Annotated in this window: 29 protein-coding genes; 20 read left to right on the top strand and 9 right to left on the bottom strand. The window is 74.6% G+C overall.

Features of this window, described 5'->3' with window-relative positions:
• Positions 1–84: 84 nt before the first annotated feature.
• Positions 85–2,058 (bottom strand): DEAD/DEAH box helicase, encoded by a 1,974-nt coding sequence (locus ACFWPI_RS34560; RefSeq protein WP_380380765.1) that lies wholly within the window; start codon positions 2,056–2,058, stop codon positions 85–87.
• A gap of 706 nt (positions 2,059–2,764) precedes the next feature.
• Here ACFWPI_RS34560 and ACFWPI_RS34555 point away from each other — a divergent pair.
• The gene (locus ACFWPI_RS34555; protein WP_063347921.1) at positions 2,765–3,493 is read left to right on the top strand and encodes a ferritin-like fold-containing protein; all 729 of its coding nucleotides are present in this window, start codon (positions 2,765–2,767) and stop codon (positions 3,491–3,493) included.
• A 3-nt stretch (positions 3,494–3,496) separates the two neighbouring features.
• Here ACFWPI_RS34555 and ACFWPI_RS34550 read toward each other — a convergent pair whose 3' ends face one another.
• The 3 genes from ACFWPI_RS34550 to ACFWPI_RS34540 form a co-directional block, all read right to left on the bottom strand.
• Positions 3,497–3,820 (bottom strand): hypothetical protein, encoded by a 324-nt coding sequence (locus ACFWPI_RS34550; protein ID WP_380380767.1) that lies wholly within the window; start codon positions 3,818–3,820, stop codon positions 3,497–3,499.
• A 135-nt stretch (positions 3,821–3,955) separates the two neighbouring features.
• Entirely contained in the window at positions 3,956–4,183 is a 228-nt protein-coding gene (locus tag ACFWPI_RS34545; protein ID WP_063347919.1) for a DUF3107 domain-containing protein, read from the bottom strand.
• Positions 4,184–4,324: 141 nt separating this feature from the next.
• The gene (locus tag ACFWPI_RS34540) at positions 4,325–4,975 is read right to left on the bottom strand and encodes a TetR/AcrR family transcriptional regulator (RefSeq protein ID WP_063347918.1); all 651 of its coding nucleotides are present in this window, start codon (positions 4,973–4,975) and stop codon (positions 4,325–4,327) included.
• Positions 4,976–5,783: 808 nt separating this feature from the next.
• Here ACFWPI_RS34540 and ACFWPI_RS34535 point away from each other — a divergent pair.
• The 4 genes from ACFWPI_RS34535 (at position 5,784) to moeZ (ending at position 11,105) form a co-directional block, all read left to right on the top strand.
• Positions 5,784–7,490 (top strand): DUF3492 domain-containing protein, encoded by a 1,707-nt coding sequence (locus tag ACFWPI_RS34535; protein WP_380425242.1) that lies wholly within the window; start codon positions 5,784–5,786, stop codon positions 7,488–7,490.
• Positions 7,490–8,590, top strand: a complete 1,101-nt coding sequence (locus ACFWPI_RS34530) for a hypothetical protein (protein WP_380378193.1) — start codon at positions 7,490–7,492, stop codon at positions 8,588–8,590. Before ACFWPI_RS34535 ends, ACFWPI_RS34530 begins: the two co-directional genes overlap by 1 nt.
• A gap of 118 nt (positions 8,591–8,708) precedes the next feature.
• Complete coding sequence (locus ACFWPI_RS34525) at positions 8,709–9,698, top strand: NAD-dependent epimerase/dehydratase family protein (RefSeq protein WP_380378191.1); 990 nt, start codon at positions 8,709–8,711, stop codon at positions 9,696–9,698.
• Positions 9,699–9,926: 228 nt separating this feature from the next.
• A complete protein-coding gene (moeZ, locus tag ACFWPI_RS34520; protein ID WP_063347914.1) occupies positions 9,927–11,105 on the top strand; it encodes an adenylyltransferase/sulfurtransferase MoeZ in 1,179 nt (392 codons plus the stop codon).
• Positions 11,106–11,165: 60 nt separating this feature from the next.
• Here the strand turns inward: moeZ and ACFWPI_RS34515 are convergent, their stop codons facing one another.
• A complete protein-coding gene (locus ACFWPI_RS34515; RefSeq protein WP_380378188.1) occupies positions 11,166–13,898 on the bottom strand; it encodes a flippase-like domain-containing protein in 2,733 nt (910 codons plus the stop codon).
• Positions 13,899–14,032: 134 nt separating this feature from the next.
• Between ACFWPI_RS34515 and ACFWPI_RS34510 the strand changes: the two genes are divergently transcribed.
• From ACFWPI_RS34510 to ACFWPI_RS34495, 4 genes are all read left to right on the top strand, one after another.
• Positions 14,033–14,395, top strand: a complete 363-nt coding sequence (locus ACFWPI_RS34510; protein ID WP_380378186.1) for an MGMT family protein — start codon at positions 14,033–14,035, stop codon at positions 14,393–14,395.
• A gap of 152 nt (positions 14,396–14,547) precedes the next feature.
• Positions 14,548–17,865, top strand: coding sequence for an ATP-dependent helicase (locus ACFWPI_RS34505; RefSeq protein WP_380378184.1), 3,318 nt, complete (start codon positions 14,548–14,550; stop codon positions 17,863–17,865).
• Positions 17,866–17,897: 32 nt separating this feature from the next.
• Positions 17,898–21,116: a UvrD-helicase domain-containing protein gene (locus ACFWPI_RS34500; RefSeq protein ID WP_380378182.1), complete on the top strand. Its 3,219-nt coding sequence runs from the start codon at positions 17,898–17,900 to the stop codon at positions 21,114–21,116.
• Between the two features lie 191 nt (positions 21,117–21,307).
• The gene (locus ACFWPI_RS34495; RefSeq protein ID WP_079135641.1) at positions 21,308–22,495 is read left to right on the top strand and encodes a PP2C family protein-serine/threonine phosphatase; all 1,188 of its coding nucleotides are present in this window, start codon (positions 21,308–21,310) and stop codon (positions 22,493–22,495) included.
• A gap of 13 nt (positions 22,496–22,508) precedes the next feature.
• Here the strand turns inward: ACFWPI_RS34495 and ACFWPI_RS34490 are convergent, their stop codons facing one another.
• Positions 22,509–23,480 (bottom strand): endonuclease/exonuclease/phosphatase family protein, encoded by a 972-nt coding sequence (locus ACFWPI_RS34490; protein WP_363372609.1) that lies wholly within the window; start codon positions 23,478–23,480, stop codon positions 22,509–22,511.
• Positions 23,481–23,558: 78 nt separating this feature from the next.
• Here ACFWPI_RS34490 and ACFWPI_RS34485 point away from each other — a divergent pair, with 78 nt between their 5' ends.
• The 6 genes from ACFWPI_RS34485 to ACFWPI_RS34460 all read left to right on the top strand — a co-directional run bounded on the left by ACFWPI_RS34485 (position 23,559) and on the right by ACFWPI_RS34460 (position 31,595).
• Positions 23,559–24,191, top strand: a complete 633-nt coding sequence (locus ACFWPI_RS34485; protein ID WP_063347909.1) for a PadR family transcriptional regulator — start codon at positions 23,559–23,561, stop codon at positions 24,189–24,191.
• Positions 24,192–24,344: 153 nt separating this feature from the next.
• Positions 24,345–25,109 carry an ABC transporter ATP-binding protein gene (locus ACFWPI_RS34480; RefSeq protein WP_063347908.1) on the top strand — a complete coding sequence of 255 codons (765 nt, stop codon included), beginning with the start codon at positions 24,345–24,347 and terminating at the stop codon, positions 25,107–25,109.
• A complete protein-coding gene (locus tag ACFWPI_RS34475; RefSeq protein WP_380378178.1) occupies positions 25,106–27,985 on the top strand; it encodes an FtsX-like permease family protein in 2,880 nt (959 codons plus the stop codon). The genes ACFWPI_RS34480 and ACFWPI_RS34475 overlap by 4 nt, the downstream gene beginning before the upstream one ends.
• A gap of 145 nt (positions 27,986–28,130) precedes the next feature.
• Complete coding sequence (locus tag ACFWPI_RS34470; protein WP_380378176.1) at positions 28,131–29,534, top strand: dipeptidase; 1,404 nt, start codon at positions 28,131–28,133, stop codon at positions 29,532–29,534.
• A gap of 69 nt (positions 29,535–29,603) precedes the next feature.
• Positions 29,604–30,545 carry an NAD(+) diphosphatase gene (nudC, locus tag ACFWPI_RS34465; RefSeq protein ID WP_208869073.1) on the top strand — a complete coding sequence of 314 codons (942 nt, stop codon included), beginning with the start codon at positions 29,604–29,606 and terminating at the stop codon, positions 30,543–30,545.
• Between the two features lie 210 nt (positions 30,546–30,755).
• The gene (locus tag ACFWPI_RS34460; protein ID WP_363372614.1) at positions 30,756–31,595 is read left to right on the top strand and encodes a GntR family transcriptional regulator; all 840 of its coding nucleotides are present in this window, start codon (positions 30,756–30,758) and stop codon (positions 31,593–31,595) included.
• Between the two features lie 85 nt (positions 31,596–31,680).
• Here the strand turns inward: ACFWPI_RS34460 and ACFWPI_RS34455 are convergent, their stop codons facing one another.
• Positions 31,681–31,938 (bottom strand): mycoredoxin, encoded by a 258-nt coding sequence (locus ACFWPI_RS34455; RefSeq protein ID WP_063347903.1) that lies wholly within the window; start codon positions 31,936–31,938, stop codon positions 31,681–31,683.
• Between the two features lie 200 nt (positions 31,939–32,138).
• On the opposite strand from ACFWPI_RS34455, the gene ACFWPI_RS34450 reads away from it, so the two are divergent.
• From ACFWPI_RS34450 to ACFWPI_RS34435, 4 genes are all read left to right on the top strand, one after another.
• Positions 32,139–34,406 (top strand): ATP-dependent DNA helicase UvrD2, encoded by a 2,268-nt coding sequence (locus tag ACFWPI_RS34450; protein WP_079135640.1) that lies wholly within the window; start codon positions 32,139–32,141, stop codon positions 34,404–34,406.
• A gap of 261 nt (positions 34,407–34,667) precedes the next feature.
• Positions 34,668–35,114: a hypothetical protein gene (locus ACFWPI_RS34445; protein WP_380341433.1), complete on the top strand. Its 447-nt coding sequence runs from the start codon at positions 34,668–34,670 to the stop codon at positions 35,112–35,114.
• A gap of 167 nt (positions 35,115–35,281) precedes the next feature.
• Positions 35,282–35,650 carry a WhiB family transcriptional regulator gene (locus tag ACFWPI_RS34440; RefSeq protein WP_371517211.1) on the top strand — a complete coding sequence of 123 codons (369 nt, stop codon included), beginning with the start codon at positions 35,282–35,284 and terminating at the stop codon, positions 35,648–35,650.
• Between the two features lie 149 nt (positions 35,651–35,799).
• Positions 35,800–36,045 (top strand): hypothetical protein, encoded by a 246-nt coding sequence (locus ACFWPI_RS34435; RefSeq protein ID WP_380378194.1) that lies wholly within the window; start codon positions 35,800–35,802, stop codon positions 36,043–36,045.
• 118 nt (positions 36,046–36,163) lie between these two features.
• On the opposite strand, the gene ACFWPI_RS34430 is transcribed toward ACFWPI_RS34435, so the two are convergent.
• Entirely contained in the window at positions 36,164–37,615 is a 1,452-nt protein-coding gene (locus tag ACFWPI_RS34430; protein ID WP_380378174.1) for an ABC1 kinase family protein, read from the bottom strand.
• A 240-nt stretch (positions 37,616–37,855) separates the two neighbouring features.
• Positions 37,856–38,578, bottom strand: coding sequence for a TetR/AcrR family transcriptional regulator (locus tag ACFWPI_RS34425; RefSeq protein WP_063347900.1), 723 nt, complete (start codon positions 38,576–38,578; stop codon positions 37,856–37,858).
• Positions 38,579–38,743: 165 nt separating this feature from the next.
• Between ACFWPI_RS34425 and ACFWPI_RS34420 the strand changes: the two genes are divergently transcribed.
• On the top strand, positions 38,744–40,279 hold the full coding sequence (locus ACFWPI_RS34420) for an MFS transporter (RefSeq protein WP_380378172.1): 1,536 nt from the start codon (positions 38,744–38,746) through the stop codon (positions 40,277–40,279).
• Positions 40,280–40,426: the final 147 nt, after the last annotated feature.

Raw genomic sequence — 40,426 nt, 5'->3', positions numbered from 1 at the left:
GCCGGAACGCCGGAACGCCGGAACGCCGGAACGCCGGAACGCCGGAACGCCGGAACGCCGGAACGCCGGAGGGGGCGGGGTGCGTCAGCTCTCCGGGGTGGCCTCCGGCGCGGCGGCGGCCTTGCGGGCCCGGGTGCGCTTGCGCGGGGCCGGGACCTCGGTCGCGGCGTCGGCGGCCGCAGCCTCCGGAGCCGCCGGGGCGGTCGCGGCCTCGGCCTTCTTGCGGGTGCGCGTCCGGGTGGCCGGCTTCTCCGCGACGGCGGCCTCGGCGGCCGGTGCCTCGGCCGGGGCCTCGACGGCCTCCGCCTTCGGCTTGCGGGTGCGCGTCCGGGTGGCCGGCTTCTTCGCGACGGCGGTCTCGACGGCGGTCTCGACGACGGCCTCGGCGGCGGGTGCCTCGGCCGGGGCCTCGACGGCCTCCGCCTTGGGCTTGCGGGTGCGCGTCCGGGTGCGGGCGGCCGGCTTCTCCTCGACGGCGGCCTCGACGACGGCCTCGGCGGCGGCCACGACGGCCACCGCGGCCGGAACCTCGGCCGGGGCCTCGGGGACCGGAGCCGCCACGGCCGCCTCGGTCACCGCGACGGCCTCGGCCACCACAGCGGCCTCGCCGGCGGCGGCGCCGCGCGAACGGCGGCGACGGCGGCGCGGGGCCGCCTCGCCCTCGGTGCCCTCGACGGCCGGGGCCGCGGCGGCCTCGACGACGCTCCCGGCCTCGCCCTCGGCGACCGTGGAGCCCCCGCGGGTGCGGCGGCGCTCACGGGTGCGGCGCGGCTTCTCCTCGGTCGCCACGGCGGCCTCGGGGGCGCCGGTGCGGCCGGAGCCGCTGCGCGGGCCCTTGGCCCGGGCGGTGCGCGCACCGCGCCCGCCGGTCTCGCCGAGGTCCTCGACCTCCTCCGCGCCGAGCCCGGCCCGGGTCCGCTCCGAACGCGGCAGCACACCCTTGGTGCCCGGCGCGATCTTCAGCAGCTCGTACAGGTGCGGCGAGGTGGAGTAGGTCTCCTCCGGGTCGTTGAAGGTCAGCTCCAGCGCCTTGTTGATCAGCTGCCAGCGCGGGATGTCGTCCCAGTCGACCAGGGTGACGGCGGTGCCCGAGGCGCCGGCCCGGCCGGTGCGGCCGATCCGGTGCAGGTAGGTCTTCTCGTCCTCGGGGCACTGGTAGTTGACCACGTGCGTGACGCCCTCGACGTCGATGCCGCGGGCGGCGACGTCGGTGCAGACCAGCACGTCGACCTTGCCGTTGCGGAACGCGCGCAGCGCCTGCTCGCGGGCGCCCTGGCCGAGGTCGCCGTGGACGGCGCCGGCCGCGAAGCCGCGCTGGGTCAGCTGGTCGGCGACGTCGGCGGCGGTGCGCTTGGTCCGGCAGAAGATCATCGCCAGCCCGCGGCCGTCGGCCTGGAGGATGCGCGAGACGAGCTCGACCTTGTCCAGCGAGTGCGCGCGGAAGATGTGCTGCTCGATGTTGGCGACGGTGGTGCCGGTGTCGTCCGGGGCGGCGGCCCGGATGTGGGTGGGCTGGCTCATGTACCGGCGGGCGAGGCTGATGACCTGACCCGGCATGGTGGCCGAGAACAGCAGGGTCTGCCGCTTGGCCGGCAGCATGGTGATGATCTTCTCGACGTCCGGCAGGAAGCCGAGGTCGAGCATCTCGTCGGCCTCGTCCAGGACCAGCGAGCGGACCTTGGACAGGTTCAGCTTCTTCTGCCCGGCCAGGTCCAGCAGGCGGCCCGGGGTGCCGACCACGATGTCGACGCCCTTGGCGAGCGCCTCGACCTGCGGCTCGTACGCGCGGCCGCCGTAGACGGCCAGGACGCGCACGTCGCGGACCTTGCCGGCGGTCTGCAGGTCGTTGGTGACCTGCGTGCAGAGCTCGCGGGTCGGGACGACGATGAGCGCCTGCGGGCCGTCGGAGAGCTGCTCCTCGGTCGCCCGGCCGGCGTCCACGTCGGCGCGCACGATGCAGCGCTCGATCAGCGGGAGGCCGAAGCCGAGGGTCTTGCCGGTGCCGGTCTTGGCCTGGCCGATGACGTCGTGGCCGGTCAGCGCGACCGGGAGGGTCATCTCCTGGATGGGGAAGGGGTGGACGATGCCGACGGACTCGAGCGCCTCGGCGGTCTCCGGGAGGATTCCCAGATCCCGGAACGTCGTCTTGATGGGTTCAGCGGTGGTGGACAGGGTGCTGCCTCTTCCGTGTGAAAGGGGCCGAGAGCGAGCGGCGGGCGGGCAGCCGCACGGCTGCGTACGGGCCTGGCGGCCCTGATGCAGCTGAGCGGACGCACAACCGCGCCGGTCCCTGCGGCCGGCCGGTGCGCGCTGCCCTGTGCGGGGCGCGTCGCCGGCGGCGTCGGGGAGGATTCCCATGAGGGACCTGCGCGGGACCTTCGCCAGGGGGCGCGGTCTCGGCGGCCCTCGCTCGGCCACTGATGCGGTGCCAAGGCTTGAAGTCCAAGCCATGGTCGGAGCCGATCGGCTCTCCGACCGGGCATCCGCGTACGTGAGTACCCGTGGCTCCGGTGCGGACACGTCCGGATGGACGGTGCCGCTTCGGAGCGGGCTTGCGCGGGACACCGAGACGGCGGTGACACCGTGCGAACACGACGGGGCTCCGTACCACCATACAGTCAGGCGACGACTCGAACACGTGACGCGTCTGACATTGCCCCTGCCGACCCGGGCCGGAAGCAGTGTTCCGGCCGGTCACCCGGGCGACCGGCCGACGGTCGGCCAGGGTGGGTCCCCCGGGTCGGCGGGACTAAGGTGGCGGGTCATGGAGACCCATGGTGAGACGCAGGACGCCGCGGCCGGCTCGATCGGGGACTGGGCCGCGTGCTCGGCCGACCCCGGCTACCGGGCGGCGGTGCTGGATCTGCTCGGCGCACTCGCCTACGGCGAGCTGAGCGCCTTCGAGCGGCTCGCCGAGGACGCCAAGCTGGCGCCGGACCTCGCCGACAAGGCGGCCCTGGCCCGGATGGCCTCCGCCGAGTTCCAGCACTACCAGCGCCTGCACGACCGGCTCGCCGAGATCGGCGCCGACCCGCAGGAGGCGATGCGCCCGTTCGTCGAGCCGCTGGAGCTGTTCCACCGGATGACCGCGCCCTCGGACTGGCTGGAGGGCCTGGTCAAGGCCTACGTCGGCGACGCCATCGCGACCGACTTCTACCGCGAGGTCGCCGTCCGGCTCGACGACGACACCCGCGACCTGGTGCTCGGCGTCATGTCCGACACCGGCCACGCCCAGTTCGCGGTGGACAAGGTGCGCCAGGCCATCGAGGCCGACCCGCGCTCCGGCGGCCGGCTCGCGCTGTGGGGCCGGCGGCTGATGGGCGAGGCGCTCAGCCAGGCCCAGCGGGTGGTCGCCGAGCGGGACGCGCTGTCCAACCTGCTGGTCGGCGGCGTCCAGGTGCAGGGCTTCGACCTGGTCGAGGTCGGCAAGATGTTCAACCGGATCACCGAGGCGCACACCCGGCGGATGGCCGCTCTGGGCTTGGCCAGCTAGAGGTCAGGCCGGCCGGTGGCGCCGCGTGCGGTGGACACCGGCCCGGTGCGGGTGGTGCCGGTGCGCCGGGGCCCGCCCGGCGGCGAGGTCCGGCCGGGCCAGCGTCGTGGTCAGCACCGCCGAGGCCAGCGCGGCGGCCGCGATCGACACCGCCGGGTAGCGCCCGTCCAGGCAGAAGTGCGCCACCGTCCCGCCGAGCAGCGCCGTCGCCAGGGCGGTGCCCAGGGTCAGGGTGCGGGCCGCCCGGAAGTACGCGGGCCGCGCCAGCAGTGCGGCCAGGCCCGCGGCCAGGCCGACGAGGGCGAAGGCGATCGACTCGACCAGCAAAACTGCCTCCCCGGGGACGGGCGCGCGGCGCCGGCGGCCGCACTGTCGCCGTACCCCGGCCGACCCGGCCGTACACGCAACGGTGCCCCGCTCCCTGGGGGAGCGGGGCACCGGGTGAGCAGCTCGGACGACGCCTCAGGCGGTGCCGAAGCCGACCTTGCGGGCGGCCTGCTCGCCGATCTCCACGTACGCCAGGCGCTCGGCCGGGACGATGACGCGGCGGCCGTGCTCGTCGGTCAGCGCGAAGAGCTTCTCCGAACCCTCCAGCGCCTTGGCGATCGCGCTCTGGATCTCATCGGCACTCTGCGTGCTCTCGATCACGATCTCGCGCGGCGTGTTCTGCACGCCGATCTTGACCTCCACGGCTTCCGTCCCTCCGGGGTTGCAGCCTCCACGCGCGGACACCCCGACCGCCTGGGACAAGCGTTCGCGACGACCGCGCCGTACGGCTTCACCATAGAGCACGGGATCACCGCGGCGGCGAAGCTCGGTGGATCACCCCTGCTAGAGGGCCTCCCCGCCCTCTGAAACGGGGTGCATCGGGAAGCCCTTCAGCCCGCGCCAGGCCAGGCTGGCGACCAGCCGCACCGCCTCGTCGCGGGGGATGTCCAGGCCCTGCGACAGCCAGTACCGGGCGGTGATCTGGGCCAGGCCGCAGACCCCGGCGGCGAGCAGCTTGGACTCCGCCTCGGGCAGGTCGGTGTCCTCCTGGATCACCTTGCTGACCAGCGTCGCGCTCGCCTCGGAGGCCCGCTCGACCCGCTCGCGCACGGCCGGCTCGTTGGTCAGGTCCGACTCGAAGACCAGGCGGAACGCGCCGGACTCGCTGGAGACGTAGTTGAAGTACGCCTCCATCGTCGCGGCCACCCGGAGCTTGTTGTCGGTGGTCGTCGACAGTGCGTCGCGGGTCGACTCGACCAGGGCGTCGCAGTGCTTGTCCAGCAGTGCCAGGTACAGCTCCAGCTTCCCGGGGAAGTGCTGGTACAGCACCGGCTTGCTGACCCCGGCGCGGTCGGCGATGTCGTCCATGGCGGCCGCGTGGTAACCCTGCGCGACGAACACCTCCTGGGCGGCACCGAGCAGTTGTTCACGGCGGGCGCTTCGCGGCAGGCGGGCACCGCGCGGGCGCTCCTGCGCCTCCTGGATGGCCGTCACGGCGCTCCTCACTTCGGTTGTTCGGGGCTGGCAAGAGGGCCGATTCTACTTTTCGGTAACCGCTTCCGCGTTCGGCGGGAGTGAGAAAAGGACCTCGGCCTCCTTGTCAGGAGCCCACAATACGGCGCTGACCTCGGCGTCGGCAGGGGTGTGACAGGGGCCGGAACGGCCGTCCCGACCGCCGGAATCCGAACCTCGTGACGCACCGCACCGGCGGTGTCACCGAGCGCGGAGCACGGGCCGGGCATCGCGGACCCGGGACCCCTCGCGGCGGCGAACAAGGTCACTCCCATCGTCCGTCATGAGCGGGGAGGTCGGCGACCGGCGCCCGGTCGCGCGGACCGCCCGGTAACGGCCCGGTTCGGGGCGAGGTCACGCTCGTTCACTCGTTCAGGTGGCAACCAGGCATGTGACCGATGGATTGCCCGGGCCCGGTCCTACCTTTCTGCTGTCGGACCGAACAGGTGTGGGGGAGGCCGCGGACGCCGGGGAAATCCGGGGGCGGCCGCACCCAGGGGGCCGGCGGGTCGGGCCCGGCCCGCCGGAACGGGCGTGCGCCCGGGGGAACGGATCGCGGGAGGGGCGCGACCGGACCGTCGGGCCGGACGGCCGCACCACCGCTCGGTGGTGCCCTGCCCCGGGGGAGCGTCGCGGTGTCGTACCCGGCCGACCGGACTCCTCGCCCCCGGACCGTCCCCGCCGCCGTGCGGGGCCGCCCCGGTGACCACTCAAGCCGCTCAAGCCATCCGTCGATCCCGCCCGCCCGTGATCCGCCCGCCCGTGATCCGCTCTGCCCTGGAGGTCTCCCGTGCGCATCGCCCTGCTCACCGAGGGTGCCCGCCCACATTCCCGGCGCGGCGCCGGAGGCTGGTGCGACCGGCTGGCCGCGGGCCTGCCGGAGCACGAGTTCGGGCTGTACCTGCTGACCGGCCAAGGCGGCCAGGCCGGCCAGGGCGCCGCCGAGCGGCCGTCCCCCGCCTGGCGCGGGGCACGCGAGCTGGCGCTGTGGGGGCGCCGGCCGGGCGGCCGGGTGCCCGGCGCGCTGCGCAGACGCCAGTACGCCCGGGCGTACGAGGACCTGGTCAGAGCCCTGGTGCTGCCGGGGGAGCGGGCCGGCTTCGGGGCCGGGCTGTACCGGCTGGCCGTCCTCGCCCGGGAGGACGGCACGCTGCCCGCCTTCCTCGCCTCCGCGCACGCCCGGCGCACCCTGGAGCGGGTCTGGCGGCTGCCGGGCGCGGAGACCTCGGCCGGGCAGCCGCTGGTCCGTGACGTGCTGGTCGCGGCGGACCTGCTGGAGCAGTGCCTGCGGCCGCTGTCCGCGCCCTGGTACGGCACCGGGCCCGACGGCCTCGGCGGCGCCGACCTGTGCCACGTGGTCGGCGGCGGCCCCGCGGCGCTGCCCGCACTCGTCGCCCGGTACCTGCACGGGGTGCCGTTCGTGGTCACCGAGCACGGCCTGCACCTGCGCGAGCAGTACCTGGGCTACCGCGAGGCACCGTACCGGTGGCCGGTCCGGGCGCTGCTGCTGGCGTACTTCCGGGCGCTCACCGAGGAGACCTACCGGCAGGCGGCCGTCCTGACCCCCGGCAGCGCCCACGACCAGCAGTGGCAGCGCCGCTGCGGGGCCGACCCGGCGCGCACCCGGGTGGTGTACGAGGGGACGCCCGCGGTGGTCCGCCCGGCGGCCGGGCCCGAGCCCGCCGCGCCGACCCTGGTGTGGGCGGGCGCGCTGGAGCCGGGGCGGGACACCGAACTGATGCTGCACGCCTTCGCGCAGGTGCACGCCGACCTGCCGCGCGCCCGGCTGGTGATCCACGGCGAGGAGGCCGCGCCCGGCTACCGGGCGCACTGCGCGGCGCTGGCCGAGCGGCTCGGACTGGCCGCGGCGGTGGACTTCGCCGGGCGGCCCGGCTCGCTCGCCGAGGTCTGGGAGGGCGGCACGCTGGCCGTCTTCTCCGCGCTGTCCCAGCGCAGCCCCCGGCTGCTCGCGGACGCGATGCTCAGCGGCCGGGCGGTGGTGTCCACCGACGTCGGGGTGGCCCGCGAGGTGGTCGGGCCGACCGGGCTGCTGGTGCCCGCCCGGGACCCGCGCGCGCTGGCCGGCGCCTGCCTGGCGCTGCTGCGCGACGAGGAGCGGCGCGCCCGGCTCGGGCTGGCCGGGCGGCTGCGGGCGCAGGAACGCTTCGCCGTGGAGCCGGTGATCGGCGCCTTCCGGGAGATCTACCTGGAGCTGGTCTCGCAGTACCCGGCCTTCCCCGGCGGCGGGGCCGGCGGCGCGGCGGGGGAGCCGCCGCGCCCGTTCGCCCGGCCCGCCGAGTACTGGCTCGCCGACGGCCGCCGCGCGCCGGACGGCCCGGACGGCCCGGACGGCCCGGGTGGCCAGGGCGCCCCGGACACGGCGGACGGCCCCGACGGCCGCCACGGCGCCGGGCCGGCCGGGTCCGAGCGGTCGGAGGACGAGGGCGGCGACGCCGGCGCGCAAGAGCGCCCCGGCGCCCTCGCGGAGGCCGTCTGATGGCGGGCGGCGCGGTGTCGGGCGGCTCCGGGAGCCCGGTGGGGGATCCGGTGCGCGAGGTGATGGCCGAGCACCGGGCGCTGTGCGAGCGGGCCGTCGACCCGCTGGAGATCGCCGCCGGACTGGAGGAGGCCGGGCTCGGCCCGCAGGCCGCCGCGCGCTGCCGGCACGCCGACCTGTTCTCGCTCGCCGAGGAGCTGTACGCGCGGGTGCCCCGCCGCCCGCCCCCGTCGGAGCCGCCGCCGGGCCGGGAGTGCGCCGCCGCGACCCGGGCGACGCTGACCGCCGCCGCGCTGGCCGCGCTGCCCTGCGCGGCCGTGGTCGCGCTCGGCGCCCGCTGGCCGGTGCTGCTGCCGGCCGCCGTCCCGCTGGTGCTGGTGCCCGCCCTGGCCGCGGACCCCGCCGTCGAGCCCGGCCCGCCGTGCACCGGCCCCTGCCGCGCGGTGGACGGGCTGGGCCCGGCGCGGGCGCCGCGGCGGGCCGGCTCCCGGTGGCGCCCGGCGGCGCTGGGGTACGGGCTGGGCCTGGCCGCGCTGCTTCTGCTCCCGCTGGCCGCGGCGGACGGGGACCGGCGGCTGACCGCCGCGCTGGTGCTGGCCGGGGCGGTGTCGGCCGGGTCGGCCGAGCGGGCGGCCCGCTGGTACCGGCAGGTCGGCCGCGGCCATCTCGGCGCGGCGGCCACGCTGGCCGAGTTCCGGTCCCGGATGCGGCCGGTGCTCCCGGTGGCGGTCGCCCTGCACCTGGCGGTGCTCGCGGTGCTGACCTTCGCCGCGCTGGCGGTGCTGACCGTCCTCGCGCCGCGCCCCGGGCCGGGCCACGGCGGGGGCCTGCTGCACCTGGCGGCCGAACGGGCCGACGCCGCGCAGTGGGCGGCGCAGGGCGTGCTGGGCCTGCTGCTGGTGCTGCCCGCGCTGCTGGCCCGCTGCGGCCGGACGACGGCCGCGGCGGCGGGGGCGCTGGCCGGGCCCGCCGTGGTGCTCGGGCTGCTCGCCCTGGGCCGCTCCGGGCCGACGGCCGGGCTGCTCGGCGGCGGCGCGGTCGCCGCGGTGCTGCTGGCGTACGCCTGGGCCGTGCTCGGCCGGGCCGGTTCGCACCGCTGAGCCCCGCCCGCCGGTGCGGCCCCGGGTGCCGCCCCCTTCTCGTTGCTCTCACTCAGTCCGCTCTTGATTTCAGTCCGCCAGGTCGTCCCCGACCTCGCTTCGTGGAAGGACGCCCCCGATGAGGGTGCTGCTGCTGGGCGCCGACGGTTTCATCGGCCGCCGGGTCACCGATCGTCTGCTCATGGACCAGGAGTTGCAGGTGACGGTGCTCGGCCGGCGCGACTCGGCCGACATCCGCTTCGACCTGACCACCGGAAGCCCGGGCGCGCTGGCCCGGTTCCTGGACGCGGTCGCGCCGCAGGTGGTGATCAACTGCGCGGGCGCCACCTACGGCAGCTCGCGCACCCTGATCCGGTCGAACACGCTGGCCGTCGCCACCGTCTGCGAGGCGATCCGGCGCAGCCGGGAGCCGGCCCGGCTGGTGCACGTCGGCTCGGCCGCCGAGTACGGCCCGGTGCCGGGTGGGGTGCCGGTGTCGGAGCAGGCCGAGCCGCGGCCGGTCGGCCCGTACGGGGTGTCCAAGCTGGCCGGGACGGAGCTGGTGCTGGCGTCGGGCCTGGACGCGGCGGTGCTGCGGGTGTTCGACGTGGTGGGCCCGGGGGCGCCGACCGCCTCGCTGTTCGGGCGGCTCGCGGAGGGGCTGCGGCGGGCCCTGGAGCGGGACGAGGCCCAGGTGCGGATGCCGGACCTGTCCGGATACCGGGATTTCGTGGACGTGCGGGACGTCGCGCGGGCGATCCAGGCGGCGGCGGTGTCGGCCGCCACCGGGGTGGTCAACATCGGCAGCGGGCACGCCGTCCGGGCCCGGGACGCGGCCCAGCTGCTGGTCCGGGCGTCCGGCTTCGAGGGGGCGATCGTCGAGGAGAACCGGCAGGTCCTGCTGCCCGCGCAGGCCGGCGGCCCGGTCGGCGACCACCTGCCCGGCCACCACCTGCCGGGCCACCGGGTGGAGGGCCACCGGCCGGAGGGCCGGGTCGCGGCGGGGGAGCCGGTGCCGTGGCGGCAGGCGGACGTGCGCACCGCCCGGGACCGTCTCGGCTGGCGGACACAGGTGCCGCTGGAGGAGTCGCTCGGGGACGTCTGGCTGGAGACGGCCTGCCGGGTCTGAGCGGTCACCGGGAGCGCCCCGGGCCTGTCGGCACAGGCCCGGGGCGCTTTTCCGGGCTCCGGCGGGCGGTCCCACGATCCGACGCCGGCTGTCTCGCCCATCGGACGAGCTGTCTCGGAATACCGGAGGGGCGTGACACTGTTGGCCTAGGAGCCACCCGCGTGGCGGCGCAGCAACCACCATGAGGCTGGCCCAGGCCACCTGAACCAGACACCCATCGGAGTCCCCGTGTCGTTGCCACCCCTGGTCGAGCCGGCCGACGAGCTCACCGTTGACGAGGTCCGCAGGTACTCCCGCCACCTGATCATCCCCGACGTGGGCATGGCCGGGCAGAAGCGGCTGAAGAACGCCAAGGTGCTGTGCGTCGGCGCCGGCGGCCTGGGCTCGCCCGCGCTGATGTACCTGGCCGCGGCCGGTGTCGGCACGCTGGGCATCGTCGAGTTCGACGTGGTCGACGAGTCGAACCTGCAGCGCCAGATCATCCACGGCCAGTCGGACGTGGGCCGCTCCAAGGCGGAGTCGGCGCGGGACTCGGTCAAGGAGATCAACCCCTACGTCGACGTGATCCTCCACGAGGAGCGCCTCGACAACTCCAACGTCATGGAGATCTTCGCCGGCTACGACCTGATCGTGGACGGCACCGACAACTTCGCCACCCGCTACCTGGTGAACGACGCCGCGGTGCTGCTCGGCAAGCCGTACGTGTGGGGCTCGATCTACCGCTTCGACGGCCAGGCCAGCGTGTTCTGGGCCGAGCACGGCCCCTGCTACCGCTGCCTCTACCCGGAGGCCCCGCCGGCGGGCATGGTCCCCTCCTGCGCGGAGGGCGGCGTGCTGGGCGTGCTGTGCGCGTCCATCGGCTCGATCCAGGTCACCGAGGCGATCAAGCTGCTGGCCGGCGTGGGCGACCCGCTGGTCGGCCGGCTGATGATCTACGACGCCCTGGAGATGAACTACCGCCAGGTCAAGGTCCGCAAGGACCCGGACTGCGCCGTCTGCTCCGAGCACCCGACGGTCACCGAGCTGATCGACTACGAGGCCTTCTGCGGCGTCGTGTCGGAGGAGGCGCAGGCCGCCGCCGCGGGCTCGACCGTCACCTCGGCGCAGCTCAAGCAGTGGCAGGACGACGAGGAGGACATCTTCCTGATCGACGTCCGCGAGCCCGGCGAGTACGAGATCGTCAACATCCCCGGCGCGGTGCTGATCCCGAAGAACGAGTTCCTCATGGGCGACGCCCTGGAGAAGCTGCCGCAGGACCGCAAGATCGTGCTGCACTGCAAGTCGGGCGTGCGCTCGGCCGAGGTGCTGGCCGTGGTCAAGGCGGCCGGCTTCGCCAACGCCGTCCACCTGGGCGGCGGCGTGCTCGGCTGGGTCAACCAGATCGAGCCGCACAAGCCGGTCTACTAGGACGCCGGAACGTGCAGGAAGGGCCCGCCTCGGCGGGCCCTTCCGCGTATCCGGTGGACGTCAGAGCGCGCCGCGGCGCTGCAGCACGTTGTAGGAGATCCAGCCCGGCAGCACCGGCAGCCAGAAGGTGAGCGCCCGGTAGAGGAAGACCGCCGGGGTGGCGACCGCCGGCGACACGTCCGCGACCGTCAGGGCGCCGATCAGGGCGACCTCGACCGGGCCGATGCCGCCCGGGGTGGGGATCGCCGAGCCGGCCGCGTTGGCGGTCAGGAAGACCACCGCGACCGCCGAGAAGCTGACGTCGCCGCCGAAGGCCTGCACCGAGGCGTCCAGGCAGGCGGTGAAGGACAGGGTCAGCAGCAGGATGCCGCCGAAGCCGGTGACCAGCTTGCTGGGCGTCTGCATCAGGTCGAGCATCCGCGGCACCACGCCGAAGAACAGCGAGCGCAGCCGGCCCAGCACGAACCGGCGCAGTGGCGCGACCGCCGCCACCACCAGGGCGAGCACGGCGGCGGTCAGCACGCCGATGATCACCGCGCGGGAGGCGGACAGGTCGCCGTTGGTCTGGCTGCCGGTGATCAGGCCGAAGCTGAACAGCAGCAGCAGGTGCCCGGCCAGGCCGGCCAGCTGGGAGGCGCCGACCGAGGCCACCGCCTGGCCGGAGCGGATCCCGGCCTTCTGCAGGTAGCGGGTGTTGAGCGCGATGCCGCCGATCGCGGCGGGCGCGACCAGCTTGACGAAGGAGCCGGCCAGCTGGGCCGCGACGGTGCGCCGGAACGGCAGCTTCTCCGGGACGAAGCCGGTCAGGCTCATCGCGGCGGCGACGTAGCTGAACGCGGCCGCCAGCAGGGCCGCCGCCGCCCAGACCCAGTCCATCTGGGAGAGCTTGAGCTGGGCCGGCTTGATGGTGGTCAGCGCCAGGTAGGCGGCGAAGGTGAGCGCGATCACCATGATCAGGCTCTTCGGCTTCAGCCGCTCCAGCTTGGCCGGCTCCATCGGTGCCTCGGGGGCGATCTGGAGGATCTGGCCGCGGATGCGGCTCAGCAGGTCCTCGCCGGCCACCGCGATGTCCTCCTCGGCCTGCTGCTGGGTGCGCTCGCCGGCCGCGACCTGCTCCAGCGCCCTGGCCCGGGCGACGGTCTTGCGCTCCTTGGTGAGCCGCGCGAGGTCGACCCTGGTGGAGCGGCTCATCCCGACCGGCTGGAGCAGCGGCAGCGCCTGGGCGACCCGGTCGGCGCCGAGCACCGCGTTGGCGGTGGCGACGGCCCGCTCCGGGCCGATCCGCAGCGCGAAGGTGGTGACCAGCTGGGCGACGTCGATGCGCAGCGTCAGGTCGGTGGCGGCGATGTCGCCGCCGGAGAGGTTGACCAGGCAGGCCGTCTTCTCGTCCACCACCAGCAGCGACTCGCCGGTCAGCCGGCGGTGGGCGATCCGGCGCTCGTGCAGGGCCGCCACCGACTCCCAGAGCGAGGCCATCACCTGGTCGGTGACCTCCTCGTCGGAGAGCTCGTCCAGGATGCGGCCCTCGACCTTGCCGTAGACCAGGATCGCGGCGTCCGGACCCAGCTCGGAGGTGGCGACCAGCTGCGGCGCGCGGGCGCCCGAGGCGGCCGCCGCGTAGGCGATCAGGGCCTCCTGCTCCAGCGCCTGGCGCAGCGACTGCGGGCTGCGGCGCACCGCCACCGAGCGCAGCCGCAGCCGCCGCCAGGCCCGGTAGAAGAAGCCGGAGGCCTGCTGCTCGCGGTCGATGATGTGGACGTCCAGCGGCGGGCCGCTCTGCTGGGTGACGTAGTAGCGGCGGGTGCCGCCGGGTGCGTCCGGGGCGCGGTGGGCGCTCTCCGGGGTGAAGCCGACCTTGCGCAGGCCGATCATCAGGTGCTGGCCGGTGGGCCGGATGTTCGGGGAGCCGATCGCGTACAGCGTGCCGTACGCGACGGACCAGCCGATCAGGACGGTGAGCAGCAGCGACAGCGGGGTGGTGTAGCCGCCGAGCAGTTCGGTGATCCCGCTGAAGACCACCACCACCCACAGGGCGACCCGCCACCGGGGGCGGCTCGACATGCCGACCGCGGTCATGTAGGCGATCACCGGGGCGAGGTAGCCGTGCACCGGGTCGGTGAGGGTGCCGTTGCTGTCCATCGGCAGCCTGGTCAGCGCGTCCCGGATGTGGTCGGAGGCGCCCTCGGCCACCCACCAGTCGATGCCCAGCGAGACGCCGTAGGCGAGCACCGAGGCGAGCACGCCGTCGGCGACCCGCAGGCCGTCGCGTTTGATCAGCCGCTCGACCGCGAAGGCCAGCGGTACGGCGAGCACCGCGACGCTGGAGAGCAGGCCGGTGATCGTGGAGAGCACCGCGGAGAAGTGCGGCGCGTTGGTGGCGATGTCCTGTTCGATGCCGGTGGTGGTCGAGGTGGCGATGCCCGCCAGCACGAAGACGGCGACTATGCCGAGGACGCCGGCCAGGAAGCGGATCAGGTCGGACGGGCGGTGCGCCCGGGCGGCGAGCAGGGGCTCGTCGACGTCCAGGTGCGGGGTGTCGCCCAGCGGGTCGTGGTAGTCGGGCAGCGGGCGCCGGGCCGGCGGCGCGGCGGCGGCCGGTTCCCCGGGGGCTTCGGCGGGTTCGGCGGGTTCTTCGGAGGCCTCGGCGGGCGCGGGGGTCTTGATCGTCAGGTCCTTGATCAGGGAGACTTCCGGTGTCGGCCCGGTCGCGGGCCCATCACCGGGAGCCGAGGGCACGGCGGCGGCGGACTCGTCGGAGTCCTCGTCCACACCCACGTCAGCCGTCCCGGTCATCTGGTCTTGTCCTCGTATCACCACTCACCGCCCCGAAGATGGTGGCATGCCTCGGCGCCCCGTGCTGGACAGGGGCCGGATCGGGCGCGGCGGATCGTTCGTACGGGGCCGCGGGTGCGCCCCCGTGAGGAAGAATGCCGCAGGTGACGGACGTAACAGACGACGGCCTCCCGGACACCCTGCCACCCTTCGCCGAACTGGTGCTCGACCTGACCGAGCGGATTCCACCCGGCAGGGTGATGACCTACGGGGACGTTGCCGAGTACCTCGGCCAGGGCGGCCCCCGGCAGGTCGGCCGGGTGATGGCCCTGTACGGCGGCTCGGTCCCCTGGTGGCGGGTCATCCGCGCCGACGGCCGCTTCCTGCCCGGACACGAGCACCGCGCCCTCGCCCACTACGGCGAGGAGGGCACCCCGCTGCGCGAACTCGCCGACCCGCCCCGGGTCGACCTGCGGCGGGCCCGCTGGGACGGGCGGGATCCGGGCGGCGAGCAATGAGGTCGCCGCAAAATGGGGATGCCGCGGACCGGGGGATGCCGCGAAACGGCCGCGCGGACGGGAATGACGGGGCAGGATCGTAGGCTCGATACGGGCGGGCCCCGGCGGGCCCGCCCGGCCACGCCTCCAGCACAACCCCAGGATCCGCCTCCGTGAGTTCCCCGTACCGGCTCGTGCGCAGCCCGCTCGTCCAGCCCGCCCCACCCGTGCTGGACGAGTACCAGCGCGCCGTGGTCGAGCACGGCGGCGGGCCGCTGCTGGTGCTCGCCGGCCCCGGGACGGGCAAGACCACCACCCTGGTCGAGGCCGTCGCCCGGCGGATCGAGCACGGCACCGACCCCGAGCGCATCCTCGTCCTCACCTTCAGCCGCAAGGCCGCGACGGAACTGCGCGACCGGATGTCCGCCCGGCTCGGCTCCTCCTCGGCCGCCCCCCAGGCCACCACCTTCCACTCCTTCAGCTACGCCCTGCTGCGCGCCCACCAGGACCCGCAGGACTACGCCGAACCGCTGCGGCTGCTCTCCGGCCCCGAGCAGGACGTCATGGTCCGCGAACTGCTGGCCGGCGGCGCCGAGGACGCGAAGCTCGGCAGCTCCCGGATCCACTGGCCGCTCGACCTGCGGGCCTGCCTGACCACCCGCGGCTTCGCCGACGAGGTCCGCGCCGTCCTCGCCCGCAGCCGCGAGCTGGGCCTGGGCGAAGCCGAACTGGAGCGCTTCGCCCAGGGCGTCCAGCGCCCCGACTGGGCCGCCGCCGCGCACTTCCTCGCCGACTACCTCGACGTGCTCGACCTGCGCGGCGTCCTCGACTACGCCGAACTCGTCCACCGGGCCGTCCTGCTCGCCGAACGCCCCGAGGTCGCCGAACAACTGCGGCGGCGCTACGAGGTGGTGTTCGTCGACGAGTACCAGGACACCGACCCCTCCCAGGTCCGGCTGCTGCGCCAGCTGGCCGGCGGCGGCCGCGAACTCGTCGCGGTCGGCGACCCCGACCAGTCGATCTACGCCTTCCGCGGCGCCGACATCAACGGCATCCTCGACTTCCCGCAGACCTTCCGCCGGGCCGACGGCGAACCCGCCGACGTCAAGGTGCTGCGCGTCTCCCGCCGCTCCGGCGCCGTCCTGCTCGCCGCCTCCCGGGAGCTCGCCCGGCGGATGCCGATGGGCCGGCTGCCCGCCGACAAGCTCGCCCAGCACCGCGCGCTGCTGCCCTCCCGCGAGGGCGGCCGGGCCGAGGTCTACACCTACCCCACCCCCGGCGCCGAACTCGACTCGATCGCCGACCTGCTGCGCCGCGCCCACCTGGAGGACGGCGTGCCCTGGGGCGAGATGGCCGTCCTGGTCCGGGCCGGCGCCCGCTCCATCCCCGGCGTACGGCGGGCGCTCAGCGCGGCCGGCGTCCCGCTGGAGATCGACGGCGACGACCTGCCGCTGCGCGAGGAGCCGGCCGTCGCCCACCTGCTGCTCGCCCTGCGGGTCTGCGCCGAGCAGGCCGCCCGCGACCGGCACGGCGACCCCGACACACCCGACCCGCTCACCACCGACCTGGCCCACGCCCTGCTCACCGGCCCGCTCGGCGGCCTCGACGGCTCCGACCTGCGCCGCCTCGGCCGCGCCCTGCGCGAGGAGGAACGCGCCGCCCTGCGCGCCGACGGGGACCCGGCCGCCCCCCGCCCGGCCGGCGACCTGCTGCGCGAGGCCCTCGCCGAACCCGAGCGGCTGATCGCCCTCGACCCCGCCCACGCCCGCCGGGCCCGCGACCTCGGCACCCTGCTGCGCAAGGTCCGCGAACGCCTCGCCGGCGGCTGCACCGCCGAGGAGGCGCTCTGGGAGCTGTGGGACGGCAGCCGCCGCTGGCGCGAACGCCTGGAACGGGCCGCCCTGCGCGGCGGCGCCGCCGGCCGCAACGCCGACCGCGACCTCGACGCGCTGTGCGCCCTGTTCGAGACCGCCGCCCGCGCCGAGGAGCAGGTCACCGGCCACCGCGGCGCCCTCGACCTGCTCGCCGAGCTCGACGCCCAGGACATCGCCGCCGACACCCTCACCGTCCGGGCCGTGCGCCCCGAGGCCGTCCGGCTGATGACCGCCCACCGCTCCAAGGGCCTGGAGTGGCGCCTGGTCGTCGTCGCCGGCGTCCAGGACGGCCTCTGGCCCGACCTGCGCCGCCGCGGCTCCCTGCTGGAAGCCGACCGGATCGGCCGCGACGGCCTCGCCGAACCGCTCTCCCCGGGCGCCCTGCTCGGCGAGGAGCGCCGGCTCTTCTACGTCGCCGCGACCCGCGCCCGGGAACGGCTGATCGTCACCGCCGTCAAGGCCCCCGCCGACGACGGCGACGAGCCCTCCCGCTTCCTGCGCGAGCTCTACCGAGAGGACGTCGACCCGCGTACCGGCAAGGTCGTGCGCCGCACCCCGCCCGTCGTCGTCGAGGACGTCACCCACCGCCCGCGCCGCCCGCTGTCCGTCGCCGCACTGGTCGCCGAACTGCGGGCCGTCACCGTCGACCCGGCCCGCTCGCCCGAACTGCGCCGGGCCGCCGCCGAACGGCTCGCCCTCCTCGCCACCGCCACCGACGACGAGGGCCAGCCGCTGGTGCCCGCCGCCCGCCCCGACCGCTGGTGGGGCCTGGCCGACGCCACCGCCGCCCCCGACCCGCTGCGCAGCGCCGACCTGCCGGTGCGGCTGTCCGGCAGCGGCCTGGAACAACTGGAGAACTGCTCGCTGCAGTGGTTCCTGGACAAGGAGGTCAAGGCCCGCGCAGCCGGCTCCGCCGCCCAGGGCTTCGGCAACGTCGTGCACGCGCTCGCCGACGAGGTCGGCTCCGGGCGCACCCCCGCCGACCTCGCCGTCCTGATGGAACGCCTGGACACCGTCTGGGACGCGCTGGCCTTCGACGCGCCCTGGAAATCCCACCAGGAGAAGACCCAGGCCCGCGCCGCCCTGGAGCGCTTCCTCAACTGGCACGTGCTGGAACGCGGCCGCGACCTCGTCGCCACCGAGCACGGCTTCGACGTCACCCTCGACGCCGGCGGCGTCTCGGTGCGCATCCGCGGCTCGATGGACCGGGTCGAGAAGGACGCGGCCGGGCGCGCCTACGTCGTCGACTTCAAGACCGGCAAGCAGATCCCCACCGACAAGTCGCTGCCCGAGCACAAGCAGCTCGCCGTCTACCAGCTCGCCGTCCGCGCCGGGGCCCTCAACGAGCTGCCCGGCTTCGCCGACCGCCCCCCGGCCACCGGCGGCGCCGAACTCGTCCACCTGCGCGAGCCCGCCGCCAAGGCCGCCCAGGACGCCCCCAAGGTGCAGCGGCAGGACCCGCCGGAGGGCGAGCCGTGGATCGAGAACCTGCTCGCCGACGCGGCCGGCCGGGTCCTCGCCGAGCGCTTCGTCCCGCAGACCGGCGGCGGCTGCGACCGCTGCACCTTCCGCCGCAGCTGCTCCGCCCAGCGGGACGGGGCGCAACTCGTCGAGTGAAGGTTGTCCGCCGCTCCGGTTAACGTTGCGGGGTGACCGCCGTGCTCAGCCATCCCGACCAGCTCAAGGAGCTGCTGGGCATCCCGTTCAACCGGGAGCAGATGGCGGCCATCGGCGCCCCCCTGGAACCGGCCGTGATCGTGGCCGGCGCCGGCTCCGGCAAGACCACGGTGATGGCCGCCCGGGTGGTCTGGCTGGTCGGCTCCGGCGCCGTCCGGCCCGAGGAGGTGCTCGGCCTCACCTTCACCAACAAGGCCGCCGGCGAACTCGCCGAACGCGTGCGCACCGCCCTGCTGCGGGCCGGCGTCACCGGGCAGGACGCCGCGGAGCCGCTCGGCGAACCGGAGATCTCCACCTACCACGCCTTCGCCGGCCGGCTGCTCAAGGAGCACGGCCTGCGGATCGGCATCGAACCCGACGTGCGGCTGCTCGCCGACGCCACCCGCTTCCAGCTCGCCGCCAAGGTGCTGCGCACCGCCCGCGGCCCGTTCCCCGCGCTCACCGGCACCTTCGCCAACCTGGTCGCCGACCTGATCGCCCTGGACGGCGAACTCGCCGAGCACCTGGTCGAGCCGGACACCCTGCGCGCCCACGACGAGGACCTGCTGGACACCCTCGCCACCGTCAAGCTCACCAACGACGACCTGCGGGCCGTCCCCGCCACCGCCCGGGCCCGGCTGGAACTGCTGCGCCTGGTCGAGGACTACCGGCGCCGCAAGCACGCCGCCGGGCTGATGGACTTCGGCGACCAGATAGCCGCCGCCGCCCGGCTCGCCCAGCAGCGGCCCGAGGTCGGCGCGCTGCTCCGCGGCCAGTTCCGGGTCGTGCTGCTCGACGAGTACCAGGACACCTCGGTCGCCCAGCGGCTGATGCTGGCCGGCCTGTTCGGCGCCGGCCCCGGTCCCGGCCATCCTTTTGCCGGCCACCCCGTCACCGCCGTCGGCGACCCCTGCCAGGCGATCTACGGCTGGCGCGGCGCCTCCGTCGCCAACCTCGACGAGTTCCCCCGGCACTTCCCGAAGGCCGATGGCCGCCCCGCCGCCCGCTACGCGCTCAGCGAGAACCGCCGCAGCGGCGGCCGGCTGCTCGCCTTCGCCAACGAACTCGCCGCGCCGCTGCGGGCCATGCACGAGGGCGTCGAGGCGCTGCGCCCGGCCCCCGGCGCCGAGCAGGACGGCTACGTGCGGGCGGCGCTGCTGCCCACCCACGCCGAGGAGGTCGACTGGCTCGCCGACTCGATCGCCCACCTGGTGCGCACCGGCACCGCGCCCGGCCGGATCGCCGTGCTGTGCCGCGGCGGCGCGGCCTTCCCGGACATCCACGCCGCCCTGGTCGCCCGCGAGGTGCCGGTCGAGGTGGTGGGCTTGGGCGGGCTGCTGCAACTGCCCGAGGTGGCCGACCTGGTGGCGGTCTGCGAGGTGCTCCAGGACCCGACCGCCAACGCCGCGCTGGTGCGCCTGCTGATCGGCCCGCGCTGGCGGATCGGCCCGCGCGACCTCGCCCTGCTCGGGCGCCGGGCCGCCGACCTGGTGCGCACCGACCGGCCCGAGGGCGTGGAGGCGCTGACGGCGGCCGTCGCCGAGGCCGACCCCACCGAGGTGGTCTCGCTCGCCGACGCGGTGGAGACCTTCCTCGACGCGGAGCAGCCCGACGAACTGCCCTTCTCCGCCGAGGCCAGGGTCCGCCTGGCCCGCCTCGGCCAGGAGCTGCGCGACCTGCGCCGCTCGCTCGCCGACCCGCTGATGGACGTGCTGCACCGGGTGCTGGCCGTCACCGGCCTGGAGGTCGAACTCGCCGCCTCCCCGCAGGCGCTGGCCGCCCGGCGGCGCGAGACCCTGCACGCCTTCCTGGACGTCGCCGCCTCCTTCGCCGACCTCGACGGCGACCCCGGCCTGGCCGCCTTCCTCGGCTTCCTGCGCGCCGCCCAGGAGTACGAGCGCGGCCTGGACAGCAGCCTGCCCGGCGGCGAGGACACCGTGAAGGTGCTCACCGCGCACAAGTCCAAGGGCCTGGAGTGGGACGTCGTCGCCGTCCCCGGCCTGGTCAAGGGCTCGTTCCCGTCCACCACCTCGCGCGAGCGCTGGACCAGCAGCAAACGGGTGCTCCCGCACGCCCTGCGCGGCGACGCGGACACCCTGCCCGACGTGCGCGGCGGGTGGGACGGCAAGGCCATGACCGCGTTCAAGCGGCAGCTGGCCGAGCACTCCGGCACCGAGGAACTGCGCCTGGGCTACGTCGCGTTCACCCGCCCGCGCACGCTGCTGCTGGCCTCCGGGCACTGGTGGGGGCCCAGCCAGAAGACCGTCCGCGGTCCGTCCGCCTTCCTGGAGCAGCTGCGCGAGCACTGCGAGCGGCCCGGCGCCGGGGAGGTCGAGCACTGGGCCGAGCAGCCGGAGAAGGGCGCCGAGAACCCGGCGCTGGCCGATCCCGTCGAGCGCCCCTGGCCGCTGCCGCTGGACCCGGCCGCCCAGCTGGCCCGCCGCCGGGTCGCCGAGGTGGTGCACGCCCGGCTGGCCGGCGCGCCCGCCCCCGAACCCGAGCCGATGGCCGCCGAGGACCAGCGCCAGGCGGCCTCCTGGGACCGCGACCTCACCGCGCTGCTGGGCGAGTTGGAGCGCTCCCGGCGCACCGCCCGCGACGTGCCGCTGCCCGCCGCGCTGTCCGCCACCCAACTGCTGCGCCTGGCCGCCGACCCGGACGGCTTCGCGCGCGACCTGGCCCGGCCGATGCCGCGCCCGCCGCAGCCGGCCGCCCGGCGGGGCACCCGCTTCCACGCCTGGGTGCAGTCCCGGATCGAACCGCTGCTGCTGATCGAGCCGGGCGCGCTGCCCGGCGCCGACGACGACGGCATCGAGGACGAGCAGGACCTGGAGCGGCTCAAGGAGGCGTTCCTGCGCACCCCGTACGCCCAGCGCCGGCCGCACCGGGTGGAGGCGCCGTTCCAGCTGGTGCTCGGGGGTCGGGTGGTGCGCGGCCGGATCGACGCGGTGTACCGGGACGGTGACGTGACGTCAGTAACCGGTGGCGCGTCACGCTACGAAGTGGTGGACTGGAAGACCCACCGCGAGGAGACCGCCGACCCGTTGCAGCTCGCGGTCTACCGGATCGCCTGGGCCGAGCAGGCGGGCGTTCCGCCGGAGCAGGTCACGGCTTCCTTCCTGTACGTCCGCAGCGGGCGGATCGTCCGTCCGACAGGACTTCCCGACCGAAAAGAGTTGGAACGGCTCCTGATCGGGAACAGTGAAGAATGAGTCACGCAGAGCATTCAAGTCATCACGGCAGCGCCCGAAACCTGTGCGCCATGCACGTTTCGTGCCTATTGTGGGGTCGGTAACCGGTCAACCCCCGTGCTCCGGCCGCCAGCGAGGCCCGCATTCCCTAACCCTCAGTCATCACCGCAGGTGCCCCCGGGCATCGGCGTCTTCTGCTGGAGTAACCGACGTTGAGCGCGACCGGATGGATCAGAGAGCGGTTCACCGGGCCGACCCCGGGACCCGCTCCGGGCACGACCGGCACCTGGCCGAGGACGGCGCTCGCGCTGCCCTTCATCGGCATGGCGCTGATCGTCGCCCTCGACTTCGTCAGCAACACCGAGGTGACGGTCGAACCGGCCCTCACCGCCGTCCCCGCGCTGGCCGCCGTGGTCAGCCACCGAACCTGGTACCCGCTCGCCATCGGCCTCTTCACCGAGGCGGTGGCCTTCCTGATGGCCTTCCGCAGCGACGCCCTCGACCAGTCCGTGCACGCCGCCAGCGTCTTCGCGATCCTGCTGGTCGCCCTGATCGGCTGGGTCAGCGCCACCCTTCGGCTGCGCCAGGAGCGGGCGCTGGCCGACGCCCAGCTCGTCGCCTCGATCGCCCGCCGGGTGCTGCTGCGGCCCGTCCCCGAGCGGGTCGGCACCGTCCAGGCGGCCGTCCACTACGAGGCCGCCGCCGCGCACGCCAGGATCGGCGGCGACCTGTACGAGGTGGTCAACACCCGGCACGGGGTGCGGGCCGTGGTCGGCGACGTCCGTGGCAAGGGCCTCGGCGCGGTCGAGACCGCCGCCGCCGTCCTCGGCGCCTTCCGTGAGGCCGCGCACCAGGAGCCCGCACTGGACCGGGTCGCCGGCTGGCTGGCCGTCAGCCTCGACCGGGCCCTGCACGAGAACGACCACCCGGGCGTGGAGGAGGAGTTCGTCACCCTGGTGCTGATCGGCGTCGGCGCGGACGGCACCGCGGAACTGGTCAACTGCGGCCACCCCTCGCCGCTGCTGCTGCGCGGCGGGGACGTCCGGCCGCTCGAACTCGCCGAGACCGTCCCGCCGCTGGGCGTCCTCGACCCGGCCGACGTCCGGCCGCCGGTGCACCGGGTGGCACTGCGGCCCGGTGACCGGGTCCTGCTGTTCACCGACGGGGTGATCGAGGCCCGCGACCGCTCCGGCGCCTTCTACCCGCTCGCCGAACGCCTCCCGCGCTGCGCCGACGGCCGCCCGGCGGACGTCCTGCAGCGCCTGCACGAGGACGTGGTGCGCCACGTCGGCCGCCAACTCGGCGACGACGCGGCCATGCTGCTCCTCCAGTACGCGCCGGCCCCCGCCGCCGGCCCCCAACTACCGCACCAGCACGGCATCCTGTCCCGCCAGCGCTAGGCTCGGAGAGGATCTAGAGCGAGACCTCCACCAGCAGCGGCCGGTGGTCCGACACCGCCGCGCGCGGCGCCGCCGCCGGGCCGACCGCGGCGCGCGGCACGCCGACCGCCAGCACGTGGTCGAACTGCACCGCCGGGCGGTGCGAGGGGTACGTCGGGGTGCGGGCCAGGTCGTACCAGCCCTGCAGCCGGGGGCGGGGCTCGCGCACCCGGCGCCGGCGCGGCTCGGCCAGGGCCGGCCGGGCCCGCCGGGCCGCCCGCAGCTCCCGGACCCGCGCCCGGGGCGCGGTGCGCTCCAGCGCGGTCGCCCCGCCGAGGACGGTGCGCGGCACCGCGCCGACCAGGTTGAAGTCGCCCAGCACCAGGTACGGCTGCGGCAGGTCCGCGATCCACCGCCGGATGCCGGCCAGCTGCGCCATGTTCCACCCGGGGACGAAGGACAGGTGCGCCGCCACCACGGTGAACGGGCCGTGGTCGCCCTCCAGCACGGCCGCCAGCGCCGCCCGCGGCTCGTCCGGCACCGGGGTGAGCCCGCGCCGGCCGGCCACCCGCAGCGGCAGCCCGAACGGAGCCGGGGCGAACCGGCGGGCCCGCCAGTGCCGCACCGGGAGCCGGGTCAGCAGCGCGGTGCCGTACGAGGGCGGGGCGCCGTCGCCGACGTCGCCGGGCCCGTATACCCGCAGGCCGCCGGGCACGGAGGGCTCCGGCACCCAGCCCGCGACCGGCGCCGGGCGCCCGTGCAGGGCGGCGGCGAACCGCCAGTCGGCGGCCCCCATGGCCTTGGCGGCCACCGCGGCCTGGTCGGTGCCGCCGGAGCGGGACTGGTGGCGGTCCACCTCCTGCAGGGCCAGTACGTCGGCGTCCAGCGCGGCCACCGCCTCCGCCAGCGGCCCGCCGGCGTCGGCGGGGTAGGGCCGCGGGGCGCCGTCCGGGGCGAGCGGCTGACCGTGCAGCAGGTTGAAGGTGGCGATGCGCAACTGGCTCACACCGCACGACGGTACCCGCTCGCCGGGGGAGGGGGCGCGGCTTGAGCCTGTAGGGCATACCGGGTATACATACTGAGTATGTCCATCCGACACGGTCTGCTCGCCCTGCTCGACCAGGGCCCGCGCTACGGCTACCAACTGCGCACCGAGTTCGAGGCGCGCACCGGCGCCACCTGGCCGCTCAACGTCGGGCAGGTCTACACCACGCTGTCCCGACTGGAGCGGGACGGCCTGGTCGAGCCCGCCGGAGAGGACGACGAGGGCCACCAGTTCTACGCCGTCACCGAGGAGGGGCGCACCGAGCTGCGGGCCTGGTTCGACACCCCGGTGCCCCGGACCAACCCCCCGCGCGACGAACTGGCCATCAAGCTCGCCATGGCCGTCACCGTCCCCGGGGTGGACGTCTCCGCCGTCGTCCAGGGCCAGCGCCGCCACAGCATCAAGGCACTCCAGGACTACACCCGGCTCAAGGGCCGCGCGCTGGCCGGGGAGTCACGGCCCGGCATCGCGCCCTCCGCGAGCAACGACCTGGCCTGGCTGCTCGTCCTCGACCAGCTGATCTTCCAGACCGAGGCCGAGATCCGCTGGCTCGACCACTGCGAGACCCGGCTCCACCAGCACGCGGAGACCGAACAGGCCCGCGCCGCCGAAGCCGCCCGCGACGGCGGCGCCACGGCCGCCCGGCCCGCCCGCCGCCGCTCGCGCACCTGACCGCGCCCGCCTGACCGCGTGCGCCTGACCTCGCCCGCCGTAGCCCACGCACCCGACCCCGCCCGCCGCCGCTGACGCACCTGACCCCGGCGGCCACCCGAACCATCGGCCCGGACCCGACGCCGAGCCCACCACCAGCACAAGGGGGGAACCATGTCCCACACCGACCCGGCCCGGCAGACGCCGGTACTGCACCTGGAGAACGTCACCCGAGTCCACGGCCAAGGCGCCGCGGAGGTCCAAGCCCTGCGCGGCATCGACCTCAAGGTCCACCCCGGCGAGTTCGTCGCCGTCATGGGCCCGTCCGGCTCCGGCAAGTCGACGCTCCTCACCCTCGCCGGCGGACTGGACACCCCGACCACCGGCCAGGTCCTCGTCGAGGGCGTCGCCCTCGGCGGGCTCAACCGCAAGCGGCTCGCCCAGGTCCGCCGCCGCTCCATCGGCTACGTCTTCCAGGACTACAACCTGATACCGGCCCTCACCGCCGGCGAGAACATCTCGCTGCCGCGCGAACTCGACGGCCTCTCCGCCCGCGCCGCCCGCCGCGAGGCGCTCGCCGCCCTGGAGGAGCTCGGCATCCCCGAGCTCGCCGACCGCTTCCCCGACGACATGTCCGGCGGCCAGCAGCAGCGCGTCGCCATCGCCCGCGCCCTCATCGGCGAGCGCCGCCTCGTCCTCGCCGACGAGCCCACCGGCGCCCTCGACTCCACCACCGGCGAGGCCGTCCTCGCCGTCCTGCGCGCCCGCTGCGACGCCGGCGCCGCCGCCATGATGGTCACCCACGAGGCCCGGCACGCCGCCTGGGCCGACCGCGTGGTCTTCCTGCGCGACGGCCGCATGGTCGACGAGAGCGTCAGCCAGGACGCCGCCAGCCTGCTCGTCAGCGCCGCCACCAACAGCATGAAGGTGGACGAGTGAAGCTCAGCGCCTGGCGGGTCGCCCTGCGCATCGCCCGCCGCGACGCCCTGCGGGCCAAGGGCCGCAGCGCCCTGGTCATCGCCATGGTCGCGCTGCCCGTCCTCGGCGTCACCGGCGCCGACGTGGTCTTCCGCAGCGCCGACCTCGAACCCGCCGAACACGTCGTGCGCGTCATGGGCCAGGCCGCCGGCGAACTGCAGATGGTCGAACGCGGCTCCACCGTCCTCCAGGCGCCCGACCCCGACAAGGGAATGACCACCAAGAGCGCCAAGGACGAGGCGAAGAACGGCGCCGCCCCCCAGTACACCCCCGCCCAGCAGCGCAGCCTCGACACCGAGCCCGCCGAACTGGCGAAGCAGCTGCTCCCGCCCGGCGCCACCCTCGTACCCGAGCGGCAGGGCCCCTACATCGCCGCCGGCAGCTCCCAGGGCCTGCTCAGCACCGGGACCACCGAACTGGACCTCACCGACCCGGTCTGGAACGGCCGCGTCAACCTGGTCAAGGGCCGCGCCCCCGCCACCGACGGCGAAGCCGCCGTCACCCGGGACTTCCTCACCCGCTCCGGCCTCAAGATCGGCGACCGGACCGCCGTCCGCGGCCTGGAGGACAGCCCCTTCACCATCACCGGCGTCGTCGAGTACCCCGGTGAACTGACGGCCACCGAGATCATCGCCCGGCCCGGCACCCTGATCAGCAAGCTCGCCAAGCTCCCCGGCGCCGACCGCAGCCGCAACGCCGGCACCGACGCGCCCACCCGCTGGCTCGTCAAGCTCCCCGCCGGCGCCACCCTCGACTGGCCCAAGGTCACCGAACTGGGCGGCTACGGCTTCGCCCTCGCCTCCCGCGCCGTCCTGCTCGACCCGCCGGCCCGCGCCGACGTCCCCTACTACGTCGAGGCCGACAAGCGCGGCGGCCCCACCCCCGGCTACCTCGACCGCACCTCCGTCGTCATCCTCGCCACCGTCGTCGGCATGGCCCTGCTGGAGATCGTCCTCCTCGCGGGCCCCGCCTTCGCCGTCGGGGCCAGGCGCTCCCGGCGGCAGCTCGGCCTGCTCGCCGCCGGCGGCGGTGAGCGCGCCAACATCCGCGCCGTCGTCCTCGGCGGCGGCATCGTCCTCGGCGTCACCGGCGCCGTCGTCGGCCTCGGACTCGGCATCGGCCTGGTCGCCCTGCTGCGCACCCGGGCCGAGGAGTACGCCGGCCAGCGCTTCGGCCACTTCAACCTCCAGCCGCTCGACCTGCTCGGCGTGCTCCTGGTCGGCCTGGTCACCGGCCTGCTCGCCGCCGTCGTGCCCGCCGTCCAGGCCTCCCGCCAGGACGTCGTCGCTGCGCTCACCGGCCGCGACTCGCTCAAGCCCCCGAGCCGCAGGCTCGCCGTGGTCGGCCTGCTGATGCTCGGCGGCGGCTCCGCGCTCGCCCTGCTCGGCGCCACCAGCGGCTTCGCCAACCGCAGCCTGTCCGTCCTCGGCGGCTCGGCCGTCGCCGAACTCGGCATGGTCGCCCTGACGCCCTACCTGGTCGGCCTGTTCGGCCGGCTCGGCCGCTGGCTCTCGCTCGGCCCCCGGCTCGCCCTGCGCGACTCGGTGCGCCACCGCGGCCGCACCGCGCCCGCCGTCGCCGCCGTGATGGCCGCCGTCGCCGGCACCGTCGCGGTCAGCGTCTACCTCGCCAGCTACGACGAGGGGAACCGCCGCGAGTACACCGCCGCCGCCCCCTCCGGCGCCGTCCTGCTCGGCAGCGGCTGGCTGCCCGCCTCCGAGGGCAATCTGCTGCCGCAGATGCGCGACGCGGTGGAACGCAACATCCCCGCCCTCGGGCCGCGCGCCGACGTCCAGCGCGTCAACTACAAGGGCGACTGCGCCGACGGCGGCAGCAGCTGCGGCTACATCCAGGTCGCGCTGCCCGAGGAACTGCGCTGCCCCGTCCTCGACGACACCGAGCGCAGCACCAGCGAGACGGAGCGCATCCTCGGCACCGACCCGCGCTGCCAGGTCTCGGGCCACCGCGGCAACCAGTTCAGCAACCTCTCCGCGGGCGACGCCACCCTGCTGCACAACCTCTACGGCGTCACCGACCCGGCCGCCGGGCAGGCCCTCGCCGCCGGCAAGGCCGTGGTCTTCGACGCGCGCTACCTCAAGGACGGCAAGATCGCGGTCGAGTTGAACGATCCGATGGAGGAGACCGACGGGTCGTCCCACGGGCCGTCCCCCAGGAAGCGCGGCCACACCGAGATCTCCGTCGACGCCGTCCTCGCGTCCGCGGCGGTGCCGGCCAGCGGCCAGGCCGTGATCAGCCCCGACACCGCCACCCGGCTCGGCCTCACCACCGCCCCGGCCGGCTCGGTCTGGCTGCCCGACAGCTCCCCCTCCGACGGCTCCCAGCAGAAGGCCAACGGGGCGCTGGCCAAGCTCACCGACCAGGAGGTCCTCTCGATCGAGCGCGGCTACCAGTCCAGGGCCGACCTGATCGGCCTCGGGCTGTCGATCTTCGCCGGCATCGTCGCCCTCGGCGCGGCCGGCATCGCCACCGGACTCGCCGCCGCCGACTCCCAGCGCGACCTGACCACCCTCGCGGCGGTCGGCGCCGAGCCCCGGATCCGGCGCACGCTGTCCGGCTTCCAGTGCGGGGTGATCGCGGCCATGGGCACCCTGCTCGGCACCGTCTGCGGGATCGTGCCGGCGGTGGCCCTGCGCAAGGTCCAGGGTGCGGCGGCCACCGTCCCCGGGATGCCCGCCGAGATGATCGCCAACAAGTCGGTCGTGGTCCTCCCGTGGCTCACCATCGGGTTCACCGTGGTGGCGCTGCCGCTGCTCGCGGCGGGCCTGGCCGCGCTGCTCACCCGCTCGCGGATCTCGCTGCTGCGCCGCTCCGGCTGAGGTCCGTGCACCCTCCCGTCACCCCCGTCCGCGCCCCCTCCAATCCGGGGGCGCGGGCGGGGGTGACGGAGGTTACAGCCCCAACGGCGCCCGGCAGCCGGACGGCCGGGGCGGGCACCCGCACGGGCGAACTAAAGTCGTCGGTATGACGAGAACTCCGGACAGCGTCGTCCGCTCCTTCATCGACCAGCACCAGGCCGGTTTCCTCGCCGACCTCTCCGAGTGGCTGGCCATTCCCTCGGTCTCCGCCGACCCGGCCCGCGCCGGCGACGTGCGGCGCTCCGCCGAGTGGCTGGCCGCCAAGCTGCGCGACACCGGCTTCCCGGTGGCCGAGGTGTGGGAGACCGACGGCCTGCCGGCGGTGTTCGCCGAGTGGCCCTCCGGGGACTCGTCCGCGCCGACCGTCCTGGTCTACGGGCACCACGACGTGCAGCCCGCCGCGAAGGAGGACGGCTGGGAGACGGAGCCGTTCACCCCGACCGTGGTCGGCGGGCGGCTGTTCGCCCGCGGCGCGGCCGACGACAAGGGCCAGGTGTTCTTCCACACCCTGGGCGTGCGCGCCCACCTGGCCGCGACCGGCCGCACCGCGCCGGCCGTCAACCTCAAGCTGCTGATCGAGGGCGAGGAGGAGTCCGGCTCGCCGCACTTCGCCGACCTGGTCCGGCGCGAGGCCGGGCGGCTGGCCGCCGACGTGGTGGTCATCTCGGACACCGGCATGTGGTCCGAGACCACGCCGACCGTGTGCACCGGCATGCGGGGCCTGGCCGACGCCCAGATCGACCTGTACGGCCCGGACACCGACATCCACTCCGGCTCCTTCGGCGGCGCCGTCCCCAACCCGGCGCAGGTCGCCGCCGAGCTGGCGACCGGCCTGCACGACGCCGACCGCCGGGTGGACATCCCGGGCTTCTACGACGGCGTGATCGAGCTGACCGACCGCGAGCGCGAGCTGTTCGCCGAACTGCCCTTCGACGAGGCGCAGTGGCTCAGGGTCGCCAAGTCGTACGGCACCCGGGGCGAGGCCGGCTACTCCACCCTGGAGCGGGTCTGGGCCCGCCCGACCGCCGAGGTCAACGGCGTCTGGGGCGGCTACACCGGCCCCGGCGGCAAGACCATCGTGCCGTCCTCGGCGCACCTCAAGCTGTCCTTCCGGCTGGTCGCCGGGCAGGAGGTGGAGAAGGTGCGCGAGGCCGTCCGGGAGTGGGTGGCCGCGCGGGTGCCCGAGGGCGTCCGCCACGAGCTGACCTTCCCGGGCGCGACCCGGCCCTGCCTGACCCCGCTGGACCACCCGGCGCTGCAGTCCACCGTCCGCGCCATGGGCCGGGCCTTCGGGCAGAAGATCCTCTTCACCCGCGAGGGCGGCTCCGGCCCGGCCGCCGACCTCCAGGACGTGCTCGGCGCGCCGGTGCTGTTCCTCGGCATCTCGGTGCCCTCGGACGGCTGGCACTCGGTCAACGAGAAGGTCGAACTGGACCTGCTGGCCAAGGGCGTGGAGACGGCCGCGTACCTGTGGGGGGACCTGGCCGAGAACTTCCGGCCCGGCGCGTGATCCCGCGCGGGCACACCATGGCAGTCAGATCACTCATCCGGATGATTCATCACGTGGGGATGGAACGAAGTGAGCACCGTGCCTGAGACCGAACGCCCACTGAACCTGGCACTGGCCCGGGCCGGGGTGGACCGGGCGGCCGAGCACCGGCTCGACGAGCCCTGGCTGGCCGCGGCCTGGAGCCACCCGGCCACCCGGGTGCTGCCGATCGCCGGCGGCGAGGCGTTCGTCGTCGACACCGCGCAGGGCACCGAACTCGTGCTGATGCCCTCCTTCGAGGCGCCGCAGACCGGGGACCGGTACTTCCTCGGCACCGACGAGGACGGCGTCTCGTACTTCGCGCTGGCCGGGGAGAGCCTGCCCGGGCGGCTGGACGGCGACGCCCGCCCGGCCGGGCTGCGCGAGGTCGGCGCGCTGCTGTCGGACCGGGACGCCGGACTGCTGGTGCACGCCGTCGCGCTGGAGCACTGGCACCGGCTGCACAGCTTCTGCTCGCGCTGCGGGCACCCGACCGAGAAGGCCGGCGCCGGGCACGTGCGGCGCTGCACCTCCTGCGCGGCCGAGCACTACCCGCGCACCGACCCGGCGGTGATCATGGTGATCACCGACGAGCAGGACCGCTGCCTGCTCGGCCGTCAGGCGCTGTGGCCGGAGGGCCGCTGGTCCACCCTGGCCGGCTTCGTCGAGCCGGGGGAGTCGATCGAGCAGGCGGTGGTGCGCGAGGTGCACGAGGAGGCCGGCGTGCGGGTCGGCGAGGTGCGCTACGTCGCCAGCCAGCCCTGGCCCTTCCCGTCGAGCCTGATGCTCGGCTTCACGGGCCGGGCGCTGCCGGGCGGCACGGCGATCACCGTGGACGGCGAGGAGCTGGCCGAGGCGCGCTGGTTCTCCCGTGACGAGCTGCGGGCCGGGATGGAGGCGGGGGAGATCCTGCCGCCCTCCGGGATCTCGATCGCACGCCACCTGGTCGAGCTCTGGTACGGCGGACCGCTGCCGTCGGCGGCGCGCTGGTAATCCCCGACGAATGGGGGGCGTGCGGGTTATCCCGCGCGCCCCCGTTTTTCTTTTCCCTTCCTTCCCGAATCCGACACGATCAGATGTTCGTGGCCGGACGGGCCAGTTCTGCTACCGCCGCCCGCCACCCCGCGGCCGTCGTCAACCCGCGCGGACGACATTGCCGGAAACGGCTGAAACCCCGCCATCGCGCTCGCTACATTCACTCGGGTGACAATCCCCCGGGGCACCGCCCAATCCCCCAAATACCAGCGTCTCGCCGCCGACCTGCGCCGCCGGATCGCCGAGGGCGAGTTCACCGCCGACGCCGCACTCCCGGTCGAGAGCGAACTGGAACGCCAGTACGGAGTCGCCCGCAACACCGTCCGGCTCGCCGTCGACGTCCTGGTCAACGAAGGCCGCCTGGTCCGCCTCCAGGGCAAGGGCACCTACCTGCGGGAACACCCCGTCCTGGACCACCGCGCCTACGGCCCCACCCTGGCCCCCGCCCCCCGGGACTGCCTGGCCGTGCCCTCCGCCGTCTACCTCGGCGAGGCCGCCGAGGCCGGCCGCGAACTCACCACCGACTTCGAGATGATGATCGTCCGGGCCCGGGTCGACATCGCCGAACGGCTCGGACTGCGCCCCGGCGAGGCCATCGTGGTCCGCCGCCAACTGCGCCTGCTCGACCGCGAGCCGTACTCCATCGAGGAGAGCCACTACCGGGCCGGACTCGCCGCCGGCACCCCGCTGATGGAACCCGACCCGGTCGAGGGCGGCGACGAGGCCGTCCTCAACGAACTCGGCCGCACCGAGATCGGCGCCGTCGACCACCTGGTCGCCCGGATGCCCGGCCCCGAGGAGGCCCAGTGGTTCCAGGGCGGCCCCGGCGTGCCGCTGATGGTCCAGACCCGCGTCACCTACGACCGGCGCGGGCCCGTCCGGGTCATCGAGACCCGCTACTCGGCCGACCGCAGCCGGCTCGTCTACGGCATCGGCGACCTCGGCGCGCGCGCCACCCTGCCCGCGCCCGCCGCACCCGTCGACCCCGCCAGGGCCGACGCGCAGTGACGCGCGCCGGCCCGGACCCCGGGCCGGGCCGGCCCCGCTCAGGCCGTTCAAGCCCGCTCATGCCCGCGCGGGCCGCTCGGACCACTCAGACCCCGAGGGCCTTCTTCACCTGCAGCAGGCTCGGGTTGGTCATCACGACCCGCTCGCCGCCGGCGTTCGGCGTCACCAGCACCGTCGGCACGGTCTGGTTGCCGCCGTTGACCGACTCGACGAACGACGCCGACGCCGGGTCCTCCTCGATGTTGACCTCCGTGTAGCCGATCCCCTCCCGGTCCATCTGGCTCTTGAGTCGGTTGCAGTACCCGCACCAGGTCGTGCTGTACATCGTCACGCTGCCGGACATCGAGGAGGCTCCTTCAGGAAGAGGGCGTACGGTCTCAGGGCAGGAACGCCCACCGCGCGACGGTCATTCCGCACGGCCACGCTCCGTCGCACCACGACGGCGCCCGAACGGCCCCGCGCGCCCCGGTGCGCAGCGATCATCCTGCGATCACACCGTGCCTGTGGACAACCCCGCCCCCGTTGTCCCAGCGGGCTGAGAGGATGGAAAGCATGCAGGAAGACCTCTTGAGCGGCAGCCCGTCCGACGGCCCCCACGGCTCCCTCTGGGCCGACCCCACCGCCGCCACGGGCCCCGACGCCGTGCTCGCCGGGCTCGACCCCGAACAGCGCGCCGTCGCCACCGCCCTGCACGGGCCCGTCTGCGTCCTCGCCGGCGCCGGCACCGGCAAGACCCGCGCCATCACCCACCGGATCGCCTACGGCGTGCGCAGCGGCGTGTACCAGCCCCAGCAGGTCCTCGCCGTCACCTTCACCGCCCGCGCCGCCGGCGAGATGCGCGGCCGACTGCGCCAACTCGGCGCCGACGGCGTCCAGGCCCGCACCTTCCACGCCGCCGCCCTGCGCCAGCTCCAGTACTTCTGGCCGCGCGCCGTCGGCGGCCCCGTGCCCCAGCTGCTCGAACGCAAGGTCCAGCTCGTCGCCGAATCCGCCGGCCGCTGCGGCCTGCGCGTCCAGCGCACCGAACTGCGCGACCTCACCGCCGAGATCGAATGGGCCAAGGTCACCCAGCTCGGCCCCGACGACTACCCCGCCGCCGTCCAGAAGTCCGGCCGCGAAGCCCCCCGCGACCCGGCCGAGACCGCCCAGGTCTACCGCGTCTACGAGGAGACCAAGAGCCGCCGCGGCGTCATCGACTTCGAGGACGTCCTGCTGCTCACCGCCGCCATCCTGGAGGACCGCCCCGACATCGCGGACCAGGTCCGCTCCCAGTACCGGCACTTCACCGTCGACGAGTACCAGGACGTCTCGCCGCTCCAGCAGCGGCTGCTCGACCAGTGGACCGGCCCCGGCGGCGGCGCCAGCCTCTGCGTCGTCGGCGACGCCAGCCAGACCATCTACTCCTTCACCGGTGCCACCCCCGACTACCTGCTCAACTTCCGCACCCACCACCCCGAGGCCACGGTCGTCAAGCTGGTCCGCGACTACCGCTCCACCCCGCAGGTCGTCCACCTCGCCAACGGGCTGCTCAGCCAGGCCCGCGGCGAGGCCGCCCGCCACCGCCTCGAACTCGTCTCCCAGCGCGAGGCCGGCCCCGAACCCGTCTACACCGAGTACGAGGACGAGCCCACCGAGGCCGAGACCACCGCCCGCCGGATCAAGGACCTGCTCGCCACCGGCGTGCGCGCCAGCGAGGTCGCCGTCCTGTTCCGCACCAACGGCCAGTCCGAGGTCTACGAGCAGGCCCTCGCCGACCTCGGCGTCCCCTACCAGCTCAAGGGCGCCGAGCGGTTCTTCGAACGCCCCGAGGTCCGCGACGCCGGCGTCCTGCTGCGCGGCGCCGCCCGGGCCGGCGCCGACCCGCTCACCGCCGACGCCCCCGACCTCGCCGGCCAGGTCCGCGCCGTCCTCGCCGCCCGCGGCTTCACCGCCGAACCGCCCGCCGGCTCCGGCGCCGTCCGCGACCGCTGGGAGTCCCTCGCCGCCCTCGTCCGGCTCGCCGAGGAGTTCGAGCGCACCCGCACCGCCGCCGGCCACAGCGCCGACCTCGCCGCCTACGTCGCCGAACTCGACGCCCGCGCCGCCGCCCAGCACGCCCCCGCCGTCGAAGGCGTCACCCTCGCCTCGCTGCACGCCGCCAAGGGCCTCGAATGGGACGCCGTCTTCCTCGTCGGCCTCACCGAGGGCACCCTGCCGATCATCTACGCCAAGACCGACGAGCAGATCGAGGAGGAGCGCCGACTCCTCTACGTCGGCGTCACCCGCGCCCGCAGGCACCTCTCCCTCTCCTGGGCGCTCAGCCGCTCCCCGGGCGGCCGGGCCAGCCGCAAGCCCAGCCGCTTCCTGGACGGGCTGCGTCCCGGCTCCAGCGCCCCCGGCGCACGCACCGGCGGGCGGGGCGGGCGCGGGGGCGTGGAGCCCGGCGAGCGCTCCGCCGGACGGCGGGTCCGCGGCCCGGTCAAGTGCCGGGTCTGCGAGAAGGTGCTCACCGAGGCGGTCGAGCGCAAGCTGCGCCGCTGCGAGAGCTGCCCGTCCACGATGGACGAGGCGCTGTACGAGCGGCTGCGCGAGTGGCGGGCCCGGCAGGCCAAGAAGCAGGGGGCGCCGGCCTACGTGGTGTTCACCGACGCCACGCTCATGGCCATCGCCGAGGACGTGCCGGCCAGCCGCCAGGAGCTGGCCGTGATCTCCGGGGTCGGCGCGATGAAGCTGGACAAGTACGGGGCGGCCGTGCTCTCGTTGTGTGCGGGGGAGGAGCCCGAGGAGGATCCGGACGGCGTCGAGGACGGCGAGCCGGTCGATCCGGCGTGAGCCGGTCCGGGCGCGGTCCAGGGGAGTCTCCCGGGGGCCGCTCGGGGGACATTCGAACCCGCCGTGAAAAATAGTTTGCGCGGCATACCGGGAGCGCAATAGCCTGCCGGAGCGGTCAAGGGGACGAGATCGCACGGGGTGACACCTGTGCCGAATCCCCTGCACCCAACAGCTTCACCGAGACAGACATCCGAACATTCGGAGCCGGGGCGACCTGGCTCCGCGAGACGCCGAGAGGAGGCGATGACAGTGGGAAACATCATGATCACCAAAATGACTGGCCAGACCGTTGTTGCTGCCTCCCTGCGTGCCGCCCGTCTGCGGGCGCTCGCCGAGCTCGGTGGAACCGGTCTGGGTCTCGACACCACCGGTGTCTCCGTCGTCCCCGCTGTCAGTGGCCTTGGACACACTGATGTCTGCGCCGCGGGCGGCAGGAACGTCGAAGGCACCTCCGTCGAGGCCGGTCTGTCCGGCGACTGGGCGTCGTTCGGCACGTCGCGCTCCCTGCGTGATGAGCGACCGACCCAGGCACCGAAGGCAGTCGTAGCAGCCGCCATGCATGGCGACTATGCGCAGGTCGTCGGTGCCGGAAGCACCCAGAAGCAGAACGAGCAGCAGATTAACCAGGCCATGGCCGCCTTTGCGGGCGCCACGGCCATCCGGATGCGGGCCTTCCGCGGGCCTGAACCCTGGAGAGAACGAACCTGAGTAAGCCTCAGGTCGGCACCTCCAGGGCCGCGGAACCCGTCACACCGGGATCCGCGGCCCTTCTGTTTTGTCCGGTACGCAAGACCACCCAGGCCCCCCGGGGCCTCCGGCCCAGACCCACCAGCCATCTGGGCCGGAACCACTGAGAAGACGAGGAAGACGCCACAGTGTCCACGGTCATCACGCCGCCCATCCCGTCCGTACCGCCGACAAGCCAGATCACCAAGGCCGACCAGGCCGACCCCCCGGAGGTTCTTTCCATGCAGATCAGCTCCATCGAGCAGGCCGAGGCGCTCGGGCTCCCCATCCCCTGCCGCGCCTTCGACCCCGAGGTCTTCTTCGCCGAGACGCCCGCCGACGTCGAGTACGCGAAGTCCCTCTGCGGCACCTGCCCGGTCAAGGACGCCTGTCTGACCGGTGCGCTGGAGCGGCGCGAGCCGTGGGGCGTCTGGGGTGGCGAGCTCTTCGTCCAGGGTGTCGTCGTGGCCCGCAAGCGGCCGCGTGGCCGTCCGCGCAAGACCGAGGTCATGGCGTGAACCCCGCCCACGGCGCCAGGGCCGTCCGCCGGGGAGAGCAGCCCCTGCTGGACAGCTCCCTCCGCCGTTCCGTCCGGATCGCCGCCGCCAAGGCCGACGCAGCCCGGCCAGCCCCCTTCCCGAGCACGCACCACGAGCAGGACCACCACATGACCGCCGTCGCCATCGATCCGACCGTCCGCGCTGAGCAGACCACCGAACTTCAGATCCAGAACAGGACCCTCGAAATGCAACTCCTCCACGAATCCCTGGCCCGGGCCCATATGCAAGAGCGCCTGCACGAGGCCGAGCACCAACGCCTCGTCACCCGGGTCGCCCGGGCCCGCCGGCTCAAGCAGCGGGCCGAGCGCGCCTCGCTGCGGGCCCGCAAGGCGATCGCCGTCGCCCTGATGTAGCCGTGGCTGTCGTCGCGGCTTTCGTCGCGGCGCGGGGCCTCCCCGCGTTCCACCCCCGTCGTGCCGCAGGCCGCCCCCCGTCACGGGGAGCGGCCTGCGGTCGTCGGGGGCGTTGTGGTCAGCTCTTGCGGGTGCGGTTGGCGGGCTCGCCGCCTGCCGGCTTGCGACCGGCCGGCTTCGCCGTCCCCGCCGGTCTCGCCGTCCCCACTGGGTCGGCCGGCTTCGCCGTCCCCGCCGGCTCCCGACCGGCGAACTGGGGCAGCCACGCCAGCATCTCCGCCCGGAACGGCGCCTGGGCGCCCAACTGGCAGAGCACCCCGATGGTGCTCAGCGTCACCCGATGGATCAGCAGGTACGCGGGCGGCAGGTTCAGTTGCTTGCCCAGGTTGTAGGCGGGCGAGCGCGGATCGGCGATCCGGGCCGCCTGCGCGCGCATCCAGGCCCGGGTGAAGTGGAAGCTGTCCACGGCGGCCGGCTCGATGATCGGCCGCAGGTAGTCCAGCACCGCGTCCGGGTCCAGCTCGATCGAGGGCTTGACGAAGCCCTCCTCGCGCAGCATCTTCAGCACGCCCGCCGCGTCGCCGTCCAGGGCCATCCGCAGCGACGCCCCGATCGGCGCGGGCAGCCCGCCCGGCAGCCGGTCCACCGTGCCGAAGTCCAGCACCCCCAGCCGCCAGCCCGACGCCGGGCCGTCGTCCTTCAGCAGCCGGAAGTTGCCCGGGTGCGGGTCCGCGTGCAGCAGGCCGGTCCGGGACGGGCCCGCGAACAGGAACCGGGCCAGCAACTGCCCGGCACGGTCTCGCTCCTCCTGGGTGCCGCCCGTGATCACCTCGGCCAGCGGGGTGCCGTCCATCCACTCGGTGACCAGCACCTGGTCGGCCTGCGCCACCACGCCGGGCACCACGATGTCCGGGTCGCCGGCGAACTCCTCGGCGTGGCGGCGCTGGGCCTGCGCCTCCAGCTCGTAGTCCAGTTCCTCCGACACTCGTTCGCGCAGCTCGGCGATCAGCGGCTTGATGTCCAGCCCCGGGATCAGCGGGCCCAACAGCCAGGCCACCCGGCTCAGTTGCGTCAGGTCGGCGAGCAGCGCGTCGCCCGCGCCCGGGTACTGCACCTTGACCGCGACCCGGCGCCCGTCGTGCCAGACGGCCCGGTGCACCTGCCCGATCGAGGCGGCCGCGGCCGGCCGGTCGTCGAACTCCCGGAACAGCTCGCGCCAGCCGTCCCCGAGCCGCTGGGCGAGCGCGGTGTGCACCTTGGCGGCGGGCATCGGGGGAGCGGCGTCCTGCAGCTTGGTGAGCGCGGCCCGGTACGGCCCGGCGACCTCCTCGGGCAGCGCGGCCTCGAAGACGGACAGCACCTGCCCGAACTTCATGGCCCCGCCCTTGAGTTCACCCAGGACCTTGAACAGCTGGTCGGCGGTGGCCTGCTGGAGCTCGGCCGTCACCACCTCGGCGGAGCGCCCGCCGATGCGCTTGCCCAGACCGAGTGTGGCGCGTCCGGCTATCCCCAGCGGCAGGGCGGCGAGCCGTGCCGTGCGGGTCACTGCCTTGCGCGGAAGATCGCTCACCCGGGCCTCCATTCCCTGGCCCCCCGACACCGGACGGCCCACCATCACTAGGCCATTGTGCCCGCTCCCCACCCCGCGACCGCCGGTATTTCGCCAGGCGGGGAGGGGGCGCCCGTACGTGGGCCGCGACCGCTGTCCCTTTGCGGGGGAGTTGGACGGCTTGGTCCGGTCGGCCCGGCGTGGTGGGCGGGCGGTGGCTGCGCGCCGAGTGGAGTGCCCGCGGGTCGTCCGGCCGGCGGGTCAGCGGGGCAGACGGAGGGCCAGGCCGTCCAGGACCACGGCGAGGCCGTAGGCGAACTTGGCGTCGCGCGTGGCGGCCGGGTCCGGGTCCGCGGAAGCGGCCGAGTAGGCGGCGGCGAGGTGGGCGAAGCCCGCGGTGGCCTCCCGGGCGGCGGGCATCAGCCGGGCGACGAACGCGGCCTCGCTCTCACCGGCCCGGGCGACGGTGGTGAGCCAGGCCGCCTCCGTGGTGCTCATGCCGACGACGTAGGAGATGACCGTGTCGATCGCCCGGACCGGCTCGGGGAAGCCGGCCGAGGTGAAGAAGGCGGTCAGCCGCTCGCCGTAGGACAGCAGGTTGGGGCCGAGGTGGGCGAGGCCGGCCTGGCCGAGGACGGACGACAGCCAGGGGTGGCGCAGGGCCGTCGCCCGGAAGGCGCCGGCGGCCTCGGTGGCGGCGGCGCGCCAGTCGGGGCTGTCGGCGGGCGGGAGGGTGATCTCGCCGAAGACCTCGTCCACCGCGAGTTCCATCAGCTCGTCCTTGGTCGCCACGTGCCGGTACAGGGAGGTGGCGCCCGCGTTCAGCCGGGTGGCGAGCTTGCGCATGCTCAGGGCCTCGATGCCCTCGGCGTCCAGCATGGTGATCGCCTCGCGGACGATCGCGGCCCGGCTGAGTGCGGGCTGGTCGGGCTCGCGCTGCCGACGGGCCCATACGGACGGGATCGGGTTCGTTTCGGCGGCCATGGCGGCTCCCCTTCCCTCTGCTCCTGCTTCGCTGCGTACACCGTTCGCATTGAGCGTACAGGATTCGGATATTGCGCACGCTGTTCCGACATGCATACAGTGTGCGCAACGAAGGAACGGGGTGCGCACCGGGGGAACGGTGTGCGCAGAATGGAGGGGTGGCTGATGACAGCGCTCAACGCGACCGAGGGCCGCAATCCGCACCGCTGGTGGATCCTGATCGTGCTGTGCCTGAGCTCGCTCGTCCTGGTGGTCGACAGCATGGCGCTCACGGTCGCCGTGCCCTCGATGACGGCGGACCTCGGCGCCAGCGCCCAGGACACCCAGTGGATCCTCGACTCCTACGTCCTGGTCTTCGCCGGGCTGCTGCTCACCGCCGGCAGCCTCGGGGACCGCTTCGGCCGCCGGAAGATCATGATCATCGGGCTGCTGCTCTTCGGGGCGGCCTCCCTCGCGGCCACCTTCTGCACCAACCCCGGCGAGGTGATCGCGGCCCGGGTCGCCATGGGCGTCGGCGGATCGCTGATCATGCCCTCGACGCTGTCGATCCTCATCACCGTCTTCGACGAGGACGAGCGCAACAAGGCGATGGCCGCCTGGAGCTCGGTGGCGATGCTGGGGCTGGTCGGCAGCCCGGTCCTCGGCGGCGTGCTGATCAACCACTTCTCCTGGCACTCGATCTTCTTCATCAACGTCCCGGTCGTCGCCCTGGCGATCCTGGCCGGCCTGCTGCTGATGCCGCAGTCCAAGGGCCCGTGGCAGAAGCCCGACCCGCTCGGCGCGGTGCTCTCCGCGGCCGGCATGACCGCCCTGGTCTGGTGGATCATCGAGATCCCTCAGTACGGCGCCTTCGGCGGCCAGTCCCTGGTCACCCTGGCCATCGCGGTGCTCGCGCTCGGCGGGTTCGTGGCGTGGGAGAACATCACCTCCGCGCCCATGGTTCCGCTGGCGCTCTTCAAACACCGCAACTTCAGCGGGGGCTCGCTGTCGCTGACCCTGGTGCAGATCGGCAACGGCGGCCTGCTGCTCGTGCTCACCCAGTACCTGCAGTTCGTGCTCGGCTACTCGCCGGTCAAGGCGGGCCTCGCGTTCGTGCCGCTGGCCATCGCCGCCCTGATCGGCAACGGGGTCGGCGCCAAGTTCGCCGCCACGATCGGCAACCGCCTGCTCATCCTCACCGGGATGCTCGTCATGGCCGCCTCCTTCGCCCTGCTGACCACCGTCACCGCCGGCACCGGCTTCACCGTCCCGGCGGTCGCCCTCGGGCTGCTCGGCCTCGGCGCGGGCCTGGCGATGCCGGCGGCGGTGGGCGCGCTGATGGGCACCATCCCGCCGGAGCAGGCGGGCGTCGGCTCGGCGCTGAACGACACCATCCAGCAGGCCGGTACCGCGCTCGGCATCGCCATCCTGGGCTCGCTGCTGTCGAGCGGTTTCGCCGCCGAGATGCCCGCCGGGATGCCGGAGGAGGCGAAGCACTCCGTCGGCGGGGCGCTGGCACTGGCCAACGGGGACGCCGGGCTCGTCCGGACCGTCCGGGAGGCCTTCACCTCGGCGATGTCGACGACCTTCACGATCAGCGCGATCGGGGTGCTGGCGGCGGCGGTGGTGGCCACGCTGGTGATGCGCGACCGGAAGGCCGGGACGGCGGCGGGGGAGCCGGTGGCCGGGGCGTCGGTGGAGGACACCGGGATCGCCGCCTGACTCCGCTGGACCTGGCTGGTCCACCTCGCTGCGAAGGCCGGTGCCCCTTGGGGCACCGGCCTTCGGTGGGGTGGGGTGGGGTGGGGCGGTGGTGGGCCCGAAATACGGCGGGCCCCCATACAGCCCCGGGTGCGTTTGCAGATAACA

It is taken from the genome of Kitasatospora sp. NPDC058492 (assembly GCF_042720685.1).
Taxonomy (GTDB): domain Bacteria; phylum Actinomycetota; class Actinomycetes; order Streptomycetales; family Streptomycetaceae; genus Kitasatospora.
The sequence above is the reverse complement of the archived record's forward strand: the minus strand, read 5'-3'. Positions and strand labels throughout refer to the sequence as shown.

Excerpts from the sequence above, each read along its gene's own strand:
- ACFWPI_RS34560 (WP_380380765.1), bottom strand. The coding sequence starts at position 2,058 with ATGACCCTCCCGGTCGCGCTGACCGGCCACGACGTCATCGGCCAGGCC.
- ACFWPI_RS34555 (WP_063347921.1), top strand. The coding sequence starts at position 2,765 with ATGGAGACCCATGGTGAGACGCAGGACGCCGCGGCCGGCTCGATCGGG.
- ACFWPI_RS34530 (WP_380378193.1), top strand. The coding sequence starts at position 7,490 with ATGGCGGGCGGCGCGGTGTCGGGCGGCTCCGGGAGCCCGGTGGGGGAT.
- ACFWPI_RS34525 (WP_380378191.1), top strand. The coding sequence starts at position 8,709 with ATGAGGGTGCTGCTGCTGGGCGCCGACGGTTTCATCGGCCGCCGGGTC.
- ACFWPI_RS34515 (WP_380378188.1), bottom strand. The coding sequence starts at position 13,898 with ATGACCGGGACGGCTGACGTGGGTGTGGACGAGGACTCCGACGAGTCC.
- ACFWPI_RS34510 (WP_380378186.1), top strand. The coding sequence starts at position 14,033 with ATGCCGCAGGTGACGGACGTAACAGACGACGGCCTCCCGGACACCCTG.
- ACFWPI_RS34485 (WP_063347909.1), top strand. The coding sequence starts at position 23,559 with ATGTCCATCCGACACGGTCTGCTCGCCCTGCTCGACCAGGGCCCGCGC.
- ACFWPI_RS34480 (WP_063347908.1), top strand. The coding sequence starts at position 24,345 with ATGTCCCACACCGACCCGGCCCGGCAGACGCCGGTACTGCACCTGGAG.
- ACFWPI_RS34470 (WP_380378176.1), top strand. The coding sequence starts at position 28,131 with ATGACGAGAACTCCGGACAGCGTCGTCCGCTCCTTCATCGACCAGCAC.
- ACFWPI_RS34455 (WP_063347903.1), bottom strand. The coding sequence starts at position 31,938 with ATGTCCGGCAGCGTGACGATGTACAGCACGACCTGGTGCGGGTACTGC.
- ACFWPI_RS34450 (WP_079135640.1), top strand. The coding sequence starts at position 32,139 with ATGGAAAGCATGCAGGAAGACCTCTTGAGCGGCAGCCCGTCCGACGGC.
- ACFWPI_RS34445 (WP_380341433.1), top strand. The coding sequence starts at position 34,668 with ATGATCACCAAAATGACTGGCCAGACCGTTGTTGCTGCCTCCCTGCGT.
- ACFWPI_RS34435 (WP_380378194.1), top strand. The coding sequence starts at position 35,800 with ATGACCGCCGTCGCCATCGATCCGACCGTCCGCGCTGAGCAGACCACC.
- ACFWPI_RS34425 (WP_063347900.1), bottom strand. The coding sequence starts at position 38,578 with ATGGCCGCCGAAACGAACCCGATCCCGTCCGTATGGGCCCGTCGGCAG.
- ACFWPI_RS34420 (WP_380378172.1), top strand. The coding sequence starts at position 38,744 with ATGACAGCGCTCAACGCGACCGAGGGCCGCAATCCGCACCGCTGGTGG.